The sequence below is a fragment of the Wolbachia endosymbiont (group A) of Anthophora plumipes genome (assembly GCF_964028115.1).
Taxonomy (GTDB): Bacteria; Pseudomonadota; Alphaproteobacteria; order Rickettsiales; family Anaplasmataceae; genus Wolbachia.
The window spans coordinates 173,015-230,685 of the sequence record NZ_OZ034756.1 but is presented as its reverse complement, the minus strand read 5'-3'; the positions used below and the strand labels follow the sequence as shown (position 1 = coordinate 230,685).

Sequence of the window (57,671 nt, the reverse complement as noted above, 5' to 3'; positions counted from 1 at the left end):
AATACAAAAGAAATGCAGGCGCTGCACCAAAATTTAGAAAATCTGCAAAAGAATCAAGCTGGGCTCCAAAATCGCTAGTTGATTTTAGAATTCTAGCTATTCTGCCATCCATTCCATCTATTATTGCTGCAATGATGATAAAAATTACTGAGAATTCCCATTGTTCATTAAATGTAAATTTAAGTGAAGTGAGACCAGAACATAAACCCAATAAAGTTATAAAGTTTGGGAATAATTTAGTAATAGGTAAGAATCTACTGTTACTTCCATCGTTATTCATATAACGTCAAAAGTAAGCTTCTCTTGAACGTTTTCCTTATTTAAGTTTGCTATAATTGTTTCACCACCAATAACAGTTTGCCCTTCTGAAACTCTGACTTCTATATCAGCAGGAACATAAATATTCACTCTACTACCAAATCTTATAATTCCAAACCTTTCACCTGCTTTCACATTCTGGGATACTCCTAAATTACAAACGATACGACGTGCAATTAATCCAGCTATTTGCTCCACAATAATTTCTTTTCCCTTTTCGTATTCAATCACAATAACCTGCTTTTCATTTTCATTACTAGACCTATTGCTCATTGCGGATACAAACTTGCCTTTTTTATAATTCATTTCCTTTATCGTACCAGATATTGGTATACGGTTCACATGGACGTTCAAAACACTTAAAAATATGCTAACAAGCGTGAACTTCTTCTCTTCTCCATTTTCTGCCGATAAAGGATAATTAACTTCTTCAATTTTTGAAATCACACCATCAGCAGGACTTAATATAAGATCCTTATTGTTTGGCACAGCTCTTGTTGGATCGCGAAAGAAATAAGTACACAATAATGTCGGAAACAAGCACGTAACACCAAACCCCCAAGATATAGAGAATGCTATACACGTTACTATAAAGGCAACGACTATAAATAAATAACCTTCCCTGTTTATATTAGGTAAACTAAAACACATAATCTTATTCACAATAACCTATTGTTAACAATTTATCATTTATAATTTCTCATGAAAAGCTTTTTTTAACTGCTTCAGCAAAGTCCTCTTGATACAAGGTAACATTACAGATTAGCACACACCGTCATACTGTAACAACCCATCCAACACAAACTAAGTTTAGATCAGAACACTGATTCTTCTAAAAGTTGCTCACTATCCTCGTCTATTATAATAGAATTATCATGATTTCTGAGTAAATCTCTGATTTTCATTTCTATTTCATTTGCGACTTCTTTGTTTGTTTTTAGGTAAGTTTTTACATTCTCTCTTCCTTGTCCAAGACGTGTATTGTTATATGAATAGTAAGCACCTGCTTTTTCAAGCACACCAAGCTTTGCTCCCATATCTATTATTTCTCCGAGTTTTGATATACCTTCATTGTACATTATATCAAATTTCGCTTCTCTAAATGGAGGAGCAACTTTATTTTTTACAACTTTAACTCTTGTTTCATTGCCTGTAATATTTTCTTTGTCTTTTATTACACCAACTTTTCTTATGTCAAGCCTTACAGAAGTATAGAATTTTAATGCATTTCCACCCGTGGTAGTTTCAGGATTTCCATACACTACTCCTATTTTCATACGAATTTGATTAATAAATATCAATATACAGTTCGCTTTTGAAACGGCAGAGGTTAGCTTTCGTAGCCCGTGACTTAGAAGCCTTGCTTGCAGCCCCATATGTTGATCACCCATATCACCTTCAATTTCAGCTCTTGGAGTTAACGCTGCAACAGAGTCAATAACTATCACATCAACCGCACCAGAACACACTAAGTACTCAACAATGTGTAATGCTTGTTCCCCAGTGTCTGGTTGCGAAATTACTAAATCATCAGTGCTTACCCCAAGTTTACGAGCATATAAGACATCCAATGCATGTTCTGCATCGATAAATGCGCATGATCCTCCTTTTTTTTGTGCTTCAGCAATCACGTGCAAGGCAAGAGTGGTTTTACCAGAACTCTCGGGACCAAATATTTCAATTATACGTCCTTTTGGCAGACCTCCAACACCTAGAGCCGAATCAAGCGCAATTGATCCTGTGGATATTGTGTCTATTTTCTCTACAGGGTTTTGCTTCAACTTCATTATTGCACCTTTACCAAATGCTTTTTCAATCTGGCTTATTGCGTTATCTAATGCTTTTTGCTTATCATTATTTCTTTCTTCTGAGTTGTTTGCCATGGATCATTTATTAACTTGTATAACTTCCATGATAATCGAACGTGAACAACCTGCCAAGGGTTTTTTAATAACGAAGAACGTTATCGTAGAAAAATTAGCTACCTAAATTATATTAAGATAGAAAGTTAGATAGACTCTGCAGTGCGATACAAAATAACGATAGAATACAATGGTAGTAGTTTCTCTGGCTGGCAGAAGCAGCAACATTCTGCTAATTCAATCCAGGAAGCCATAGAAAATGCTATATTTAATTTTAGTGGTGAGAAAGTTACTTTGTACTGCGGTGGCAGGACTGATGCAGGGGTTCATGCTTTAGGACAAATTGCTCATTTTGATATGGAAAAGGAATTTGAGCTTTATAGAATAAGAAACGCAATAAATTATCATTTAAAATCAATTCCCATAGTTGTACTGAATGCAGAAGTTGTAGATGATGCGTTTCACGCACGGTTTTCAGCAAAAAAAAGATATTACGAATACAGAATAGTTAATCGCTATGCTCCTGCCGCTCTGGAGACAGGTTATGTATGGCAAGTGTTTAACCCACTTGATGTAAATATTATGCGTGAAGCTGCTAAACATCTACTTGGAAAACATGACTTTTCAAGTTTTCGTTTAAAAGATTGTCAAGCCGCAAATCCGATGAGAACAATTGATGATATCGATATAATACAAAATGGGAATCATATACACATCAAAATATCTGCTATTTCCTTTTTACATAACCAAGTGAGGATCATTGTGGGTACTTTAGTTGAATTTGGAAAAAATAGAACTAATCCACAAGAAATGCTAAATATATTAAACCAATGCAAAAGAAATGCAGCTGGAGTTACTGCACCACCTTTTGGCTTATATTTGGTAAAGATAGATTACTAATTTAATAAAAAGTAACGTTCTTAGTGAAATAAGTGTCATACCGCCACGGTATCTCCAGATCCTGCTAACAAGAAGCGGGATGACAAGTTTAAGTTCTCATTGGCATCACTACATATAATACACTTGAATCGTCTTCATCAGTGATAATTGTAGCACTATTACCATCGGCTAAGCTAAACTTACATTTATTTTTTATGCAGGATAGAACATCAAGTAAATAACGCGAGTTAAACCCTATTTCTATAGGGGCTTCATTGTAGTCCACTTCTATGGATTCAGTTGCATCATTGCACTCTTGAGAGTTTGAATGCAGAGTCAGCAGCTTTTCTTGTAGTGAGAATTTAATGGATTTTACTTTATCAGATACAACAACGGAAACTCGATCTATAACATCTGAAAGTTTTTTACTTTCAATAATCATATGCTTATCTTGAGATGCTGGAATAACTGCTTTATAATTTGGAAAAGTCCCATCTATTAATTTTGATATTAGAATATATTCACCGCATGTAAACTTGATTTTTCTGTCTGAGAGTTTTACATTAATTTCATTACAGTCGTCCAATATTTTTAACAGCTCCATAACAGTTTTACGTGGAATGATCACACCAAATTCGCCATTGATGTTCCCAGGCTTTGGTCTCTTTATACATGATAAACGGTGACCATCAGTTGCAACGCAGTACAGAAACTGCTCGTCTGTATGTAGATATATTCCATTTAAATTATACCTTGTATCATCTAGTGATACAGCAAATTTTGTTTTAGTTAATAAGTCTATCAGGTCCGTATTTAGTAGAATAAAATCATGTTTATAATTGTCTTCTTCAAGAGCAGGAAAGCTGCTTGAAACTACATTCGGTAAAGAAAAGTTTGCATTTCCGCAAGACATCAATAATTTTCTTTGGTTGTTTACTTCAAAATTGACATCCAAATCAGCGGGTAACTTCTTCACTATGTCATGTAAAGTATGCGCTGAAATTTTTACTTCTCCTTCTGTTAATACGGTTGAAGCAAGTGAGGCAAACATTGAAATGTCAAGATCAGTTGCCATTAATTTTATGCTGCCGTGTTGTGCTTTGATATTTATACATGCCAAAACATCTATTGCATTACGCCTTTCAACCACTCCACTTACTCTGGATAATGTATTTAAAAGACTTGTACGGCTCACGCTAAAACGCATCTGCTCGCACACAGAATTTTGCTTTTTGATTTCTGTATCTACACCTGCAACCTCTGACATTGCTAACTCTCAAAAATATATTTTAAATGATATCCACATCCTATATAAAGTAAAGTGCTATTTATATTTCCATTGAAAGAGTAGTCCAGTTTATACTATAGCTGGGTATTTTGTTACAATGATTTACTTTGTATGACATAAATCATGCATTTTTTGATACGCTTTTTGAAAACCAAGTAGGGAATAAGTATCATCAATGGTCACTGTTTTTGTTTTTCCATTAACTACCATTGATAATCCCTGCTTCATTTTTAGAATGAGATCTTGATCTATTTTTGTATGCTCTGCCCACGCAAAACTTCCCTGTATTATAGGCAGTGTATATTTAATTTTTTTGTCGATATTGAGAGCTACAGGCTCCTTATCATACTGAAAACCAGAGGTAACGCTTACCTCATCTGCTTTTTTATCAACATAACTGACCATTACATACGGCTTGCGATTGGTTGTATAATGCTCGCTTTTTGTCTTAGGGTAAGATACAATGTAACATACTTTCTCTCCATCTTCTGATGCAGTATATACAAGCCAGTCTTTGTATTTTTCCTTCAATTGCACATCACTAACCGATGCAAAAGTGCCTATTGAAAAAAATATTAGAAATATAAAAAAACTACGCATGCAAACCAAATTTCAAACTTTCTGATTGTATATATTGTTTTACCTTAGCCATCGCCTGCTCAGCCAACTGTCTTATTCTTTCTCTTGAAACACAATATTTTTTACTAAGTTCATCTAGAGTTTGAGTGTTTTCAGACAAATATCTACTGATAAAAATGTCTCTTGCCCTTTCGTTAAGGCTTGCTAGTGCATTGTTTAAAATTGTTTCTTTTAATTCTTTTTCTTCATGATTCTGATAGGTTACTTCTTGACTGACCAAGTTACATGGGATCATATCTTGCAACTCCCTTTTAGAGTCATCACCTATTTTTATGCAATCGTTTAGCGACTGATCCTTACAAGCCAAACGGTAATTCATCTGCAGAACATCTCCTTCGGATACAGAAAGCTCATTAGATATTGCTTTTATTTCTTCATTACTTAAAGTCTCTCTGTTTGTATACTGTAAAATTCTTTTTTTTATTTTACGTAAACTAAAAAATAATCTTCTTTGTGCTTGCGTTGTGCCTATTTTCACGAACGACCAAGATTTCAATATAAAGTCTTTTATTGAAGCTTCAATCCACCACACTGCATAAGTTGAAAAACGAAACCCTAAATCAGGATTAAACTTTTTTACTGCATGCATTAAACCCATATTCCCTTCCATGACCAGGTCCATCAACAATAGTCCATAATTTTTGAATTTCATTGCAATTTTCACTACCAAATTCAAATGGCTGGTAATCAATTTATGAGCAGAAGAAATATCCTTATATTGGTTCCAATTTTTTGCTAATCGTACCTCTTCCTCTTGAGACAGCATAGGGAATTTTTGCACTCTAGCAATATATTGCATGAGATTGGTTCTGCTATCAACACATAAGCTTGCCATTGGGGTCAACATAACAACTTAAATTAAAACTTCATATATATAATATATTGATTTTCGAGCAAAAATTCAAGCTTTGATTTGAAAAAAGTACAAACCTTCTATCTAATTGGGATCTTAAAGACGATAAGCCCCAACACAGCTACCTGGGTAACACTATATATGACATCCTGCCAGCGTGTAATGATGAACATTATAGTTTAAATACGTAGTAAGTGGTCTTATTCCAGTGCCTTGACACTGGAATCCACATTTCTTTTTTCTAGATCCCAGTGGGCTTTGTTGCATAGCAACGTAAGTTTTTTCCAGAGTAAATAATTTTATGCGACTATTTCAAATTTAGGCATACCAATTGCAGTAAATTTGTTCATTAAGTAGCATTTAATAAGCAGTTTCTTCTCTCTATTTGTCTCAGATTTATTCTTAAAACTAAACCCAAATATTCGCTTCAACCTTGAGAAAAATCCTTCAATATACGATCTTTTTCCGTAATTTACTTCTTCTTTCCATCTTTTTATACCATTCTCACCATGTAATTTCATTAACTGAATAGCGGCATTTCTATCAAGCATATAATCCAATTTTGGATGCTCTGCTGCGTTGTTTTTCGGAGGAATTTTCGTTTTTATGCCATATTGATTACACAGCTTATAGAGCTTTTTTCTATCATATGCCCTATCTGCATATAGTGCTTTTATAGCATATTTAACATCAAATTTCCCCAATGCTCCATAGTGATCAGAGTAAACGCCATTACTGTATTTTGTAGCTATGACTTGTTTGCTCAACATTATGTGCAATTTTCTTACTTGTTTATAGCTGCGGTACTCTCTATCTTTGCTATTTTCTTTGCTGTGTGTTGTTGTATATACTAATTCCTGTACTGTCTATAGCAATTTCGATATCTTCCATCTTATTTTTATCAACTCTGCAATCATTGATCTTAATATCAAGTTTCTTTTGATGCTTGTGAATAGCTGCAAATTTTTTCCTATTTGTTCAATGTATCCCTCTAAAAATCCCACTCAAACCTATTCTGAATAGATGGGTTATTATATGTATCAAAATTACCACTTTGTTGCTGTAAATATTGTTGCCACCCTACATTTTTGGCCCAATTTCATACCAATTTTCTATGGCTTCGTTGATATAATGAAAAATATTTCCTCTTTTTTCTAGAAATTTGTTATATTCTCTATGGTTACTGACTCTCATTTTTTGTGGCATATTTATCCTTAAATCGTCATTTTATAATGAATTTAGTCAGTAATCACTAGTTTTTCTGCTGCTATGCAACAAAGCCCACTGGGATCCAGATTGGATACTGAGTTGGTGAGTATAAAAGTATAGCTAACGTGAGCTCTGCGTCATGCCGCCACGGTATCTCAGCAGATCCCGCTAACAAGCAGCGGGATGACGATTGTCAGGGTGTCATCCCAGCGCCCCTATGATGTCATCCCAGTGCCTCTTTTTTGTCATCCAAGTAGCCCCTTTTTTTGTCATCCCAGTGCCCAGACACTGGTTCACTCTATAATGGCAGTGCCTCTATGATGTAAGGAATCCAGTTTTTATGCAATCTCATCAAGAACGTTGTGTTTTAACGTAAGGTTGGCTACTGTTTACACTCACTAACTTAGCTGGATCCCAGTGTCAGGGCACTGGGATGACAGCAGTCCTACGTCATACCGCGATTCATTCGCGGTATCTCTTAACATAGATCCCGCTAACAAGCAGCGGGATGACACCTCTCTTGGGCTCTTTTAGCTACAAACGTTAAGAAATTTACCAAACGAAAAAAAAGGCAAAAGAAGCCCTAGTCATTGTCTATTTTCAGTATTGGCGTTTTTTAAGTCTTAAACACCGCAATTTAGCTGCTTTTAAATGCAACTCACCTTAGTTTAAATGTTTAAGAAATTTACTAAGCAGAAAAAAAGGCAAAAGAAACCCCGTGTTAGCTAGTTGTCACTCTCTAATCCTGCAAATTGGCGTACTATACTGTCTTAAACGACTTATAAGCGCGTTTCAGCTTATATAGGTAAAAACCCAGAAATGTTGTGAAGACATAAGGTGCACATAGTGCAAAAAATTAAAAATAAGACGCCAACTACGTTGTTTTCTTGCTGTTTAATCTGCACAGATGAAGATAACTGAATACCTTCACTATCATGATAAGGGGGCTGGCGGAGTTTGTCAAGTAGTTTTGCATTGTGAAAACAATTATCACAAAAATCCTATATCACCGGTCATGAATACGTTATTTGCCCATTCGATTAATAACTTACCTCCTGGTAAATCTACTGAAGTCTGTTGGGCAGTCAGATATCCACGTAGTGTGGATGCAACAAGTGCTGCACAGGCTGCACTACCGCATGATGCAGTAATGCCTGTACCTCTTTCCCAAACTCTTAAAGCTATTTCTCCAGACTTTTCAACTTGTGCAATACTAATATTAATTTTCTGAGGAAATAGTACGTGATTTTCTAGCTTTGGTCCTAAATTTCGTAATGGTATTTCACTTATGTTATCAACAAAAAAAACTATATGAGGGTTACCAATATTTACTGCAACAGGATCTTTTAGCATTTCAAGCTCTATAGGTAAGTGAAGAGTGTCACACTCAGTAGACAAGGGAATTTCATGCCATTTTAGCAAAGGTTTACCCATGTTAACCTTTATGGATTTATCACCAACTTTAAAACACTCTAAAATGCGTTTGTTTACCAGCTCAATAGTGATATACTCAGTACCTTTTTCTGACATTATCAAATATCCAACACAGCGTGCTGCGTTTCCGCACATTTCAGCTCGACTACCATCAGCATTATAGATATGTATAAAGCAGTCTGCAGCATTAGACATTGTTATAATTATCACTTGATCACAACTGCTTTGATCAGCAATTTGTCTATAGTTCCAGTCTAAATTGTTTGTTGAACGTGAGTCTATGATAACAAAATTATTGCCAGTACCGTGCATCTTGATAAAATTTTTAGGACCTTGGCCACTCATCATAAAAAAATATTTCTTCTATTGGTCTTCTTTTTTTCTTACTTGTTTCAGCGCCCTCTTCTTCGTAACCAACCGCTATCACTGACATTACATTAAAATCATCGGATATGTTGAATCTTTCTACTATTTTATCTCTATCAAATCCACCCATTTGATGAGCCATTAAGTTCACAGATGCAGCCTGTAGCATAAGTGCATAATTTGCTGCACCAGTATCATGACTAGCCCAAAGATTTTCTCCTTTACCTCGTTTACGGAAGTTTTTAGCACTTAAAGATATGATTAACACTTGTGCATCTTTTGCCCATTTTTGATTAGATTCATCAAGACAATTTAGCAGCTTTTCCCATGCGCTTTGATTGTTCTGTTTGTTGCATATCACATATCTCCAAGGTTCATCACCAAAACATGAGGGAGTCAGCCTTACAGCTTCTATTAAAATATCCATGTCTTCCTGAGATATTGCTCTTGTAGTATCGTATGAACGTCCGCTGTGTCTTGCTTTCATCAACGATAATAGATCTTGTTTACTCATCATTTTTAATTTAATAGTGCATAAATAATTCATTGTAGCACAATATGAGCAAAATTTAAATTGCAAAACCTCTTATACACATATATTACATTTAATAAGTTATTTTTATTGGGAAGGTATGTTTATAACACAATCTAGCAGCAGATCAACACTGGCTGAAATATTGTCTTGCGTTTTACTTTTATTCTTGATGGCTCAAATAAGCGTACCATTGCAGCCTGTGCCTATCACATTGCAAACTTTAGGAGTAATGCTTATTGGGCTTAAATTTAACCGCAGAACAGCATTCTATTCTGTGCTTACATATCTATCACTTGGTGCAGCAGGATTTCCTGTTTTTGCGAATTTTTCTGGTGGTTATCACATTTTTCTCGGACCAACAGGTGGATATTTAATTGGCTGTTTAGCTGCTGTTATGGTAATGAGCAAAGTAAATGAATTACTGAACTCTAAATATAAATCATTTGTGTGTAATTCTTTAAGTTGTCTGGCTGGTACAGTTGTAATCTTTATTTGTGGTGTTAGTTGGCTTGCTGTTTACTTGGGTCTGGGACAAGCAATAATGGTGGGTGTTTTACCATTTATCCTTCCTGGTTTGGTAAAAATTTTTCTACTCGTAGCGGCTTTGCAGTATTTGAAAAAGTGATAAGGTTTCGTCCTCATCATTTCATGTGCACCCTTGCATTTCAAGGGTATGGATATTCTCGGGATTTTATAGAAAATTATAAAAAGATAGCAAGCAAAGTAATGAGTGATCCTAACACTCAAATCAAAGTAGTTGGCAATCTTGATAGTATTTGTAGTGCTTGCCCAAACCAGATTAAACAAGGTAAATGCACCACACAAGCTAAAGTTTTAGAGCTAGATAGAAGGCATATGGGAATTTTAGGAATAAAAATTGGCGAGACTTTAACTTGGAATGAGGCGGTAAAAAAGATTAGAGAGAAAATGTCTTTAAAGAAATTTGATTACGCATGTGAGGGGTGCAATTGGCAGCCATATGGAATATGTAAAAATGCCCTTTTAAATTGTCATTCCTATAAAGGTAGTTGACAAAATGTTAAGATAAATTGAAGCATTTTTGTGGAAATAGACTTCTTGCACTACCTCCCAAGCCACAACTGTCATTCAGTAGAAAAAAAACTTGCTTGACAAACTCCGCCAGCCCCCTTATTGTAGTATTAAGGGTATTTCTGACTCAAAACTTGTTTTTGACCTGCAGGCTCAATGACAAAATTCAGTAAAAAACTTAGGGTATTTTTTGGCGGACTACATAAAATTATAGCGGCTGCATGTCTTTTTTATTTTTTCTACATTCAGCCAAATCGCGCTTATTTTAAGCGTTAGCACATTATTACAGCGCCACTTACAGTAATATAGAGTCAAAACTCGCACCACGGGGCTTCTTTTGCCTTTTTTTCCGCTTGGTAAATTTCTTAAATATCTTCTTAAATTTTATAGCTAATCAGTACTGGGATGACAAGAAAGGAGCACTGCTATTATAGAGTGAAATGAGATCCCAGTGTCACGCACTGGGATGACATTATAGGAGCACTGGGATGACATTATAGGAGCACTGGGATGACATTATAGGAGTACTGGGATGACATTATAGGGGCGCTGGAATGACACCCTGACAACCGTCATCCCGCTGCTTGTTAGCGGGATCTAGAGATACCGCGGCGGTATGATGCAGGAAAACCTAGCCAGCGTTAGCCATAACACAACACTTTTATACTCACCAAACCCAATGCATTACTTGCAATTAAGTTTCCTGGATTCCAGACTAGAATGACACCGTCATAAAAGAACCAGTGTCAGCTACTTGCATGACACCTTCCTGATAGACAATGTTCGTACAGTGTCAGCTACTCAGATAACAGGAAGAAGGTGCTGGGATGACAGGAGATACCGTCTTGTTAGTCAACAAAAAAATTATAAAAATTTCCCAAGTTGCATCATAAAATCAAAAAATACTTCCAATTGTGTAACAGTACACAGATTATAGTTAGTGGATATGTTGATAAGTAAATTAGTTTTATACGCACAAAACAGATGAAGTTTACTTATCAACATATCCACTAACCAACAACACTCAATAAATTTGTGTAAGATACCACTTTACATAAGATAGATAGGAAGCATTTTTGATTTTAAAGTACTAAACCTTCAGTCAACCTCCTAGCCCTGTAGTTTTTGATATGGTTATACCAATTCTCAATAATAATGAGACAAATGAAAAAGAGTGCTTTCCGCCTATAACTGGAGGTTTAAGTGAATTTATCGTATATTCTATTTGTCTTCCCAATAACGAAGTTTGGTATTAGGATCAAAAGCACTTTTGGATGTCAGAATACCGAAAATGATATGGAGTAGCTTACGCATTGCAGCACCAACGATGGCCATATTATGCTTACCCTTTTCCTTTAATCTTTGGCAAAAGCTCATAATGATAGGATTGTGATTCTTAGCTACTATGGCAGGAAAGAAAAGTGCCTTACGTAATGTTTGTGAACCGGATTTACTTAATCTGGGTTTGGCATATACAGAGGAACCTGACGTCATATTTCGTGGTATAACTCCTGTATATGCTGCCAATTGCCTGGCATCTCTAAAAACCTCTATATCAGAAACTTCAGCTAAAATAGCTATTGCTGATTCTTCTCCTATGCCTGGAATAGTCAATAGAAGTTGAAAATTTTCCAACAATTCTTTGTGTTGATTTAATAGTTCACGTACGGAGTTTTTTATTGTTTCTATTTTTTGAGCTATATTCATTGCAAGGTCTTCCCAAGCATTTGCAACTTCTTTAGGCAGTCTCTCTTTTTTTTCTAAGTGGTTATTTACTAATGTTAACTCATCTTTTAACGCAACTGAGCAACGATAAAGATGTTTTAATTTTTTCATTTCAGGAGAAGGTGGTGTCCAACTAGAAGGTTCCTGTCTTTGGCAATAATCAGCAATAACTTCTGCATCGGTCTGATCATTCTTTTGTCGTATCAGCTTACTCCTTGCATAAGATTTTATGCAATAAGGATTTACAACACTTACAAAATGTCCAGCATTGTGTAGAAATTCAGCCAGTGCTTCGCTATAACAACCAGTAGATTCCATGCAGGTTTTTACTTTTTCTACATTATGTTTGTGTAGAAAATTCAGTAGACTTTGAAACCCATGATCATCGTTCTTAAAGCTTCTTTTTCTAGTTTCACGCTTTCCTTTTTTGCTTATAAATGAGAGAAAAACATCAAAGCGATCTTTTGATATATCTATGCCCAAAAAGTTGTTGATCATATATAACCCCATACGTTACCATTAAAAATGAAAAGTAAGGCTAGTCTTGTGAATACAGAATTAGAACCATTCAGGTCTTTCTACGATACCGTCCAGCCTATACTTTTGAGAAGGGAATTCTTATCTCCTCTACAGATTTTATATCTAAGAGGAAGCACAGAGTTCCTCCCTTCTCCACCTAATGCTTAAGCTTAAAACATTAGATGCTTTTGACAAGATACAAGAAGGAGGCACTGGGATGACATCATAGAGGCGCTGGGATGACACCCTGACAATCGTCATCCCGCTGCTTGTTAGCGGGATCTATGTTAAGAGATACCGCGGCGGTATGATGGTTCGTGGCGGTATAATGAAGCTTGAAAGCGGATCACCTTTCACGACCTGTATTTACTTCAGGAGTATTAACAGGTGTTATCGTTGGGTTTTCAAGTTGTGTTGCTTGCTCTAAGCCCTTGCTTATACTTTGGTCCTGATTTAAAATTTTATCAAAGTGCTTACTCTTTTGTTGCTCTTCGTTATTTGACGTATCTCTTTGGGCATCTTCTTTTATGCCACGAGCATTTTCCACACTCTTTTCATCCTCACCTAAAAGTTTTTCTAATATTTTCTTAACAAAGCGCTTCAGAAGACTCAAAAACCCTTCTTCTTTTTGATTTTCTTGTGGTTGAGGTGTGGTATCTTTTTTGCCTGGCTCAGTGTTGGGCTTCTCTTTTACAGAACTCTTGCTCACTGAGGGACTAACGATGTGCTCTGATGGCTGTGTATCTGTTTGTACAGAAGCCTCAAAAGTCTTTTTTTGTCCACTCTGTTCAACGCTTTTACCTTCTGCTGTAGTTTCTCTAAGAGTGTTGGCTGCTTCTTGAAATTTTTTGTCACTTTTTGGCTCTGCAACTTTTTCACTTGTGAAGATGCCCTTCCCTTTATATTGTTGGTCAAGCTCAGCAATTCTTTCAAAATCTTGATGTACTTTTTCATCTGTACGCCTTTTTTGACTTTCAAATTTCTGATTCAATTCTGCAACGCTTTTCATTTTGTTTTCGAGCTCTTTACTTTTCATAGCCTTTAGAGCCTTTGTTCCTTTTGCAATATAATTAACCTTCTCTTCTAACGGAGTACCTTCTGGAAAAGCACCTGGAGAACGTTCAAAGACACCTTTAAACTTTTTTTCAACACTTTCTTTAGATGTCTGGGCCATACCTGTTACCTATTAAAACATATCATATAACCAGTATATTAGCTAATTATATAAAAAACAGTTAACATAACTTGTGGTAAAGAGTAAGAGCGTCCTATTTATACTTTTTTTATTAAAATGCTATTTACTTATTAAGTTGAAATGTATAACCATATAAGAGATGAAGGATAGTCAATTAGCAGTAGTATTCGATTGGGATAATACCTTAGTTGACACTCAAGATAACATTTTTAATGCTATTAAGCATACCATAAACTCAATGGGGTATAGTAATAAAGCTGCTGATAGAAATTCCCATGAGTCGAGAAAGAGCTATATGGTCAATTTATTTGGCGATCAGTGGAAAAAAGCGAACCAGATATATCAACAATATTTAGACGATGCACTATTGCAAAACATTGCTCTGAATCAAGGAGTAGAGAAAATGTTGCAGACACTAAAAAGCCACAATATTTATCTAGCAATAGTAAGTAATAAGAAAAATACTAATTTACGTGAAGAAGTTACCTATTTTAAACTGGATTCTTACTTTGAAAGAGTGGTTGGGTCATGCGATACCGCGGAAGATAAACCATCTGCAACCCCACTGCTATTTGCACTAGAAGAGAGTACGTTGCCTATAAATAGAGAAAATGTGTTTTTCGTTGGTGATAGCATCACAGATGTTCTGTGTGCACAAAATGCCAATTGTTTACCTATTATATACGGTCAATCAATAAGCGGTTATGAAGATTTGTCATGTTTTCAACATTTTGATAAACTTACAGATTTTATAATAAAGTATTTAGAAGATAGGTAATGACCGCTGTTACAGAGATTGCCAGTATACAAAGGCGCTTTTGCGCATATTTAATAGATGTAGCAATTTTATTAATTCCAACTTTATTAATTATACTGCTATTAGAGGATTCTCCGTTGATCTTACATCTATCATACATGTGTGTAAATTGTAGTTACTTCACATATTTTATATCTTCAAAGGCCCAAGCAACTCCAGGTCAACAGTTAATGAATATATGTACTATCAATTTAGATAATTCTAAAATAGACTTGAATTTAGCGTTTGACAGAAGCACTTCCCAGTTTTTTCTTCCTTTGTTAAACAGTGTAGTAGTTGTCCTTACTGAATTTTTGCAAGATCAGGAGGTATTAGTGAATGTCTTGAGTGCATTGAAAGTAATTATAATGCTGCTCACTCTCTGCTGGTATCTAGTTGCTTGTTTTTCTAAAAAGAAACAGACATACCACGACATGCTATTTAATACGGTTGTTATCAAAGGAACTATTAAATGAGTTGCTATAATCATCGTTATCATATAAATTATGCTGATAAATTGAACTAAGGGAAGATTATGAATGAAGAGATAGTAAAACATTTGAACAAATTATTGACCAATGAGCTGACTTCTGTACGTCAGTATCTTTTGCATTTTGCGGTTCTCAAAAACAATGGAATTAATAGACTTGCAGAAAAGGTAAAAAATGAGCTTAACGAAGAACTTGAACATGCAAACAAGTTGGCAGAAAGAATTTTGTTATTCAAAGGAGTTCCAAATTTTCAGGATACAAACGAAATATCAAAGCATGATGGAAAGTTTACAAAAGACACAATACAGAAAATCTTAGAGGCTAATTTAAAATTAGAGGGAAAAGGTATTAAGGATATCAAAGAAACAATTTCTATCGCTGAGAAAGAAAAAGATTTTGTTAGTGTAATGTTATTAGAAGAGATGTTAAAGAATGAAGAAGAGCATTTCCATTGGATTGAGAAACAGATAGACCTTATTGAACTAATGGGTGTTGAAAACTATTTAAGAACACAAATATAGAGTGTTAAAAAAAACAGTATTTATTTTAATTATACCTTGCTCACTTCTTTTTTTATTAGGGTTATGGCAAATATTCAGATTGAACTGGAAGAATAATATTATTAAAAGTATGAGTCTTCCAGTTGTTCATCTATTGCCCAATAACGACCTTGAAAAATTTAACTATAGGTATGTCAAGATCGATGGGATTCTAAGTGACATAGAACTATATGTTTTTGCAGGGCAACACGGCTATCACGTGCTGTCTCCTATGTTGCTCACCACTGGACGTTACATGTTGGTGAATAAAGGAATAGTCAGAGAAAAAAAGGAGAAAAAAGTAAAAATTGAAAAAGTAGTTGCAGATGGAACTTTATATTGCGATAGCAATAAAAGCAAAAATTGGTTCATCAAAAACGATACTGCTTCGAATACATGGTTTACCCTGAGTACAGAGGAAATTTCCAATGAGTTAGGTATTAAGCTAGAGAAGTGTGTATTGTGGCCGAACAATTTTGGCAGCAAAGTAGCTATACAGCCAATGAAGCATTTGGAATATGCAATCACTTGGTTTGCACTTTCCTTAACTTGGTTGATTATGTGCGTAATTTACTATAGGCAAAACCTCAATAAAGCTTGAAGCTTTCTGTACATAAAATTAGAAAAGTAGTTATTCATCTTTATCACTACCAAGGTCTTTTAACATACTGTAATTGCCTTTTCTGAATCTACTTTTTAAAGACGTAACTCCACTTTCGCTAATACCACTGAGGCTCAGTGCAGCTCCACCTAGCTGCAATCCTATCTCAGATGTTTCAGGAATAATTTTACTAGCTCCTAGATCTCTATAAACCTCCACATTACTCAGATCTGGTAAGCGTATTACAATATTTACATGCGGAAAATTTGCAGCAACTAAGGAAACAACTTTTTTTATAGTAACTTCATTCTTTATTGAAATAACGAGAGCTTGAGCTCTTTCTATTCCTACTGATTTTAAAATTTCACATCTTGTAACATCTCCAAGATATATAGGAAAACTATCACTTTTTCCTTCTTTGACTATTTTTGATTGAATATCTACAACAACGTAACTTAAATGCTCTGCAGTAAGCATTTTTGTTACCATATATCCCACTCTACCAAATCCAGCAACTATTACATGGTTATAAAGATCTTGTGTATCTGTTTCAACAGCTTCATCATCTAATATTATTTTCTCAGTGCTAAATGAGTTTGCTATCCAATCTCCAAGCCCCGATAAAAGAGGAGTGAAAGCCATGGTTACTGTAGTTACCATCATAAGTACTTGAGCGATTTCACTTGGTAGCACATTTAGTTCATTTGCTAAGCGAAATAAAATAAACGCAAATTCACCGCCTTGTGAAAGTAGTAACCCAGCTTGTATAGCAGGTGCACTCTTAAACCCAAAAAATCTACACAATATATATATGATAGATGTTTTTAAAACGATAAGGATAATCGATAATAAAGTAATTAGTGGTAACTTATTGAGTAAAAGTTCGGTATTGATAGACATACCAACAGTCATGAAAAATAAGCCAAGAAACAAATCTTTAAATGGCAATACTGCGTGTTCTACTGAGTGTCTGTATTCTGTTTCTGCAACTAACAATCCAGCGACAAATGCACCTAATGCCAACGATAAATGGAATTGCTCAGTAATAAATGCTGCTCCTAATACTATTAAAAGCGTTGTTGATATAAAGACCTCATTACTTTCCATTTTAGCAATAACCGAAAATAAAGGTCTAAGCAATAATCTACCAGTTATAAATATCAGCACTAATGCAATAGCTGCTTGCACCAATGAACCTGCCAATGAGCTTATCAGGCTGTGCTCAGAATTGCCAGCAAGTAAAGGTACCAATACTATTAATGGTACCACTGCAAAATCTTGCATTAATAGTACTGCTATTGACAACCTACCAACCTGACTTGCTTGAGAACCTTTTTCTTGCAGAACCTGCAACACTATTGCTGTTGAGGATAGCGCAAGCCCACCACCAATAACTGTTGCTATATTCGTATTCACTCCGAAAGCAAGAGCGATGCACCATATTGCTACCATGGTAACTATAACTTGAAGAGAACCGAACCCAAATACATGAATACGCATAGCGATCAGGCGTTCAAATGTCAATTCAAGGCCTATAATGAATAATAGGAAAACTACACCAAATTCTGCAAGATTATCCATTGCTTCAGCTGAGTGTATCAGATTAAATCCATGAGAACCAATAACTGCACCTGCAACGAAGTAACCGAGCACTGGACTAATATTCATTTTCCAGAACGCTATGACTATAAACACAGCAGCAGAAAGTAAAATTATAATATCAAACAAATGCTGAGAGCCACTGTGCATGATATTTAACCTGTAGAATTAGACCATTTAATTGAGCAGCCAATACTTGATTTTTGGTCAATTGGAGAATTACCAGTTTCTGCAATAAATTTCATAGCTTGAAATAAGTCACTACTTCCTACTTCATAGCTTTGAACCTTTTCTTTTTTTGTGTCATTAAAACGTCCACGATAGCAAAGGTTTAAATTGGAATTAAAGCCAAAAAAGTCAGGAGTGCAAACAGCCCCGTATTCTTTAGCTATTTTCTGTGTACTATCAATTAAATATGGAAATGTAAACTTATTTTCCTTGGCAAAATTAATCATATTTTCAAAGGAATCTTCTGGATATTCATTTACATCATTTGACATTATTGCAACGGTGTTTACCTGATAATCTTTTTTCAATTGATCAACATCGCTTACCAGATTGCTAATAATTGACTGAACGTAAGGACAGTGATTGCATATAAACATTACAATAAGACCGTTTTTTCCACAACAGTCACTTAATGTATAGTATTTATTGTCTACTCCCAAAAGATTAAAATCTTTTGCAGTAAAACTAAAATCGACTTTAGGAGTATTCAGAGCAACCATAGACTATTATTATACCATATGTAATTTACGGTCTTATTATTTAAATGTCAAACGGTTTCTATGTATACTGTTTGCATATTCTTTTTTAGTATTATAATTATAAAACTTATGTTCATAACTTTCGAAGGAATAGACGGCTCTGGTAAAACAACACAATCTAAGCTACTTGCAAATCATTTTAAGCAAATTCACGGCGAAAATAATGTAGTGTCGACTCGAGAACCAGGTGGCACTGATTTTGCAGAAAAGATAAGAGGAGTGTTGTTAACAAATAATATTGATCCTATTTCTGAACTCTTGCTACTTATCTCGATGAGGCACGAACATATGAAAAAATTAATATTACCAGCTCTTGCAGAAGGGAAAATAGTGATTTGTGATCGGTTTATTGATTCAACCATTGCATACCAAGGATATGGGTTTGGAGTTGATTTAAAACTAATAGAAGATTTGCACAGGTTGGCTGGAGTTAGATATCCAGATATTACATTTATTCTAGATATTGATGTTAAAGTTGGGTTAAGTAGAGCGAAAGACAAGAATAAATATGAAGAAATGGATGTTAATTTTTATAATAAAGTTGGAAAAGGGTTTAAAGAAATCGCCATAAAAGAGCCCGTTAGGTGCCATGTCATCACTGAAATTGAAACAAAAAATGATAATCAAGTACACACTAAGATTATTGATAAAATCACTATTGCAAAGACTTAACTATATTTATTTAACCTCTACTAATTTAAACCGAACCTTTAACTTGTGATAGAAAATTATTAATTTTAGTTAACATTATTTCACATGAATAACTTTTTGTTTGAGTAGCTAAAAAATCCTGTATTTTGTCTGGATCTTCTTCACTTATTATCTTATATGCCCTTGTGAGGTTCATTAATTCACTTCTATTTTTTTTATTACTTACTTCAGTAATAGTAAAAAATTGATCAAAATGGTCTAAGAGGTCTTTATTTTTTATTGAAGACACAATATCGTCAATTTCTTTCACAGATAATGCAAGTGTGTGTGCTTTAATACGATCTTCAAAACAAAGATTAACAAGCGCGTTGCAAAACCTATCTCTCGTAGTACTTCTCACTTCTGCTAATAAGGATTTAATATTTTCTTGGCAATGCACTCTCTTTACTGATTCAGCTGGTTCAACCATACCAAGAACATTCTTTACCAAAGATTTTTTTTCACAACTAAATATGAACATGTAATAACCCATAGATAGAGTAAAGAACAAGAATACGGCTGGGAGCAAAAATGGCACTAGTACATTTTGTGATACAGGAAAGATAAACCAGACAGCAGTTGCTGCTGATACAACAAGAAATAGCCCTAATAAAGTTAATTGCGCTCTTTTTTTATACTTATGATCAATGACTGCATTTACACCAATAGAAGCTACGTCAACCATTACTCATACCTCATTAAACAGTAATACTAACTGAATGATAGCATTATCGTGATGAAAATGCAACATTATGAATATTCTAATACAATTTATATTGACAGTTACAATTCTGAATGTTTTATTGCAGCGTTAGCTGATTAGCATTTTAAGCTAGGGTCAGATCTAATAGAGAGAGGATTTTTTTATTTTCTCATTCTTCTCATTTTCCTCTCTAACAATTTTTTTTCCGCTTAATATGTCCTTTATTTCATCTCCTGTTAAAGTTTCAAACTCCAGTAGATTTTCGGCAATGAGATCTAAGCCTTTCTTATGCTTGGTCAAAATGTCTTTCGCTTTTTCATAGCAAGAAGACACAACTTTCTTCACTTCTTCATCTATAAGTTTTAATGTATCTTCAGAAATTATCTCAGAACCATGCATAGTTTGTTCGCGATTGTGATAGATCGGACCTATTTTGTCGCTCATTCCCCATTTTGTTACCATAGAACGTGATAAATCTGATGCTAGTTTTATATCTGAAGATGCGCCGCTTGTGACTTTATCATAGCCAAAAATTAGCTCTTCTGCCACACGTCCACCCATTGCAACAGTTATATCTGCTAGAATCTTTTCTCTTGTGAGGGACACTCTATCTGTTTCTGGTAGTCTCATAACTAAACCGAGTGCCCTACCGCGTGGAATAATTGTTGCTTTGTGTATAGGATCAGAAGCAGGCATATTAACAGCAATCATCGCATGGCCAGCTTCATGGTATGCAGTCAGTCTCTTTTCCTCTTCTGTCATAATGAGAGATCGCCTTTCCACACCCATCATCACTTTATCACGTGCATATTCGAAATCATCCATGGTAACAATCTTCTTGTTTCTTCTTGCAGCAATAAGCGCAGATTCGTTCACTAAATTTGCTAAATCAGCCCCTGAAAAACCAGGTGTTCCTCTTGCAACTGTTTTCACATTTACATCAGGGGCCATTGATATTTTCTTTATATGCGTATTTAATATTTTCTCGCGCCCATTTATATCGGGTAAAGAAATAGTAATCTGCCGGTCAAAACGACCAGGCCTAAGCAGTGCTGGATCTAAGACATCCGGACGGTTAGTCGCAGCAATTATTATTACGCCCTCATTAGACTCAAAGCCATCCATCTCAACTAATAACTGATTTAATGTTTGTTCTCTTTCGTCATTACCACCACCAAGACCAATGCCACGATGTCTACCCACCGCATCTATCTCATCTATAAAAATTATACAAGGAGCATTTTTCTTGCCTTGATCAAACATATCACGAACACGGCTCGCACCAACACCAACAAACATCTCAACAAAATCAGATCCAGAAATGCTAAAGAATGGCACATTAGCTTCTCCTGCAATTGCACGAGCAAGTAAAGTTTTACCAGTTCCAGGAGAGCCAATTAAAAGGCACCCTTTTGGTATTTTTCCACCTAATATTTGAAATTTTTGCCTTTGTTTAAGGAAATCAACGATTTCTACTAGCTCTTCTTTTGCTTCATCAATTCCGGCAACATCATCAAATGTTACTTTTTTCCCACTAGTCATGAGTCTAGCCCTTGACTTGCCAAAGCTTATAGTTCTGTTGCTCCCCGCTTGTGTTTGTTTAAGAAAGAATAGCAAAAAGCCAATAAAGATAAATGTTGGGACCCATGAGATAAGTAATCCACCAATTACGCTCATGGCAGAATCTCCAGTTGAAAAGGAGAATCTCACTTTTCTATCATGTAAATTTTTTATTAGGTCGCTATATATAACACCGCTTGAGTTGAAACTTGAACCATCCCTAAACTTGCCCTCAATGCTCTGGTTTTTTATGACAATATTTTCTACATCATTGTCTTCTAGTCTAGTTAAAAATTCCGAAAAAGGTATGGTTGTTTTACTTCTACCTACATTTCCGCTGAACTGAATATAAACAACTGAAATAAGAACAATAATTACTAACCAGATCAATAAGCCTTCTAAAAATTTTTTCATTTCTATTTCTAACTAAGTACTAATCAAGCTTACCAAATTTTGTTTTATCGTGCTATTAATAATGCATTGAACCTTATCGTCATTGGTATTTTTTTCGTTATAATTTACATCAGGATAAGCAAGCACCTTTCCATCTTTTTGTACTGTAGGCAAAGAATAAAAGACTTCAGGGCAGCAGTTGTAAACTTGAAAAGCGGGTAGCTACTGCTCCATGTGCTTTCTTTTATGGGAAAATAGTTGCAAGGTCTAATATGTAGGAAAACCTTGTGGGACAAAGTAATTTGTTAATAAGATGACTTTATGTACATTACCGCACACTATTCTATATTACACTTCTATACTACACTGGCGAGCTACATGTTTTACTCTTGCACTACTTATTTTTTTCAATTCATGATCAAAATCATCCATAGTAATAGTAGGAGTAGTGCCTTCATGGCTTCTGTTTATAGCATTATATTTTACTTTTTTTGCCAAATTAGGTAAATAAGCTCCTGAATAATCAGAAGTGCGGCTTGCAATTTTTTCCAGATTTACGTCTGGTGCTATTTGTATATTCTTTAAGTTGATATTCAATATTTTCTCACGCTCCTTTTCTTCAGGTAGAGGAATATAAATGCGCTCACCTAGGCGCCCAGGTCTCAAGAGTGCTTCATCTATATGAGGCAAATGATTTGTTGCACCAATTACTATTACATCTTTTCTAGATTTTATCCCATCCAGTTCACTCAATAACTGAGTGATCATCCGCCTCTCTTCATTATTACTAGCAGAAGTTTCTGAATTATTTCGTCTACTAACGGCATCTATTTCATCTATAAAGAGTATGCAAGGAGAATTTTTTCTTAATTTTTCGAAAAGATCACGAATGTAAGCTGGACCAGCACCCATTAATGATTTAGAAAACTCAGACGCTAAAACACTATAACACGGAATATTAACTTCGCCTGCAATTGCACGAACAAGGAGGGTTTTACCATTTCCGGGGGGACCGTATAAAATGTAGCCTGTTGGTATATCACAATTGAATTGTTCAAAAATTTTTCTATTTTTTATGAAATTGCAAATCATTTCTAATGATTTCTTCACCTCATCGGAGATTGCAACATCACTAAATTTTAATTTCTCTTCTTCTGTAATTAATTTATCGTCTAAGCTAATGCTAAAATTTTTTTTGTATATCACCCAGCCAAATACTAGCACACCTAGAAATATTATAATGGAAATGCTACCTAAAATGACATCTTCATTTATGGCTTCTGTTGAAAAGAGGATGTGAACCCTTTTGTCGCGTAAAATTTTTATGAGATCATTAGATATAATACTGACTAACTTAAAACTTGATCCATCCTTAAGCTTACCTACAATACTATTTTCATTTATATCTATAACAACACTTTTTATATCGTTACTTTCTAATCTGTCTGAAAATTCTGAAAAAGATATAGTAGTTAGACCTTCACCTTGAAAAAACAGCATATAAATTGCAAAAATGGTAGCAGCAATTGCCAGACATAAGAGAGCAATTTTAAGGAATTTCCACCGAGTCATTTAATTTTCACCTGAAAGAATTGAGCTTATCAGATTTTCGTACAATATGTTAGTAATAATACACTTAACTCCATTATTATCGATTTTCTGATTACTTTGACATGTACTAGGATAAGCAAGCACCTTTCCATCTTTTTGTACTGTAGGCAAAGAATAGAAAACTTCAGGGCAGCAGTTGTAATCCTTCAGAAATTCAGGAACTTTTTGTGTTTTTTTTAATGGAGCGATGATAACTGAACACTCTTGATTTCCGAGTATTGTGCAGCTAAATCTGTTATCCCATTGAGTAGGTTCATTTAAAGGTAGGTTTACGGTAATTTCTTGTATCTTTGACGATTCTCTAATTATTAAGATATTTTCTCCATATTTTCTTATTTTGCACCCAGAAAGTGTACAGTTAACATTACTATCCTTTTGCAATATTTTATTAAATATCGCAATAAGGCTATTGTACCTTGGTTTATAATGTTTACTGGCAATTGCCATTATAGAGTAAAGAAGAAGCCTCAAGGCTATTTCCTCTGGCAATTGATAAAATTCACTTAGTTTAATTTCAATATAACCAAGATCATGAACATTAACACAGTCATTAAATGCAAGGCGTGTGTAGTGCATCAACGCTTTTGCAGCTCTTTTCATATGAAGGGCTGTGAGGCATATTCGCTCTGTTAAAATCTCTTGATTGTCACTTGCTTTAAGTAAGCTACGGTATAAAGTTCGCCTGTATTTTAAGTTATAGTTGCTTCTATCTTCGATCCATTTTAACCGGTGAAGCTTAGCGTACTTTTCTATTTCACTACGACTAAAATTTAACAATGGCCTAAATATATAAATACCATTTAAGAAAGATTTGTAATCCATTGATGATAATCCATCTACGCCACTACCTCGCTCCAATCTTAATAAGAACGTTTCTGCTTGATCATCTTTGTGATGAGCAACGAGCAAACATTTAACATTATTGTTTTTACAACACTCTGCTAGTAACTTATATCGTGCTTTTCGTGCCTGTAATTGAATATTACCTTTAATATTTTGCTTCTCCCAATTTAATATGAACGATTCCTTTGCTCCAAGTTCTTTTGCATAACTTGTAACAAAATCAGCTTCTTTTTGAGACTCTGAACGTAACCCATGATTTACTGTTAATGCTATAGGAAGTGAAAGCTTGTTTTTTTTTGCCCAGTTAGTCATTAAGTGCAGTAAGACTATACTATCTACACCACCTGATACTGCAACTGCGATTTGGTTATAGAAAGCAAAGCTATTAGCTATATTTTGAAATAATAACTCTAATTTCATTATGTTTCTTGATGGCAAGATAGTCTCTACGTCATACAGCGACTTATTTGTGGTATATATAGATCCCACTAACAAGCAGCGGAATTGCTCTCTTTTGTCATCCCAGTGCTTGACACTGGGATCCAGGTTTTAATGCAAGAAACTATTTCTTTATTCCAGAAAATGAAAATTCCACTCTACGATTTTTAGCATGCTCTTTTTCATATTTAGAATTTCTAGAATCATCTTTTACATTAACCAAAGGCTCAGTTTCACCCTTAGAAGCAGTTTTTATTCTGTTTTCTATGTAGGGTGCACAACTAACCATAAATTTTTTAGCTGCATCTGCCCTTCTAGCGCCTAGCGCAAGATTATATTCATGAGAACCACGGTTGTCAGTATGACCAGTTAAAGTAACCTTCGCGTCAGGGTTATCTTGTAACACCTCCATTACGTTAAGTAATGCATCTGCGCTTACTTCAGTAATACTAGATTCATCATAACCAAAGAAAACTCTTTTATCACCTATCTGCTTAACAACAGAATTCATTTTATTTGTTGTATTTGCTCCTTTTTTTGGGCAAGAACTTACACCAGTAAGTAGCAAACAAAAACAGCACATTATAACCAGTCTACTCCACATTACTAAACCTCCATAAATTTTAAATAGTGCGTAACTTTAATTTCAGTAGCTAATAATCTCTCCATATTGTAATATAGTCAAGAGAAATAAAATACTAAATACTTTTTCTACACCCTTACAATTAATTTTCTTATAATATGCTGGACTCTGAGTAGAAAAATCCAATAAAGGAATAAAAAGTACAATTTTTTATTGTACTTTAAGCAAATATACTTTTAACTTTATTATTAATCTATTACGATATTAAAGAGATGTTTTCTAAAACAATGAACAAATTATGAAATCTTATAAGTTTTTAGAGGAAGTATTATATAGGGTAAAGAATATCGAAAATACGCTAAAAGTACTAAACCAAAGCCAATTGAATATAGAGGACAAAGTTGAACAAATGAGTCTTCTAGAAGAAATCAGACATGAAATTATCTCTCATGATGCAATAAAGGAATCATTAGCAGATGCTCTTGGTAACAAAAAAAGTGCAAATACTCAGCAGCTAAAGTTAATAGAGAGAATACATAAAAGCAACAGTGCTGTTCCTATTGATTTAGTAAAGTCTTTATCCAAAGCTAAGGTTGAATGCCAAAATTTATGGAAACTATCTCATTCTGAAACCAGTAACTTAGAAAAACTAAAAGAACGTTTTACTGATTTAATCACACTCATTCGCGAAGTAGCTTCTATAAAATCGCAGCAATTAAAATGCTCAAAATACGACTTACTGCTTGCTGACTATGACTCTGATATCACAGAAAAGAATATAAGGGAAGTATTCCCCAAGGTAGGCAAATTTTTTAGCGAAAATGTGGATGAAATAATTGAAAAGCAGAAAAAGGATAAGGTTACTAATATACAAAGAGTTGCTACTCAGAAGCAGATTGAACTTGGCTCGTTATGTTTACAGCAAATGGGTATTGCACTAAATGAGATTCGTACTTCTTATTACTACCCTATAGATTATGATGAATCTGATTTTTGTTATGGTTTATTTTCACTTTTACGGCATAGTGGTTATGCGATTTATCAAAAATGTTTAGCGCAAAATTCTATAAGTAGCCCAATTACGAGACATGTTATGTATGAAACTCAAGGGTTATTCATGGAAAGGATGATTGGAACATCCAGAGAATTTATTGAGTTCATTCAACCACACATAAAAGAGAAATTTGCTATAAAAGGCAAAACTAATAGTAGTGTTGAAAATTTGCACTTGGTTTTCAATGAAATAAACCTTTCCTCTTCTTTAAAGAACGCAGATGAATTTAGTCTGTTAGCTCATATTATGTTGAGAACTAGGTTAGAACAGGATATAATAAATGGTACACTGGAAGTTAAGGATCTGCACGATGCGTGGCTGGAAGGTATGAAGCACTATAAAATTCCAGTAAAAGCTAAAAATGAGCTGGACACTTATTTTCAAGATGAATATTGGGCAAGCGGTGTTATGGGCTACTTTCCTATAAAAATTATTGCTTTAATTGCTGCTGTGCAGATTTTCTCTTTCGTTAAAAAGAATCATTACGAATCATTAAGTGCTATAATAAAAGGAGATTTTAGTTTACTTATCAGTTGGTTATCTCAAAATATATACAGTGCAAAGTGTGGCCTGGAACTGCTAAAAAAAGTAACAGGCAAGGGTTTAGACGTTGAGTGTGTTACTTACTACCTATCTGAAAAGTATAATTTGTCTCAATAAATGGTTTTCTTGAGTTATGTATGAATTTTGTTCGAAAATTGACCGGAAAGTTTTATAGCCTTTTTACTTTCAAAGGTTTGTTTGCTAGCGATATTGCCATAGACCTTGGTACTGCAAACACTTTAGTTTATCAGAAAAATCAGGGAATAGTGCTTGATGAGCCTTCAGTTGTAGCAAGAGTAAAAGAAAAAGGAAGCTACGTTCCTTATGCTTTTGGTAAAAAAGCTAAAATGATGCTTGGAAAAACGCCTGGAGAAATAGAGGCGATAAGGCCCTTAAAGGATGGAGTTATTGCTGATTTTAAAAGTGCGGAAGAAATGCTAAAATATTTCATACGCAGTGCAAACACAAAATTCACTGTTAATAAACCTAATATTATCATATGCGTTCCATCTGGATCCACGCCAGTTGAAAGGCGTGCTATACAAGATGCAGCAGAAAGTGCTGGTGCAAATGAAGTATTTTTGATTGAAGAACCAATGGCTGCAGCAATCGGAGCTGGGCTCCCAGTTACTGAACCTGAGGGTTCTATGATCGTTGATATAGGAGGCGGTACAACTGAAGTTGCAATTATTTCTTTAGGCGGAATTGTTTATTCACGTTCTGCCAGAGTAGGTGGCGATATTATGGATGAAGCAATAAAATCGTATATTCGTGAAAATCATAAGTTATTAATCGGTGAAACAACTGCTGAAAAAATTAAGAAAAACGTAGGTTCAGCCAGTCTGCCAGGTGAAAATAACAAAGAGGGAATGATAATTAAAGGCAGGGATTTAGTGAGTGGCATGCCAAAAGAAATGCTTTTATCAGAATATCAAGTTGCAGAAAGTTTAATAGAGCCTGTACATCAGATAATTTCTGCTATTAGGACTGCACTGGAGAGCACTCCACCTGAACTTTCTTCTGATATAGTCGATAGAGGAATAATTTTATCTGGTGGTGGTGGATTATTGCGTAACTTGGGCAAAGTTATCAGTGAAACAACAAAATTACCAGTTCGTGTTGCAGATGACCCACTTTGTTGTGTTGCCTTGGGTAGTGGAAAAGTGCTTGAAAACATGGATTATTTTGGCCATGTTTTATTCAAGCAAGATTAAATTGTTTTTGAAGGTAGTTTATCGAATTGTTTTGATGGAATTATGTAATATAAATGAGATCCCAGTGTCACGCACCAAGTAATTTGAAGGCAACTTTCAGCAGGAAAGGGTGTCATCCGAGTAGCTGACACTGGGATCCAGGAAACTTGATTACAAATAAATATGCTGTTTTAATGAATTTGCATAAATAGACACTAGATTCCAGTGTCAGCTACTTTCATGACATCATCTACTATGTAAATTGCCCCCAAATCAAAACGTTTGCACAGTTGTATGTTGGAATGACACAAGATTTGCGTTTATAAATTAAGGCGATTATGCTAAAAGAATTTAAAATTGAACCTCTGCTAAAAGATAGAGCTCCGCACCAGACCAAGGCTATTGTTGCAATGTCCGGGGGAGTTGATAGCTCCGTTGCTGCAGCACTGCTATATAACTTTGGGTACCAGGTGATAGGTGTGACTCTTCAACTCTATGGCACCGACGGTAATGCTAACGCAAGAAAAGGTGCATGTTGTGCTGGACAGGATATTTACGACGCTAAGCGCGTGGCTGAAAGTGTTGGCTTTCCTCACTATATTTTAAACTACGAGGAAATATTCAAAAAGGAAGTAATAGAGGATTTTGCAAGTACCTATATGCGTGGGGAAACTCCCATACCATGCGTAAGATGTAACCAAACGGTAAAATTTCGTGATCTATTGCAAGTTACAAAAAATCTTGGTGCGGATGTGCTTGTAACAGGACATTACGTGAGAAGATTAGAAAAAAATGGTGAGGTAAAGTTGTGCAGAAGCATTGATAAAAGTAAAGATCAAAGCTATTTTCTATTTGCTACAACAAAGGAGCAGTTGAAGCTTTTGCGATTTCCACTAGGTGGGTTCTATAAAAGTGATATAAGAAAATTAGCAAAGTATTTCAGCTTACAAATTTCTGAAAAGCCGGACAGTCAAGATATATGCTTTGTTTCCGAAAGCTATAGTAAAACAATAGCTAAATTAGTTCCACAATCTGTACAGAAAGGTAAAATAGTGGATGTTAATGGAAAAGTGCTAGGCGAGCACAGTGGCATAGTAAATTTTACAGTGGGGCAAAGAAAGGGCTTGGGTATCGCACACAATGAACCTCTTTATGTGATAAAAATTAATACAGAAAATAATGAGGTTATAGTAGGTCCGATCAACGCATTAATGCAAAAAAAAATATTGATCAAGGAGTTAAATTGGTTAGAACAACCAAAGGAAGGTATGGAAGTAACTGTGAAGCTGAGATCATCACATGCGGGAAGTTTAGCAACAATACATTCAGCTGACGAAAAAAATAAAGCCTGTGTCATTTTAAACGACGATTACTTTGGCATCAGTCCAGGTCAAGCCTGTGTGGCATATAAAGGTGAACAAGTCATCGGTGGAGGATGGATATGCTCTTAACTGGGTAGCTTAATTTTTTTATGCAGAATGTAAACGTACAATAATATTTATTGCTATTTTACCCTATATCGCTTATACTATAAAGTAGAACATTATAGGTTTTAGCAATGGTTAAGGAAGTTGAAGAACTAATAAAAATTGTTGGTAAGGGTAATTTATTAGAGACTTTGTTTATTTTTTTAGGTGGCTTTCAACATGCTGACTTAGATCGTAGTATGGACCGCAGAAATCATTTTGGCTTGTCTGCATTCATTAAAAAAGAGGGGGAGCCATTAGATGAATATTTTAACTTAAAGTTTAGTCTACAAGGGCTGTTTTTAATTTATGCTCAAGCTTATAAGATACTTAGTGAAAACAATAACCTGAATACTAAAGATGTCATAGATAAAATATATGAAGTTATTAAAGGGTTTGAGTTAAATAGAGATATAAATGAAGTAGTAGAAGTAGATGGAAGTAAATTAGATTTACTTAACATCTTAGCAAGTCCAAAGAGAAAACCAATATTTAAAACAGAAGAAGATTTTGAAAATAAAGTGCTTACTGACGTTAAAAAATTATTAAATGAAAAATCTGATAAAAAATTTTTTTTTAATAAATTTGTTATCGACTGTTACTATTCTATTCATCAAGATATAAAGGTAGATAAAGATGTGGCTTTATTGTTTTCTCTATTATATTCTTTGAGCGGTAGTTATAAAGAACCTTTGTCACCTGACAAAATAGTAAAAAGAGAAGTATTAGAGATATGTGAGAATCAGTTAATAGAGAGCTATATAATGTTCTTAGCTGGCAAACTACACATGATCGGATTATCAAGTAGAGATAAATATACAATCGACCATGAGCATGTGGATCGGCAAGAGGAAGGCTTGAAAGAGCATTGTAAATTCGAATTATATCGTATAAATACAAAAAACACCCTAGAGCAACTGTTAAAAAACCAAAATAGTGATGAATTTGAACAATTAGTAACGAGCCCTAAAAATATATACTACTCAGTGCCACAAGAAGAGAATAAATGTAGGCCAAATTTCATTGTCAGCAAGAAAAAAGAAAAAGACCATAAAAACACAGTCTGTAGATTTATGGATTTAAGTAAAATAACAGCGGGACCAAATGCGGTGAATGTGGTAATTGAAATAAGTGCAAATGCTGAGCCTGTAAAGTATGAGTTTAATAAAGAGCTTGGATTGTTACAAGTTGACAGATTTTTGTCTACCTCAATGACTTATCCTTGCAATTATGGGTTTATACCAAATACCTGCGCAGGTGATGGTGATCCTGTGGATGTTTTGGTGCTAACTCAATTTCCCTTAGCATCTAGTGTTTTAATATCGGTGCGTCCAATAGGCGCATTACTCACTAAAGATGAAAAAGGAGAAGATGAAAAGATATTAGCTGTGCCTGTTTCCAGTGTTGATAGCTATTATGACAATATAAAGGACTATTCTGACTTATCTAAAAACCTATTAGATAAAATTGCTCATTTCTTTTCTCATTATAAAGATCTAGAAAAGGGAAAAACGGTAGCAGTTGGAGAATGGGTTGGTGTAGAAGAAGCAAAGAAAATCATTGAAAAAAGCAGAAATTAGTTTACGTTGATTTAGCCTGGAATTACAGTTATTCGGAAAAATGTTGTTGTTTTTAATGGGTAAATATTGCAATTAAAAGCATTAGACAGGCGGTAGAGGTCTTGGTATTATATAATCTTTAGGTTCTAAATTTGGAAGGGTGGCCGAGCGGCTGAAGGCGGCGGTTTGCTAAACCGTTATACGATTGAAAAGTCGTATCGAGGGTTCGAATCCCTCTCCTTCCGTATACTGTTTTAGCACGGTCTGAATTCGCTATATTAGCATATTTTTAGCCTGTTTACCTGATCTTGTTGCAATGGTTTTTATTTCCGTCTTTGCTTAGATAGCTATTAAAAAGTTGGCTAGCGTTGACTCAGTATTTATTATAGAATTGGTTGTTAACCTTACTTATATGCATAAAATACTAATTTTACTGTTGATAGTGTTGCCACTTAGGTTGCTTGCAACCGAGATTGAAATTGTTGCAGATGTAAATGGTGAGCCAATTTCAAATTTAGATATCGAAAAACGCATCAACTTTATAAATTCATTGTTTGGCACCCAAAGTGTTAATCAAAAAGAAGCAAAACCTCAAATTCTTAGGGAGCTAATAGACGAAATTATCATTATCAATGAAGCGCAGAGGCTGAATATAAAATTGAGCAACGAGGAGTTAGATAATGCTATCATATTATTTTTAACCCAAAGTTTTAAACTTAAGGCTAATGAAGTTGATCAATACATAAAAAAGCATAATATAGATCTTAGTATTTTAAGAAAACAAATAAAATGTCAGTTACTATGGAGCAAAATTATTGAAGTAAGAATTGTGCCATTTATTAATATAAGCGATAAAGAAGTAGATGATGTAAAAAGGCAAACAGAAAAGCCGGATTATCTTATCACGTTCCAAGAGTTTATAATTCCTGATCAAAAAGACAAGGATGTTTATGGCATAGCTGAAGATTTAGTAAAAAAATTACGTAATAGTAATAACCCGGAATCTCCAATAAAGATGCGTAAAGCAACAGTTAATTTAAGTCAGCTCAAAGATAAACTTAAGAGCGTTTTAGAAAGACTAGAAACCGGCGATATAGCAGGTCCATTCAGTTTCAGTGAAGGTTACTCTATTATAAAAGTCATAGACAAGGTACAACTTAATTATGCACTGCTGGAAAGCACTTTAAAATTAAAACAGATTGTGGCTGAGGGTTCAGAAAGTTTATTGGATAATTTTAAAGAGCAAAAGGTCAATTGTTTAAATTTTGACAAATTAGCAGATGATTTTAAGTTGCCAAACGCAAAAGAGTTTGAAATAAAAATGCGAGATTTAAATCCTGATTTACAGATTTTATTTAGTAAAACAAGTGTGAATGAAATAGTAGAATTAAGAGAAAATGGCACTGCAAAGTTAATGATGTTGTGTGATATCAAGAGTAATGCAGCGGATATAGAAGCAATTAAACAGCAGATGTACCAACAAAAGATTATGATACAAAGCAACTTGTTATTAGATAATATGCGTAAAAATTCAGCTGTCAGTTATCGGTATAGTTGAAGTCAGAGAGTGTCCTTGTCTCTGTCTTTGTGTACGAAAATTACTTTGTTCTATAAAATTTCAAAAAATTTGAACAAATATAGTTAAAATAGCACATGAAGAATATAATGCTAATCGGTGGTGGAGTTGGAAATGCAGTATTATTTTCGATAGGGAAGGCGTGTCTTGAAAATAATAATAAGGTTTTGTACTTTGCTGGCTATAAGAAATTAAGTGATGTATTTAAACGAGCACTGATAGAGCGTGCATCAAATGCAGTAGTTTGGGCATGTGAAGAAGGATTGATAGAAACAAGCAGAGATCAAGATAAATCCTTTCATGGTAATATAGTTGATGCAATAGTCTCTTATCAACAAGGAAGATTAGGTATTAATTTAAACACTATAGATAAAATTATCACTATTGGTTCTGATAAAATGATGAAAGCTATGAATGAAGCTAGAAAAACAATTTTAAAGCCATATCTGAAGTCAAGTCACATAGCAATATCGTCAGTTAATTCTCCTATGCAGTGTATGATGAAAGAAATCTGCGCTCAGTGTGTTCAGCAACATATAAATACGGAAACAGGAGAAAGGAGTTTTGTCTATAGTTGCAGTAATCAAGACCAGGATATGGAATTTATTGACTTTGATTTTTTAAGTGAGCGCTTAAAGCAAAATAGTTTACAAGAAAAACTCACTGCGAAATGGATAGATCATGTTCAAAGATATTAAACAGCACAAAAAGGAAATAAGAGAGCAATATAGAGCTATAAGAAAAGATATTGATGAAAGTTATTCCAGTTATGCGGCAAGTTCCCTTATTAATCTCTTTAATCAGAACTTAAGTTACGTTAAAGGCAAAACAATTGCGGCTTACATTCCAATGGATGGGGAAATAAATGTTGTCCCTTTGATGTGTTGTTTGCTCTATTTAGGTTATAAAGTAGCAATTCCTGATAAAAATCAGTTGCTAAGATTTGAGGGATGGAACGAAACAAATGAAGATGTAATTCCCGACACAATCATTACTCCTGTTGTTGCTTTTGATGATCATTTTAATAGATTAGGTTTTGGCGGTGGTTGGTATGATACAATGATAAAAAAATTACGGCCGCTTGGAAAAATATTTATAGGTGTAGCCTATGAGAAACAATATTGTAAAGATTTACCTGTAGAAAAACATGATCAAAAATTGGATATTATAATCACTGAGATGTGTGTTAGATGTGGAGGTGGATTGCTCAAAAAAGTGGATAGAAAGGAGTAGCGTAACCCCACTTTCTGATAGTAATTTTTGCGTCAAAACGCTCCTCAAATACATCAAATATTTGGTCCTGTAATTCCTCCTTCACTCACTCGTGCAGCACTTGAAATACCTAAGTGAGAATCTGGCTTCATTTGATTAACTTTATCATTAATCTTTTGTTCTACATCTTCTATTTTACCGTCACCAATGGCCATAATTGCAGATTGAAATTCACCCATAAGAATGTGAAATCCTTTCTTTTTAGATTCTTCCGTGTCTTTAGATCTTTCCATATCTGCTAGATGAGTACTAAGACCTTTGTTCATAAGTCTGCTCATGTCATCTTCTGAAAAATTTTCAATGGTTCCATTCTTTACTAACTCTTGTATAGCAGATCGCTGCCCTTCATTTTGAAGCATTTCTAATATTTTTTTCCCATCATCAAGACCTTTTTTAGCGTCAACGCCTTCGTTATCTTTAAGACTAATGTTTGCAATAGTTTCAAGCATGTTTGTTCTTAATCTACTAAAGTTATTCTCTCTTGCTTGAACTTTAGGTAATTTATCTATTAAATCCTTATATGAACTTTTTACTGCTTTCCCTGCTTCAATCGCACCTTCTTTTATTTTTTCCCCTGCCTTTCCTATACCTATTCCTACATAACGTGCTCCAATAGCCACAAGCGCTATTAATGTAGCAAGCACAATAAGCGGAGAAAATGCTACTCCCAATACTATTCCTGTAGAAGCTATTCCAATTTTTTTATTTGCAGATGCTGATTTAAAATAATTGACTAGATTGTCCAGCGGACCTTTATTATTATTTATAACATTACTTATTGCTTGCTGATTAACAGATTTTAACGCCTCTTCTATTATTTTTGAGTCAACGTTTTCAGAAGTTAACCCTTTAAGTGCTTCTTCAATGAGTTTTATAAATAATTCTTTATTTACCTCCTTTTGCAAGCCTTGGTCATTAATTGCTAAACTTAAACCTTCGAGATTCATCCCTCTAACTTGTTCTGATAGGGCTTTAAGTAACTCCTCTTTTCCCTCTGATGGAGATTGTGCAATGCTTTCTATTATATCTGAAATAGCTTTTCTTAGTTCTGATACCAATTCTCAATAATAATGAGACAAATGAAAAAGAGTGCTTTCCGCCTATAACTGGAGGTTTAAGTGAATTTATCGTATATTCTATTTGTCTTCCCAATAACGAAGTTTGGTATGAGTAGTCAGTGTCAAAAAACGTACTGTTTGTAGGTGCCATATTCAACTTCATCAACTATAAATATGCCTAATTATACATACTAATTATTAATTATATTATAATAAATATGAGATAATTAATATAATAACCTCTTTCCAAATATAGAATTTGTATTAAAATATCTAGATTACATGAAATTAAGGTACTTTATGGGCGGAAAAAAATTAAAAGCTGCTGTGGTTTTATCAGGGTGTGGTCACCTTGACGGTGCAGAGGTAAGAGAAGCGGTTTTAAGTTTGCTTGTGCTTGATCAGCAGGAAGTGAATGTTAAATGCTTTGCACCTGATATCAATATCACACAAGTTATGAATCATAAAACAAAAGAGGCAACAAAAGAAAAAAGGAATGTACTTGCAGAAGCTGCAAGAATCGCAAGAGGTGAAATATATGACTTAAAAGAAGCCAAAGCTGAAAATTTTGACATGCTAGTTGTACCTGGTGGATACGGGGTTGCAAAAAATTTATCTGATTTAGCTGAGAATAAAGACATGGTGACAGTAATGCCTGAATTTGAAAGATTAGTTTCAGAATTTTTTGTTACAAAAAAGCCGATAGGAGCGATATGCATATCTCCAGCCATCATTGTTTCAATTTTAAGTAGCAAGATAGGTAAAGAAGAAAGTAAGGTTAAGGTAACTATAGGAGATGACAGAGAACAGTTGATAGAGAAGCTTGGTGGTGAACACATAAAGTGTGATACAGGGTTATCAATAGAAGACGAAGAACATAATGTATTTTCCTGTTCTGCTTATATGCGTAGCGACAAAAGTATATACTCTGTATATCAAGGGATAAAGCATATGATTGACAGCATGGTAAAAAAGATTAACAAAAAAACTAAACAGCCATTCCTCTAAGATGTAGTAATTTAGACTTCCTTACACAATTAACTGTTGAATTTTACATTCCTAGCTGTATTATGGTTATATAGCTAAAGTGCTCTAGGTTTACGACTATTACTTGTTAGCGGCGTGGCGTAGGGCTGCACTAGCTATATATATTTAGCTCTTTTTTTATAAACGCAAGGTGTTTTATATGTCAGACCTTTTCTATATTGAAACTACGTGTTGTGTGGACGGTCAGTGTGATGTCTATACAGGGGAAGTGAGTTTTAATGATGTCATGTTAGGCAAGTTCAGTCTAAATTCGTGCAGCGGGAAAGAAGCTATGATAAATCTAGACGTTATTACATTCGATATTAATATCGCTATTGATGGTCAAAATGGAAAGACAATAGAAAGAGACCTTAAAGGTCTTGAATTTGTAACTAAAGATGATGGTTCTTGGTATATTAATAAGAATTTTGGTAATGATAGATTTGAAGTTATAGTAAAGCAATCATAATTTTACATCTCAGGTGTAACATTTAGTATAGGTGCTATTCTATTTATAATGTTCTTTACTATAGGCGCAGCAATTATTCCCCCGGTATGGTGTATCCCTTGAGGTTCATCAATAGCAATTAGCACTATATACCTTGGGTCAAGCATGGTTAGCACTCCTATAAATGACGCTATGTTTGCATCTTTGCTATATTTACCATCTACAACTTTTTCCGCCGATCCAGTCTTTCCCCCTATTGAATATGCCTTTATTTTTGCTTTTCTGCCAGTGCCATCTGTTACTGCTGCGCGTAATAATTTTCTCATTTTCCTGGAAGTTCTTCTTGAGATAATTTGCTCTCCTATACTTCTTTTATTCAACATCAAGGTTGCGTTATGAAATACCCCATTGTTGATTAATGCTGCTGCAGTTTGTGCAAGATGTATAGGAGTTACAGCTATGCCATAACCATAAGATGCTGTTATTAAAGTGTTTTCACTCCATTTATCCGGGATTATCGGTGTAGATTTTTCTGGTATTTCTATTTTCAAAGGAGAAAATAGCTTCATAGCTTTAAAGTATTCTACTTGTTTTTCAATACCTAATTTAACTGCAATTTTTGCTGCACCAATGTTGGATGATTTCACAAATATATCTCGCACAGTGATTTCCGGAATCTTAAATTCATGAAGATCATAAATTTTATATTTCCCAATAGTGATTGGCTTTGACACGTCATATAAATCATCAATTTTTACAACGTTTGCATCAAGCGCTGCGGCTATTGTAAAGAATTTTAATACCGACCCCATCTCATACACCCCAAGACTGGCGCGATTAAACTTTTGTACGTCTTCTGCCTTATTCTGTAGGTTGGGGTTAAAATCAGGCAGACTGACCATTGAGATGACTTCACTATTTCTCACATTTAAAACAATTCCTACTCCGCCGAGTGCCTGATATCTGCTTACAGCTTTAGTTAGCTCTTCATGCACTATGCTTTGCACTCGTGTATCTAAGGATAGTTGAATACCCTGGTAAGGTGTTATTCCAGCACGTAATGCTGGAATCCACGTATTTTTTTTCTGGACCCCAGTGTCAGCTACTTGGATAACAGAATGTTGTTTGTTTTTACTTATATATGCCTCAACTCCTGCAATACCGTTGCCATCTACGTCAGTGTAACCAAGCACGTGTGAAAATAAATTACTGTGAGGATATATACGTTTTACATCGTTATAGAAGTTTATTCCTGGCACGCCGGCATTTTTTATTGCTAACAGTTCTTTTGGAGTCAAGTGCCGCTTTACCCAAGCAAATTTCTTTTTTGAAGTAAGTACTCTATATGAATTCTCGTATTCAAGATCATTCAAAATAGAACACAGTTGTGCTGCTATACTTTCCGGATTCTTTACTTTGGTTGCATCTGTATATAGTGATGTTGTGGGCACATTTGTTGCTATTACCACTCCATTTCTATCTAAAATATCAGGTTGTTTATATACTGTATTATCTTTTCTAAAATTTTCTGAAGTAGTAGGTTGATCAAATGTTAAAGAGAATATGCGAAAAATAATTATTATATAAAATATAAATAATGGTACTATAAAACACAGTGAGCGGAGCTTATTTTTAAGTAATGCTTGCATATTTACTTGATTTGACAAAAATGGAAATCATCTTAGCTGAGCCGCGAGGTTTTTGTGCCGGGGTAAAAAGAGCTGTGGACATATTAGCTATTACTTTAGAAAAATACAAAAACAAGTGCCAAGTTTATGTGCTACACGAAATTGTTCACAATAAATATATAGTAGAGGACTTTAAGAGACAAGGAGTGGTTTTTGTGAACAGTATCGAGGAAATTGAAGATAATGGAGGAATACTGATCTTCAGCGCGCACGGAGTATCAAGAAATATAGAAGATAAGGCAAAAAGAAAGGGTATTCAAGTGATTGATGCAACATGTCCTTTAGTCAGCAAAGTGCATAAAGAGGCAAAAAGGTATGAAAACAGTGGTAAAGAATTAATTCTCATTGGGCATGAAAACCATCCAGAAGTTAAGGGAATTAGAGGAAGAGTAAATAATCCTATCATTTTAGTGCAAACTGTGCAGGACGTACGCAATTTAAAAGTTAAAGATCCAGATAATTTATCTTATGTTACACAAACCACGTTAAGCATCGACGATACCCGTGAAATTATTGTTGCCCTGAAGCTCAGGTTTCCAAGCATAACAGGTCCAGATTTAAAGGACATATGCTATGCAACGCAAAACAGACAAAATGCTGTTAAAAAGCTAGCTGAAATTGTAGACATGGTGTTAGTTGTAGGAAGTAAAAATAGCTCAAATTCAAACCGCTTATTAGATCTGTGCACTGCCAGAGGAAAAAGAGCCTACTTAATTGATAATTACAGCTGTGTGAATAAAAGCTGGTTTCATGGCGTAGAAAAGATAGGAATCACTGCAGGTGCTTCTGCTCCTGACATATTGGTTGATGAATTAATGGACTACCTAAAAGTAAACCTGAGTGTAAAAATTTCAGTTATGCCAGGTGGTATTATTGAAAATGTTCAGTTTAAAATACCGAATCTGGTTTAAAACACAACTTATCTACTAAGCTTCTCTTGAAATCACACAAATCAGCATCTATAGCTAAGACGTCATACCGCGATTCATTAGACTTCTTGCATAACCATATAACGAACTTTAATTGGGAATAGAAACAAAAAACTTACTTGACAAACTCCGCCAGCCCCCTTATCATGAAACTGAAGGTATTCAGTTATCTTCATCTGTGCAGATTAAACAGCAAGAAAACAACGTAGTTGGCGTCTTATTTTTAATTTTTTGCACTATGTGCACCTTATGTCTTCACAATATTTCTAGGTTTTTACCTATATAAGCTGAAACGCGCTTATAAGTCGTTTAAGACAGTATAGTACGCCAATTTGCAGGATTAGAGAGTGACAACTAGCTAACACGGGGTTTCTTTTGCCTTTTTTTCTGCTTAGTAAATTTCTTAAACATTTGAGATAAGGTGAGTTGCATTTAAAAGCAGCTAAATTGCAGTGTTTAAGGCTTAAAAAACGCCAATACTGAAAATAGATATTAACCGGGGCTTCTTTTGCCTTTTTTTCCGTTTGGTAAATTTCTTAAATATTTATGGCTAAACGACAACCGTCATCCCGCTACGTGTTAGCGGGATCTCTTGTTAGCGGCTGAGATACCGCGAATGAATCGCGGTATGACGGTTAAGTAGGGTGTCATTCCAGTCTGGGATCCAGTCTTTATTATGCAGCCACTTGGTTAAAATTAAGTTTTCTGGATCCCAGTGTCTGGGCACTGGGATGACACCATTCTTTTTTCTGGATTCCAGACTGGAATGACACCGTTTTGGATGGAAACCAGTGTCAGCTACTTTCATGACACCATCATAAGGTGAAACTGGATCCCAGTATCTGGGCACTGGGATGACAGGAGAAGGTACTAGCCTGACAACCGTCATTCCGCTACTTGTTAGCGGGATCTGGAGATACCGCAGTGGTATGACGTAGGAAAACCTAAGCTATACTTTTATAACCCAATCAAAATCCTGGATCCCGCTAACGAGTAGCGGAATGATGGTTTTTCAAATCGTCGGTAAGCCTAAGTCAGTTTAGCTATATGCTTTTAATTCCCCCAAAAGGAGAATTAAATATGTGAAGTTCTAGTTGATATGATTTAATGAATGGTTAGTTTAAATTACTAATTTATTTAAGAGATTTTGATAATATTTAACCCACTCGCTTTTCTATTTTCCATATCGCGATGAGCTTGAATTATTTCACCAAATTTATATTTTTTATTGATCCGTACAGTTAAAAGTTTTTTTCTTATCATCTCGAAGATTTCCATTGTGGTAAGCACTAATGTGAATCTATCATGCTTATAATGGTATATTGAGGTTCCAGTTGCAAATAACGAACGTGAACTAAGTAAAGAAAAACTAATAGGAGCGTTACCTGATATCTGCCCATAGGAAACGTATATGCCGAACCTGCCTAAAGATTCAAAAGAAAGCTTGCTTGTAGCATAACCTATAGGGTCATACACTGCACCTACTCCTCTGTTTTGCGTAATTTCCATAACTTTAGAAACGAAGTCTTTATCATTGTAGTTTATTGCGTATGTGCAGCCACTTTGTAAAGCTATCTTCATTTTTTCATCAGAGCTTACAGAACCTATCACTACACCTTTTTTATCCTTTGCCCATTGGCATATTATTTGTCCTAAGCCACCATTAGCCCCATGAACTAGCACGAAAGCACCAGGCCTAACTTTATAAGATTGATTAACTAAATAGTGAGCTGTCATACCTTTAAACAGCACTGCAGCAGCAACTTCATCAGATATGTCATCTGGAATTTTTATCAGATATTTCTGGTGTATAATGCGCTTTTCACAATATGCCCCTGGAGGAGCTGTGCAATATCCAACTCTGTCTCCAACTTTGAATCCATCACTGATTTTTTTACCAAGTTTTTCAATAACCCCAACTGCTTCCACTCCAAGCACTGATGGTAAATTTTTAATTTTGCGTGTACCTTTTCTGTGCTCTAAATCATAACGATTTAAGCCGATAGTTGTATGACGTACTAAAACTTCCTCGCCTTTTGGCTCACCTATATTCTTATCTACAAATTCTAATACTTCTGGTCCCCCAGTTTTTTTAATTTGTATAGCTCTAACCATGATGAATGTAAGATAAAAACTTTGATTATGTTATCTAATAATTAATATTTTGCAAAGTCATTGTTTCCACAATTAACAAGCTTGACTTTTTTATCAAATATCTCTATATTTTAAATAAGCTATTTAAGCAATTAGAGAGTATAAATTATGTTAGGTAGAAGAGATAGATATATTAATAGGTATATTGCTCTTTGTGAGATATTTAAGAAAATAAGCAATAATATAAAAACATATAATGTAATAGAGTTAATAAAAAGCAAGTTAGAAGAAGGCAAAGAGTATAGTCAAAGCTGCAGTGATTTATTTGAGTTATGGAAAGCTGGAAATTTTGCAATTGACCATGAATTTCGTGTGCAAAATGATGGCAAAGATCCAGATGCCAGAAAACTCTTAGATATAGCTATCAACTCTAAATACCTTAACGTGGCAGAAGCTTTAGTAAGAGCTGGAGCGGACATTAAGCCAAAAAAAAATGGATTTACCTATCTACATACAGCTTTTTTTATACCATCTCCAAACCTTTTTAAGACTCTCATGGAGAGAAAAATAATCATTACCTCTAATGAGCAAGCATGTGCCATTTTAGAAGGTTTTACTAACTTTTCCCTCGACCAATTTTCACCAAATAAAGAGAATGCTGAAAGAGCTGAAAGTCAGATAAAATGTGTCAAGATGCTAATTGATTACATATTAGAAAAAAATCCCAACATAGAAATGTCAGATTCTGTAAAAAATAATAAGGAGTTGGCTAAGTATTGGAATGCTTGTGAAGCAAATAATAAAAGATGGGTATTGGTTGATTCAGCAACACCAAGCACTGAAACACAAGTAGTCAGTGTGCAAAAAGAAAACAAGAGCTCCTGCTCAATTCAATAGATCTGTTGCATAACTATTATTTGAATAACAACGCACTCCTTCTATAGCTAACACGTCATACCGCCGCGGTATCCCATAGATCCCGCTAACAAGTAGCGGGATGACGAGGTTTACCTTATCGGATTGTTTCAACACGTCATACCGCCGCGGTATCTCAAAGCATAGATCCCGCTAACGGGTAGCGGAATGACAGTTTTTCAAATTGTCGGTAAATCTAAGTCAGTTTAGCTATAGCTCACGCTGCTTGGGTGGACAATAGAAAAAGTTTGTTACTTAAGCTTAAAAAACGTGTATGATAGCGTTATTTCACTTAAATCTTTTGTATTACTATCAAGCATTATCTCAGGATCTATATAGAAAGATACGGGCATAGCTGCTTTTTGTTTTGGTAGCAACATTTGTTCTTCAAAACAAAAGCATGCAACTTTATTAAAATACTTACCTGCTTTGAAAGGCGTAACGTTATATACTGCCATACCAAATGAAAGATGATCAGATAGATTTTTTGCGTAATAAAACGCTAAACTTTGTTCTCCTATGTTTACGTCAACGTAGTTAGTTTCTGATTTAAATTCCCAAGGTAGATCGGACATTATATCAGCATTGAAGTGGACCCTGATTTTTTGGTCAGTTGCACTTATTGTTGCATTAGTTACTTTTCTTGTTGTGCCACCATACCCGGTAGCTTTACAGAAAATGCTATATAGTGGCACCGATGCATATGCAAGACATAGCATCAACACGACTAAAGATATTAAAAAGAAAACTATAGAATTCTTACTACCTTTCCTTAAAAAGGAAAACATCTAGTCCCTATTATTGAACAAGTTAAGTAACCTGAGTAGATTGAGAAATATGTTAATAAAGTTAAAATAAAGATCAGTTGCACCCAGTATTGCCAATTTAGTAGTAGCGACTTCTGATCCGTCGTTATATTTATAATAAACGTCCTTGATTCTTTGAGCATCATACGCAGTCATTAAGGTAAAGACTATTACTGATATGAACGATATTGCAAAGTAGAGAGGACTACTTCCAAGGAATAAATTTACTATGGATGCTATAATTATCCCCAAGACTCCCATAATCAAGAAAGAGCCCATACTTGTAAGATCTCTTTTTGTGGTATTACCATATAAAGCCATAGAGCCAAACATAATTGATGTAATGAAAAACGCTCTTGCTATATTTTCTGCAGTATAAACTATAAAAATATAAGATAAGGAAAGCCCCATTAACACTGAGAACGAGAAAAATATAGTAACGGCAGACTGAGCACTTAGGTGTTGAATTCTATACCGCATATAGATCACCAATGCAGCTGGAGAGAATATTATCACAAGCGACAGAACAGGATTAGAATGAATTACCTGAAAAAGACCAGAAAATACCGTTAGAAACGCAACAAGCCCTGTAACGCCTAAAGCTAAAGCCATGTAATTATATACTTTAGTTAGGTAACTTCTGAGCCCAGCGCTATAATAAACGCCCTGAGAGCGGATATCCTGTTCATTTCTCATGTAAGACATAAATGTAACTCCTTTTGTCCATTATTTAACACATTATAATATAAAACCACATTTTTATCAAGTATTTTTATTATAAACAGTTATGCGCTGGCATTTGTTTTAATATAAATAGAATATAGGCCTATTGCTGCTGCATTTGAAACATTTAAACTGTTAATTGCATTTGACATTGGTATTTTTAAAAGATAATCACAATTTTCTTTAACTAACCTCCGCATTCCTTTCTCTTCAGAACCAAAAATAATTACTCTTTTTTTCTCAAAGCTCTTTATTTCATCTATATTTTCTTTAGCATTGCAATCAAACCCGTAACACCAGTAGCCGACCTTTTTTAAATACTGCATAGTTTTTACTATATTTGTAACGTATATTAGCGGAACAATATCCAATGCTCCACTTGCTGCTTTTGCAATAGATGCATTTTCGCCAGGTGAATGATTATGTGGTAAAACCAATGCGTTGACATTAAAACAAGCTGAAGTTCTTAAAATTGATCCAATATTGTGCGTGTCAGTGACTTGATCTAAAATGACTATAGTAGAGCTGTCGTTTGAGCTTTCAGCTACTTCTTCGATGCTTAAGTTACAAAGAATAGGGGCAACATTTAAAGCAATTCCTTGATGGTTAGCACCTTTAGATAAAACGTCATTAAGTATTTTGTTTTCTACTAATCGAACTTTAATGCCCTTACTATTTACACATTGCCTAATTTCTTTTTCATGTTCTCTATAGAAATTTTCTGTTACTAACAGTTCTATACACCGCCTATTTTTATTCTTCAGTGCTGACATGCAGGTGTGCTTTCCATACAGCCAAAAATTCTCATTAGTTTTTGACGATTTCATCGTATTATCGAAAATCGGGTTTTTATAGAATAAGCAACATTTTACTATGTTTGGATATTGTTGTAAAATTATACAATTCGATTAATGCGTTTATGTCGGACGATGAGTTGGATTGGCAAAAAAATGTTAAGCCAATAGAATGTGGAAAAGTTACTTTGAAAGTTAATCATAAAGTAAATATAAAGTCTATGGTTGATAAAGGTACCTCCGACTTACAAAGGAATTTTCTTAATACTAATAATGGTAACTCATCATTTTGTCTTGACCAAAACACAAAATCAAAAGTTGATAGGGGTAAATATTTTATAAGCGATAAGCTCGATTTGCACGGCTATAGTATAGAGGATGCTTACTGTAAATTGATAGATTTTATTATCAAAAATTATCGAGCAGGAAATAGATGTTTATTGGTAATTACGGGATACGGCAGTGCAACAAATAAAACAGACACTATAAAGAATAACTTAAATAAGTGGTTAAATGATACTAAAATCCAGCATATGGTTCTATACTACCAGCAAGCTACGAAAAAACATGGTGGTAAAGGGGCTTTTTATGTTTTATTAAGAAGGCTTAGGCCCTATTAGCTGCTTAAGTTTCCTTTTAAGCCTTAATTTTTCTTATATAGCCATATAAAAACCAGTGTTCGGCAGCGCGTTACGCACAATTGTACAAACATTGTAGCCGTTATTCAAGTAGCCCGCAGAAACGAAAAAACTTCCTTGACAAACTCCGCCAGCCCCCTTATTATGACAGTAAGGGTATTTATGACTCAAAACTTGTTTTTGACCTGCAGGCTCAATGACAAAATTCAGTAAAAAACTCAGGGTATTTATTGGCGGATTACATAAAATTATAGCGGCTGCATGTCTTTTTTATTTTTTCTACATTCAGCCAAATCGCGCTTATTTTAAGCGTTAGCACATTATTACAGCGCCACTTACAGTAATATAGAGTCAAAACTCGCACCACGGGGCTTCTTTTGCCTTTTTTTTATTTGGTAAATTTCTTAATGTTTGTAGCTAAAGCAATTTAAGAGACCGAAAATGGTGTCATTCCAGCGCGTGACGCTGGAATCTAGTCTTTATTATGCAGCCACTTATTTAAAGTTAAGTTTTCTGGATCCCAGTAGTCAAGCTACTCGGATGACACCCTCCTGATGGGCCCAAATCACAATGTTCGTACAGTTGTGGGCGGTATGACAGCGTTAGCTATACTTTTATACTCACCAACTCAGCATCCAATCAAGTAGTCAAGCTACTTAGATCTGGTGGACTCAAATCACAATGTTCATACAGTTATGCTGTGCCCTATGGGTGTGATGTTCTACGAGTTGGGTAACAGGAGGTAATGCAAGAAGTCTAATAGCGCAGCAACACGGAACCCCATGTGAGACCTGCACCTATTGCAATCAGCAGTACCAGATTTCCTGATTTTATTTTTGATTCTTGTATTGCATAGTCTAAGGCCAGTGGAATTGACGCTGCTGAGGTGTTTGCATGCTTATCAACGGTATTAATCACTTTCTCTATAGGAAAATCTAATTTCTTTACTACTGCTTCAATAATACGAATGTTTGCTTGATGGGGAATTAACCAGTCAATATCAGTGATTTTCAAATTATTGCATCTTAGTGTTTCCTCTACTGAGGCTGTTAACTTATCCACTGCATGTTTAAACACTTCTCTTCCATTCATGCATATTTTTCCAGAATCATCAGTAGAGGATACCCCTCCGTTCGTACATAATATGTCCACATTGCCATCAGAGTGTAAGTTTGTTGATATGATGACGCTGCTACCCATTTCCGATTTTATTATCACTGCACCAGCACCATCACCAAAGAGTACACAAGTTGACCTATCTTCCCAGTCAACAATCCTAGACATTATTTCAGCACCAATAACGAGCGCATATTTAATTCTATTGTTAGATTTTATGAGCGAATCAGCAGCTGTAACTGCATATATAAAACCAGAGCATGCTGCTTGTACATCAAAAGAAAATGCGTTTTTACATTTTAACTTACTTTGTACAATCGTTGCACAGCTAGGCAAAGTTTTATCAGGCGTTGTTGTTGCAACTATAATCAAGTCAATTTCATCTACTGAAATTTTAGCTTTTTCTATAGCACTTTTTGCTGCATTTACAGCTAGATCTGACGTTAATTCTCCTTCATCTGCTATATGCCTTTGAACTATTCCTGTTCTCTGCCTTATCCATTTATCGCTTGTCTCAACTATCGATGCAATTTCGTTGTTACTCAACGTTTTTCTTGGTAGATAAGATCCAGTGCTTAATATGAAACTTTTATTCAATATGACTTACCCCGTTAATTATCTTTTGATTTAAATTTTCACTAATTGCATTTACTGCAAATTTTATAGCATGGGCAAAAGAAATAGCATCAGAATTTCCATGACTTTTAATGATGATACCATTCAGCCCTAAAAACATAGCTCCACTTCTAATTTTGGGATTAAAACGCGTTAATGCTTTATTTAGTTTAGATTTTAACAATATACCAATAAGCATTTTCGCTATCCACGAGTTGAATACTTCCTGCTTTATTAGATTGATAAAAGTACTAGCGGTTGCCTCAGCTGTTTTGAGCATTACATTGCCAACAAAACCATCAGCAACAATCACATCTATATTACCCTCTAAAAATTCACTTGCCTCTATATACCCTTTGAAATTAATGCCTGGAGCGTTTTTAAGCAACTCAAAAGCGCCGCGCACTGAGTCATTACCTTTAACTTCTTCTGTACCGATATTTAGCAAAGCAACCTCAGGATTGTCAATTTTTAGCGCTACTTTTGCAAATATACTTCCCATTAATGCAAATTGGAATAACGAATCGGCATTACAATCGACATTTGCACCAAGGTCAAGCAAAGCGAAGCTTTTTGTCTTAGTTGGACAGATAGAGACAATAGCAGGACGATAAATATTTGGTAATGTTCCTAAAATAAATCTGGAAATTGCCATCAACGCCCCGGTGTTGCCTGAAGATACCACTCCGAAAGCTTTACCTTCTTTCACTGCAACAATTGCAGCTTTCATACTTGAGTCTTTACGATGTCTCAGCGCAAAAGATGGCTTATCATTTGCAAGGACATTGTCAGAACAATGAGTAAACTCAGAATTGTTACTTACTTTTTTATATTTCAAAAGCAAAGGAGATACTTTTTCCTTATCTCCATAAATATGAAAAAGAACTTTAATGCCTGGGTCAACAAGATTATCCAAAAAAAAACCAGCACCCTGAATTACGGAAAGAGACGCAAAATCGCCCCCCATAGCGTCAAGTGCAATAACTATGTGATTATTGACCGTAGGTAACATACCATAATAGTCATTCTGCCTGTTGCTTAATGAAAACTCGTTTTCCTTTGTAACTGCCATCTACTGCTACATTGTGAGGCAACATGAATTCTCCAGTTGTTGAACATACCACAACATTCTTAGGCTCAATAGCATGATGAGAACGATGCATATTACGCCTTGACTTCGACTTTTTTCTTTTTGGAACTGCCAAAACTTCCTCCATTCTACTACAAAATTCAATTCATTAATAACATGTTTTTTACAAGAAGTAAACAGGGATAATAAAATAAGTAAGGTTTGCTTATGTAATTGAGTCCTATAGCTAAAGTGGCTTAGGTTTACCTACAATTTGAAAAACCGTCATTCCGCTACTAGTTAGCGCCGCGGCGGTATGACGTAGGGAAACCTTTCTTGGGTTAAGCTTTAAATTAAAACATCAAGTATGTTGAACTTAAAACATATCTCAGCTATACTTTGCGATAAAGTTAATAAAAATTTTAATAAAATCAGTAAGACTAACCTCTAGCTAAAATGAATACAAAGTGAGCTTTTTTGATATAAATAGTGTTAGAATAATTGGTAGGTACTTTATCAATTTTTTGTTAAGGCTTGGTAGTGCATTCATATTTTTTATTCAATCTCTATACCACTGCTTTGTGCCACCATATTATTTTAGCAACGTAGCAAAACAAATTATAGAGATAGGCTTTTTCTCTCTGCCAATTGTTGGGCTCACTGGAGTTTTTATAGGAGCGGCGATAGTTTTACAAAGCAGCTTGAGTGACTCATTAATTAACCAAGAGCAGATAATACCCAAACTTGTTACGATCACTATCATTAAAGAGTTAGGACCAGTTTTGATCAGCTTAATAATGGTAGGGAAGGTTGGATCATCAATTGCAGCAGAAATTGGTACAATGCGCATCACCGAGCAAATAGATGCCCTTACAACTTTGAACATCAACCCTTTCAAGTATTTAATTGCACCAAGGATTTTAGCGTCAATCATAGTATTTCCCATACTTACAGTATGTGCAGATCTAATAGGAATATTTGGAGGATGTATCACTGCAGTCTTCGAATTTAACCACAATCTAAATATATACATTAAATACACAGCTCAATTCTTTAATATGTACGATTTTATTGTTGGGCTAATAAAAGCAATTGCTTTTGGCGCCATAATTTCTGTCTCAAGTTGCTATTACGGTTACCATTGCAAAGAAGGTGCACGAGGAGTAGGTGTTGCTACAACATCAACTGTTGTTTTATCGTCCATACTGATCATTTTAGCAAACTACATGATTACTTTGATACATGCGTAACCCCATAATATCAATATTGAACTTAAGCTTATCTTTTGATGATAGGACAGTACTAAAAGATCTAAGTTTCGATATATTAAAAGGGGAATCATTAGTCATACTTGGCGGCTCAGGAAGCGGCAAATCTGTACTAACAAAAACAATTATCGGCTTGCTTGCTCCAGACTCAGGGTCTGTTAAAATAAATAGTAAAAGCAAAAATAAATTTGGGGTTTTATTTCAAAATTCCGCTTTATTTGACTACGTTACAGTGTGGGAAAATATATCTTTTAATTATAAAAAGCGCTTTAATATCAGCAAAAAGGAGGCAAAACAGCTAGCAATCGAGAAGTTAAATGATGTTGGACTGGAGGAAAGCATAGCAGATATGTTTCCAATAGAGCTATCAGGTGGAATGAAAAAAAGAGTAGCACTTGCAAGGGCGATTGCACACAATCCAGAAATCATCGTATTAGATGAGCCAACTTCAGGATTGGACCCAATTATGTCAGATATAGTAAACGAGATAATAATAAAATTATCTAAAGATCTTAACACTACAATTATCACGATTACACATGATATTCATAGCGCATTTAAAATAGCCGATAAAATAGCAGTATTACATGAAGGGGAGATCATTTCCCATGGAACTGTTCAGGAAATACAAAATACTAATAACGAATATATAAAGAAATTCATTCGTTATATATAGCTAAAGATATGTACACTATTGCTAACAATCATATTTTTGAGTTTTCACTCTGTAAAAGGTAGCGGACATTGGAATTCAGATTTTTTTCAAACTGGATCCTATAGCTGACCCAAGCAACACGTCATACCGCGATTCATTCGCGGTATCTCGGCATAGATTCCGCTAACTAGTAGCGGAATGACGAATTTGTCGTTTTTCAAATTGTCGTAAGTCAGTTTAGCTATATATAGGATGACAGAAATTGTTTGTATTAGCTATATTCAAAAGCTCTATTGATATTTTGCAATATTTGTGATAAAATAATAGCTTAAGGTTGAGAGTAAAAATTTATGAGTGAAGCTCAAGGTCCAAATATTGCAGAATGGCAAGCGCAGCAGCAACACCAAGAAGCCGCTGGTGAGAAAAGTGGTTTTGGTCTTGGTCATAGTGACTCTGTTTCAACAGTCGTGGATGGAATGAAATGGTTGTTCAACTTTCATGAAGGAGCAATTGCTGCTTATAGTAACGTGTTTGAAAGTTTGGTAAGTGGCAGTAGTTTAGTAACACTGTTTGGAAAATCAGGTAATATGTTTGGCATAAAATTTCTTGAAAGCATTGCAGAACATTTTTCAGGTGGAGGTGGGGAAGATATGCCATCAGAAGGAATGGATATGGCTCATGGTGATGAGGGACCTCACTCAGATGATTACCCTCATGCCAATAATGAAATGGCTCATAATGCTGATGGTTTGCAAGACATGCATGATGCAGGTGATCACCATGGTCAATCTTTTTCACCTGGTCCTTCACCATCTGTTGGCGATGACCACGGACATGAACTTGGTTAAACGCTTAAAAACTGCTGAATAGTATGCGAGAAGACCTAATAAGAAAAGTTGCTATTGTTGTGAGTTTGTCTTAGTGAAAAAGGTTTCAGTTTTAGGATCAACAGGAAGTGTTGGAAAAAAGACTGTAGATTTGCTCTCAAGGAGAAAAGAAGAATACCAAGTGGAAGCACTAAGTGCCCATTCAGACTTTGCTCTACTGGCACACCAAGCAAAACTGCTGAATGCAAAATACGTTGCTATCTCCGATGAAAGGTTTTACAAAGATTTAAGAGAAAACCTACTTGGTACAGATGTAAAAATAGCAATTGGCGCTACAAATATTGCTACCATACCTGTTGATCTCTCAGTTGTTGCAATAATTGGCATTGCAGGCCTTGAACCAGTTATGCACATCATAGAAAGCGGTACTAAAGTCATTGCACTAGCAAACAAAGAAAGCATTGTTTGCGGTGGAAAGTTATTACTCAAAAAAGCTAAAGAAAAAAACGTACAAATAATCCCTATCGACTCTGAACACAACGCAATTTTTCAAGTTTTGCAAAATGACGACAAATGCGTAGAAAAGATCATACTTACTGTTTCTGGTGGACCATTCTTAAACTATAGTTCTGAGCAATTAAGAAATGTCACGGTAGATCAGGCGCTTAGTCACCCCACTTGGAATATGGGAAGGAAAATCTCAGTTGATAGTGCAACAATGATGAATAAGGCACTAGAGATAATAGAAGCACATAACTTGTTTAACATCAGCCCGGATAAAATTGAAGCAATAGTGCATCCTGAGTCAATAGTACATGGAATTGTAACTTATAAGGATGGGTTCAACTTTGCTGTGCTTGCAGAAACTGACATGGCAATTCCTATTTCATATGCTTTGTCTTGGCCGGAAAGATCAGCTTTAAATCGTAAATTAGATTTAACAAAGCAAGGAAAATTGACCTTTCAAGAACCAGACCATAAGCGTTTTCCTGCGCTAAAGCTTAGCATGGCAGTGTTAAACTCTTCTGCTCCACAAACAAACAGTATTGTGCTCAATGCTGCAAATGAAATAGCTGTTAATGAATTTTTGAAGTCACGAATTGGCTTTTTAAAAATAGTAGAGGTAGTGGAATCAACAATGGAAAGTTTTGATAGTTACACTGATATTAATTCACTATCTGATATAATAAATATTGATTGTGAAAGTCGTATTATTGCTAATAAAATTGTTGAAAGTAAAGTTGTTGCGTATAGCTAGAGTAATGTAACCAGACTGCATTCTGTGATTTTAGCAAAACACGATCTTTCATTTGAGCTTTCTTCAATTTAAAATAAATACAGAAACTAGCTATCTTCAAAAATATGGTTGAATAATTGTATCCGTTCAGGCAATGGCATCAACTTAAGGGATGTTAAGGAGTAAAATACTACAAGAGACAGCACTTTTGTTTCTATTTTATTGCAACAAAAAAGTTTAAAATGTGTCATTTTTAGGTGAGGCATGCAAAAAGGAAAAGATCTTATCTTACAAATTAAAAATGCAATATACTCGAAAACTTTTCAGAAAATCCATTGTGTTGAGTTTTACACGAACAAGAAAACTTCTTTTTTCGACAGTATTTTCTATAGTTAGTTAAAAAAAGTTTGGGAATAGAATGTGAACTTATGGAGCCATTGACATGTACCCTCAAAGCAAGCTTTTTCTAAAGCAAGGTATAAGATTTGCCATACAGGCTTTCAAGAATTTAAGCATCCAAACAGCCTATCAGGATGAACCTGAGTATGGAACTTGGAGAGGCTATAGACTTATTGCAGCAGATGGTTCTGGTATTCAGCTCTGAGGAAATTGTATCCGAGTTTGGCCGCTTTAAACCAAATGGAACAACAGGCACAATGCCACCATTGGCAATTTGTTTGTTGATTTGTGTACTTCGCTGATTTGTAGTGCTCGTCTTGCGGCTTGGAATATAGGTGAACAAACGTTGGCGGAAGAGCAATTACCCGAAGTTATCACTCAAATGCGTTCATTAAATCAAGAGAAATTATTATTTATCTATGATCGTCTTCAGTAAAATTCATTCAGCAGCATGATGATTTGGAAGTAGATTTTATTTTTCGCTTGCAAAAAAGAAATTATAGCAAGCTATGGGAACGCTGGCGAATTAGATTTTGATTTTATATTGGAAAATGAAAAGCTAAAAAATAAAATGAAAGGACAGAAAGTAAGAGCTGACATTAACCAACGGAGAAACAGAGTTTTTGATCGAGACTTTGGAGTAAAGCTTATGTATTAAGGTGGCACATAGAGGAGTGCTATAAACGACTCAAAGTAGGAGCAGAGTTAGAGAATTTTTCTGGAGAGGCTGTATTACAAGAATTTTGGGCAAACTTGGTCATGTGCAATATATTATCGCTTCATATGTGTGATGCACAAGGGCCTTGGAACCCAGATCAAATTGCTGAGTATCGTTTAAATTTTTCAGTTTTATTTGGTGTAATGAGGCAGAAACTCTATCAGGTACTTATTGCGCCAAAAAACTTTCAAGCCCTTTTTAAGTATACGCGCTAAAGTTAAGATCCGACCGGGAAGATTGTATAGCCGCGATAAAGTAGATAAGCCTAAACGCCATCATGTCTTTAGGAGAGTTTGCTAATGTATGCTCTTAAGTTGACGCCATTGACTGTTCTCCCTCGTCATACCGCCGCGGTATCTCTAGATCCCGCTAACAAGTAGCGGGATGACGAGGTTATCGTCATGCCACCGCAGACCGTCATACCGCGATTCATTCGCGGTATCTCATCAGCTAACAAGCAGCGGGACGACAGCAGTACTACGTCATACTACCGCAAACCGTCATACCGCCGCGGTATCTCTAGATCCCGCTAACAAGCAGCGGGATGACGGTTGTCAGGCTAGCTGTCATCCCAGTGCCCAGACACTGGGATCTCATTTTACTCTATAATGGCAGTGCCTCTATGATGTAAGGAATCCAGTTTTTATGCAATCTCATCAAGAACGTTGTGTTTTAACGTAAGGTTGGCTACTTTTACACTCACTAACTTAGCTGGATCCCAGTGTCTGGGCACTGGGATGACGAGAAAGGAGCACTGGAATGACACCCTCCTGATGGGCCCAAATCAAAATGTTCGTACAGTTATGGGTTTAGCACGCCTTACAATTCCCAAACACCCCTCTCACATTAGAATCATTAAATTCACTATAAGGAGGAGCGCTTGGAGGAGAGTAAGGAGGAGGTGGTCCATAATTCCTAACTGCTTCTTTAGCCTTCTCAATATTATCTGATTCTTTCTCATGCTTCATATGAAAAGCTAAACCACCAGCAAAACATACGAGAGAATTAACGCCAAGGATAACTAAACCCCACACTGGTAACACTGGATAAACAGCACAAGCTACCAAAGCCGCTAAAGAAACAGCGCCAACCGCAAATTCTATATTCCTAAGCATCTTAAGCTTATTATCAAGATAATCTATTTTTTCTTCTTTTCTAGCCGCTTTTCTGCTGCTGTTATACCAAAAACACATACCAGCATGGAAAGCAACACACACAACTGCAGCTACCATACCTAAAACTAATAGCTTTCTACTGTCTTCCGAGTCTTTTTTCTTATCTTCTCTGCTTTGATGGCTACCACTACTGAAACCAGGGTTATTTATAACTGTAGTATGACCAATATTACCACTAAACAAGCTACGAAGTAGAAAATAATCCCAAAAATCTAAACCTCTATTATTGTGTACATGTATATGTGTAGTCTTAGGGCTTGTAGGTTGCGCGTCATTCCCTGCGTTATATTGATAATTTCTGCTTCCTGTATCGTGCCTATTGCTTGAATTTGGATGTGTAAATTTTTCATACGCATTTTTAAAATTCTCCTCACTCCAATTTGTGGTGTTTTGCGTATTACAAAATTGTAAAAACTCTTTAACATTACTGTTACTACCAGATTTTTTTATATAGGCTAACGCATACCTTTTTAAAACACTATCACTTGCTACCATAAATACCCTCTTAAGTTAAGACTAAATTAATAAATACTTATTATAACAAAGTAACGTCTTCTTGTCAAATCAACCATAACTTAATACCCAGTTAATATCCTTTCCACCAGCTCTTTTACTGTCGGTACGTAGCCATTCTCATAAAACGGATCTTGCTTAAATTTGTACACATTGTGCCCGGAAAACATGAGTTCATTTTCAATATCGCCGTCATGTATAATGTTTTGCAGTGTTTTTTGTATACAAAAACTCCGTGGATCTGGCTTTCGTCCTGTTGAATGGTCGCCGTGATCCTTCCAATTGCTAAACAAACAATGACTTAAGCATCCCATACAATTGATTTGATCTTGTCTTATCTCTGCAAATTTGCCTGGCGTCACAAAAATAACAGTTGTATCTGGAGTTTTCATTGCTTCTGTATACCCTGCTTTAGTCCATGTATTTGCCAGCTCTTTGTCTTTTGAAGTAAGGTAGATCTTCCTACCTCTGCTACCCATTGCAAATTCACTACTAAATTCTTCGCTGGCATTTTCTGAAAACTTTATTTGACGTGAATTCCGTTTCTGCAACTCACGTATGAAGTTATTTTTTACTGCAGATGAGTAAAACCCTGTTGGACTGAATTTATTTAAAAATACATCACCTTCTTCTAAAGTGAGTAGCTTCTTTTTCCACTCTGCAGAAATTGGGCTTTCTTTCGTCAAAAGTGGACGAGTGCCAAACTGAAAAGCTATTGGTCCAATTTGCAGATTGTCAAACCAATGTTCCCAATCTTTCAAATGCCACACTCCTCCTGCCATAACAATTGGTGTTTCTGAAAGACCGATCTCGTTCATGAAAGATCTAAGCTCTGCAACTCTTTCAAATGGAGCCTGTGGTAGCTCTGGGTCTTCACTGTTACTGAGTCCATTGTGCCCTCCAGCAAGCCATGGATCTTCATACACTACTCCACCAAGCAAACAGGAAGATATTCTTTGGTAAGTGCGCTTCCATAATGCTTTAAAAGCACGCACCGATGAGACAATAGGGTAATAATAAACCTGATATTTAGCTGCAATTTCTCCAAGCCTATAAGGCATACCAGCACCGCAGGTAATACCATAAACTAAGCCTTTTGCTTTTTCTAATATGCCATGAAGCACGCGTTCTGCTGCTCCCATCTCCCAAAGCACATTCATATGTATTCTTCCATGACCTTTTGATATTTCATTCGCTATTTTTGCCTGACTGATTCCAGCTTTAATACTATACTCAATCAATTCACTGTGTTTTTCATTTCTTGTTTTGCCTTTGTAAATCAGCGGCACTAACTCACCATTATCATCAATAAGCTTAGCATTTGCACCAGAAAACGTACCCACAGCATCTGCTGCAGCAAATGCTCCACTTGACTTTCCATCACTGATTGCGATGCCTTTGCCGCCCTCAATGATTGGCCACACTTCCTTTCCTGAAATTACTATCTTTTTTATCTTATTTTTCAAAACTTCCTCGCAATCTTTCACTCTATTTTACTTAATTACTAAAAAAATAATAGCTGTTTATTTTTTCTTTTATCATCAGAGCCTCTGCATAGCCAAATTTGGGTTTTGAGTAGACACAGCAGCTACTGTAATATAGTTTCGAAAGAAGTCTAATGTATTTTGCTATATGATCATAGGTCTAACAGGCGGAATTGGGGTAGGAAAGAGCTTTGTAGCTAATTGCTTTCAAGAGTTTGGTGCTGCTGTGTTTGATGCTGATTCTGTTGTACACCAACTTTATAAAGTGGATAAAAGCATAATAAGTTATGCAGAAAAAAATTTTCCTGGAGTGGTAGTAAATGGTGAAATAGGTAGAACAGTACTGTCTAAATATTTCTTAGCCTACGATGAAAATTGGAAACAATTTCAATCTTTGGTTCACTCTGCTGTGCTGCGTGAATTAGAATTTTTTATTGCCAAGGAAAAAAAGATCGATAGAAAGCTTTTAGTTTTAGATGTGCCACTTCTATTAGAAACAAAATTTCATTCATACTGTGACCTTATTATTTTTATCTATGCAGATAGCGTTGTGCAAGCTCAAAGACTTAACGAACGCAACATAGATAAAGAAAAGCTAAATTTAATCTTCAATGTTCAGTTATCTATTGAGGAGAAAAGGAAGATGAGTGACTTTATTATCGACACCAGTGTAAGCAAAGAGTATGTTTTTTCTCAAATAAAAAAAATAGTGGATTCATTAAACCTCAACACGTAGCTCTACGTCATACCGTCACGGTATCTCTTATACCAAACTTCGTTATTGGGAAGACAAATAGAATATACGATAAATTCACTTAAACCTCCAGTTATAGGCGGAAAGCACTCTTTTTCATTTGTCTCATTATTATTGAGAATTGGTATTAGCATAGATCCCGCTAACAAGCAGCGGGATGACGAAGTTATCTTCATACTGCCGCGAACCGCCATACCGCCGCGGTATCTCTAGATCCCGCTAACAAGCAGCGGAATGACGATTGTCGATAAATCTAAGTTACTTTAGCAACAGTTATTCTCCACCAAATTACTCCGAATTTTAGTTGTATTATTTGCGGATTTCACTGCTGAAATCTCAAATTTTGAGCTTGTGTTCAAAAATGATTCAACTGACCTGCCAAAAAAATCGTATCTCCACCCCTTGAATAGTTTATCTATCTGCCCAGATATTGACCCGGTTAACTCATCTTTTGAAGAAACTAATTTCCTTGATATGTTACTTTCTTTACATTTACTATCTAAAATAATTGAGAGTATATCGAATACAGATTTGTCATAATTATTCGGTAAGATGTTGTTTTGCTGCATCCAA

At 35.2% G+C, this 57,671-nt stretch carries 60 protein-coding genes, 1 tRNA gene and 2 pseudogenes (2 of these 63 running past the window's edge); 27 read left to right on the top strand and 36 right to left on the bottom strand.

The window, feature by feature from the left end:
- From ABWU75_RS01235 to recA, 3 genes are all read right to left on the bottom strand, one after another.
- Positions 1–280 carry the 5' end (the start) of a CDP-alcohol phosphatidyltransferase family protein gene (locus ABWU75_RS01235; RefSeq protein WP_182183504.1) on the bottom strand. It extends 491 nt beyond the left edge of the window, so the window shows 280 of its 771 coding nt (coding positions 1–280); its start codon is at positions 278–280; its stop codon lies beyond the left edge, outside the window.
- Complete coding sequence (locus tag ABWU75_RS01230; protein ID WP_253309960.1) at positions 277–969, bottom strand: phosphatidylserine decarboxylase; 693 nt, start codon at positions 967–969, stop codon at positions 277–279. Before ABWU75_RS01230 ends, ABWU75_RS01235 begins: the two co-directional genes overlap by 4 nt.
- Before the next feature lie 164 nt (positions 970–1,133).
- Positions 1,134–2,201, bottom strand: coding sequence for a recombinase RecA (gene recA / locus ABWU75_RS01225; RefSeq protein WP_264687864.1), 1,068 nt, complete (start codon positions 2,199–2,201; stop codon positions 1,134–1,136).
- A gap of 141 nt (positions 2,202–2,342) precedes the next feature.
- Between recA and truA the strand changes: the two genes are divergently transcribed.
- On the top strand, positions 2,343–3,080 hold the full coding sequence (gene truA, locus ABWU75_RS01220; protein WP_353286904.1) for a tRNA pseudouridine(38-40) synthase TruA: 738 nt from the start codon (positions 2,343–2,345) through the stop codon (positions 3,078–3,080).
- Between the two features lie 88 nt (positions 3,081–3,168).
- Here the strand turns inward: truA and dnaN are convergent, their stop codons facing one another.
- From dnaN to ABWU75_RS01180, 8 genes are all read right to left on the bottom strand, one after another.
- Positions 3,169–4,326 (bottom strand): DNA polymerase III subunit beta, encoded by a 1,158-nt coding sequence (gene dnaN, locus ABWU75_RS01215; protein WP_264732021.1) that lies wholly within the window; start codon positions 4,324–4,326, stop codon positions 3,169–3,171.
- A gap of 123 nt (positions 4,327–4,449) precedes the next feature.
- Complete coding sequence (locus ABWU75_RS01210; protein WP_353286903.1) at positions 4,450–4,947, bottom strand: invasion associated locus B family protein; 498 nt, start codon at positions 4,945–4,947, stop codon at positions 4,450–4,452.
- Complete coding sequence (locus ABWU75_RS01205) at positions 4,940–5,833, bottom strand: RNA polymerase factor sigma-32 (RefSeq protein WP_253309418.1); 894 nt, start codon at positions 5,831–5,833, stop codon at positions 4,940–4,942. Before ABWU75_RS01205 ends, ABWU75_RS01210 begins: the two co-directional genes overlap by 8 nt.
- A 305-nt stretch (positions 5,834–6,138) precedes the next feature.
- A complete protein-coding gene (locus ABWU75_RS01200) occupies positions 6,139–6,609 on the bottom strand; it encodes a transposase (RefSeq protein ID WP_353286902.1) in 471 nt (156 codons plus the stop codon).
- A 96-nt stretch (positions 6,610–6,705) separates the two neighbouring features.
- Positions 6,706–6,843: a hypothetical protein gene (locus ABWU75_RS01195; RefSeq protein WP_353286901.1), complete on the bottom strand. Its 138-nt coding sequence runs from the start codon at positions 6,841–6,843 to the stop codon at positions 6,706–6,708.
- Between the two features lie 76 nt (positions 6,844–6,919).
- The gene (locus tag ABWU75_RS01190; RefSeq protein ID WP_264732015.1) at positions 6,920–7,045 is read right to left on the bottom strand and encodes a hypothetical protein; all 126 of its coding nucleotides are present in this window, start codon (positions 7,043–7,045) and stop codon (positions 6,920–6,922) included.
- A gap of 993 nt (positions 7,046–8,038) precedes the next feature.
- The gene (gene dapF, locus ABWU75_RS01185) at positions 8,039–8,827 is read right to left on the bottom strand and encodes a diaminopimelate epimerase (RefSeq protein ID WP_253309959.1); all 789 of its coding nucleotides are present in this window, start codon (positions 8,825–8,827) and stop codon (positions 8,039–8,041) included.
- The gene (locus ABWU75_RS01180; protein WP_264732013.1) at positions 8,808–9,395 is read right to left on the bottom strand and encodes a nitroreductase family protein; all 588 of its coding nucleotides are present in this window, start codon (positions 9,393–9,395) and stop codon (positions 8,808–8,810) included. Before ABWU75_RS01180 ends, dapF begins: the two co-directional genes overlap by 20 nt.
- 85 nt (positions 9,396–9,480) lie before the next feature.
- On the opposite strand from ABWU75_RS01180, the gene ABWU75_RS01175 reads away from it, so the two are divergent.
- Positions 9,481–10,008 (top strand): biotin transporter BioY, encoded by a 528-nt coding sequence (locus tag ABWU75_RS01175; RefSeq protein WP_250296035.1) that lies wholly within the window; start codon positions 9,481–9,483, stop codon positions 10,006–10,008.
- Positions 10,005–10,415: a DUF1284 domain-containing protein gene (locus tag ABWU75_RS01170; protein WP_253309887.1), complete on the top strand. Its 411-nt coding sequence runs from the start codon at positions 10,005–10,007 to the stop codon at positions 10,413–10,415. The genes ABWU75_RS01175 and ABWU75_RS01170 overlap by 4 nt, the downstream gene beginning before the upstream one ends.
- Before the next feature lie 1,239 nt (positions 10,416–11,654).
- Here the strand turns inward: ABWU75_RS01170 and ABWU75_RS01165 are convergent.
- The 3 genes from ABWU75_RS01165 to ABWU75_RS01155 all read right to left on the bottom strand — a co-directional run bounded on the left by ABWU75_RS01165 (position 11,655) and on the right by ABWU75_RS01155 (position 13,851).
- On the bottom strand, positions 11,655–12,656 hold the full coding sequence (locus ABWU75_RS01165; protein ID WP_353286900.1) for an IS110 family transposase: 1,002 nt from the start codon (positions 12,654–12,656) through the stop codon (positions 11,655–11,657).
- A 144-nt stretch (positions 12,657–12,800) separates the two neighbouring features.
- Positions 12,801–12,938 (bottom strand): hypothetical protein, encoded by a 138-nt coding sequence (locus ABWU75_RS01160; RefSeq protein WP_265017218.1) that lies wholly within the window; start codon positions 12,936–12,938, stop codon positions 12,801–12,803.
- 85 nt (positions 12,939–13,023) lie between these two features.
- On the bottom strand, positions 13,024–13,851 hold the full coding sequence (locus tag ABWU75_RS01155; protein ID WP_353286899.1) for a hypothetical protein: 828 nt from the start codon (positions 13,849–13,851) through the stop codon (positions 13,024–13,026).
- A gap of 160 nt (positions 13,852–14,011) precedes the next feature.
- Between ABWU75_RS01155 and ABWU75_RS01150 the strand changes: the two genes are divergently transcribed.
- From ABWU75_RS01150 to ABWU75_RS01135, 4 genes are read left to right on the top strand one after another with little or no spacing between them, the layout of a single operon-like run.
- Entirely contained in the window at positions 14,012–14,650 is a 639-nt protein-coding gene (locus tag ABWU75_RS01150) for an HAD family hydrolase (protein ID WP_264732005.1), read from the top strand.
- Positions 14,650–15,144 carry an RDD family protein gene (locus ABWU75_RS01145; RefSeq protein ID WP_253309894.1) on the top strand — a complete coding sequence of 165 codons (495 nt, stop codon included), beginning with the start codon at positions 14,650–14,652 and terminating at the stop codon, positions 15,142–15,144. Before ABWU75_RS01150 ends, ABWU75_RS01145 begins: the two co-directional genes overlap by 1 nt.
- 59 nt (positions 15,145–15,203) lie before the next feature.
- A complete protein-coding gene (bfr, locus tag ABWU75_RS01140) occupies positions 15,204–15,680 on the top strand; it encodes a bacterioferritin (protein ID WP_264732003.1) in 477 nt (158 codons plus the stop codon).
- Between the two features lies 1 nt (position 15,681).
- Complete coding sequence (locus ABWU75_RS01135) at positions 15,682–16,299, top strand: SURF1 family protein (protein ID WP_353286898.1); 618 nt, start codon at positions 15,682–15,684, stop codon at positions 16,297–16,299.
- Positions 16,300–16,329: 30 nt separating this feature from the next.
- Here ABWU75_RS01135 and ABWU75_RS01130 read toward each other — a convergent pair whose 3' ends face one another.
- Entirely contained in the window at positions 16,330–18,048 is a 1,719-nt protein-coding gene (locus ABWU75_RS01130; RefSeq protein ID WP_264688048.1) for a monovalent cation:proton antiporter-2 (CPA2) family protein, read from the bottom strand.
- A gap of 5 nt (positions 18,049–18,053) precedes the next feature.
- Positions 18,054–18,626 (bottom strand): thioredoxin family protein, encoded by a 573-nt coding sequence (locus tag ABWU75_RS01125; protein ID WP_182367219.1) that lies wholly within the window; start codon positions 18,624–18,626, stop codon positions 18,054–18,056.
- A gap of 108 nt (positions 18,627–18,734) precedes the next feature.
- Between ABWU75_RS01125 and tmk the strand changes: the two genes are divergently transcribed.
- Entirely contained in the window at positions 18,735–19,337 is a 603-nt protein-coding gene (gene tmk, locus ABWU75_RS01120) for a dTMP kinase (RefSeq protein WP_253302246.1), read from the top strand.
- Positions 19,338–19,362: 25 nt separating this feature from the next.
- Here the strand turns inward: tmk and ABWU75_RS01115 are convergent, their stop codons facing one another.
- From ABWU75_RS01115 to ABWU75_RS01090, 6 genes and pseudogenes are all read right to left on the bottom strand, one after another.
- Positions 19,363–20,040, bottom strand: a complete 678-nt coding sequence (locus ABWU75_RS01115) for a hypothetical protein (protein WP_353286897.1) — start codon at positions 20,038–20,040, stop codon at positions 19,363–19,365.
- A gap of 159 nt (positions 20,041–20,199) precedes the next feature.
- Positions 20,200–22,032, bottom strand: coding sequence for an ATP-dependent zinc metalloprotease FtsH (gene ftsH / locus ABWU75_RS01110; RefSeq protein WP_353286896.1), 1,833 nt, complete (start codon positions 22,030–22,032; stop codon positions 20,200–20,202).
- A 12-nt stretch (positions 22,033–22,044) separates the two neighbouring features.
- Positions 22,045–22,215 (bottom strand): annotated as a pseudogene (locus ABWU75_RS01105) (tRNA(Ile)-lysidine synthetase); the annotation flags it as partial.
- 144 nt (positions 22,216–22,359) lie between these two features.
- Positions 22,360–23,583 (bottom strand): ATP-dependent metallopeptidase FtsH/Yme1/Tma family protein, encoded by a 1,224-nt coding sequence (locus ABWU75_RS01100; RefSeq protein WP_353286895.1) that lies wholly within the window; start codon positions 23,581–23,583, stop codon positions 22,360–22,362.
- Positions 23,584–24,885 (bottom strand): tRNA lysidine(34) synthetase TilS, encoded by a 1,302-nt coding sequence (gene tilS / locus ABWU75_RS01095; protein WP_264731992.1) that lies wholly within the window; start codon positions 24,883–24,885, stop codon positions 23,584–23,586.
- A gap of 142 nt (positions 24,886–25,027) precedes the next feature.
- A complete protein-coding gene (locus ABWU75_RS01090; RefSeq protein WP_265016724.1) occupies positions 25,028–25,507 on the bottom strand; it encodes an OmpA family protein in 480 nt (159 codons plus the stop codon).
- A gap of 277 nt (positions 25,508–25,784) precedes the next feature.
- On the opposite strand from ABWU75_RS01090, the gene ABWU75_RS01085 reads away from it, so the two are divergent.
- From ABWU75_RS01085 to ABWU75_RS01050, 8 genes are all read left to right on the top strand, one after another.
- Positions 25,785–27,200 carry a carboxypeptidase gene (locus ABWU75_RS01085; RefSeq protein WP_264736276.1) on the top strand — a complete coding sequence of 472 codons (1,416 nt, stop codon included), beginning with the start codon at positions 25,785–25,787 and terminating at the stop codon, positions 27,198–27,200.
- 20 nt (positions 27,201–27,220) lie between these two features.
- The gene (locus ABWU75_RS01080; RefSeq protein WP_253309829.1) at positions 27,221–28,297 is read left to right on the top strand and encodes a rod shape-determining protein; all 1,077 of its coding nucleotides are present in this window, start codon (positions 27,221–27,223) and stop codon (positions 28,295–28,297) included.
- A gap of 317 nt (positions 28,298–28,614) precedes the next feature.
- On the top strand, positions 28,615–29,727 hold the full coding sequence (gene mnmA, locus ABWU75_RS01075) for a tRNA 2-thiouridine(34) synthase MnmA (protein WP_353286894.1): 1,113 nt from the start codon (positions 28,615–28,617) through the stop codon (positions 29,725–29,727).
- A 1,088-nt stretch (positions 29,728–30,815) separates the two neighbouring features.
- Positions 30,816–31,322 (top strand): inorganic diphosphatase, encoded by a 507-nt coding sequence (gene ppa / locus ABWU75_RS01070; protein WP_264731982.1) that lies wholly within the window; start codon positions 30,816–30,818, stop codon positions 31,320–31,322.
- A gap of 133 nt (positions 31,323–31,455) precedes the next feature.
- Positions 31,456–31,546: transfer RNA gene (locus ABWU75_RS01065), tRNA-Ser, on the top strand.
- A 167-nt stretch (positions 31,547–31,713) separates the two neighbouring features.
- The gene (locus ABWU75_RS01060) at positions 31,714–32,859 is read left to right on the top strand and encodes a SurA N-terminal domain-containing protein (RefSeq protein ID WP_353286893.1); all 1,146 of its coding nucleotides are present in this window, start codon (positions 31,714–31,716) and stop codon (positions 32,857–32,859) included.
- A 95-nt stretch (positions 32,860–32,954) separates the two neighbouring features.
- Positions 32,955–33,575, top strand: coding sequence for an oxidoreductase (locus ABWU75_RS01055; protein ID WP_264731979.1), 621 nt, complete (start codon positions 32,955–32,957; stop codon positions 33,573–33,575).
- Positions 33,559–34,110, top strand: a complete 552-nt coding sequence (locus tag ABWU75_RS01050) for a 5-formyltetrahydrofolate cyclo-ligase (RefSeq protein ID WP_353286892.1) — start codon at positions 33,559–33,561, stop codon at positions 34,108–34,110. Before ABWU75_RS01055 ends, ABWU75_RS01050 begins: the two co-directional genes overlap by 17 nt.
- 53 nt (positions 34,111–34,163) lie before the next feature.
- Here the strand turns inward: ABWU75_RS01050 and ABWU75_RS01045 are convergent, their stop codons facing one another.
- On the bottom strand, positions 34,164–35,207 hold the full coding sequence (locus tag ABWU75_RS01045) for a hypothetical protein (RefSeq protein WP_353286891.1): 1,044 nt from the start codon (positions 35,205–35,207) through the stop codon (positions 34,164–34,166).
- Between the two features lie 300 nt (positions 35,208–35,507).
- Here ABWU75_RS01045 and elbB point away from each other — a divergent pair, with 300 nt between their 5' ends.
- Both elbB and ABWU75_RS01035 read left to right on the top strand, forming a co-directional pair.
- Entirely contained in the window at positions 35,508–36,215 is a 708-nt protein-coding gene (gene elbB, locus ABWU75_RS01040) for an isoprenoid biosynthesis glyoxalase ElbB (RefSeq protein WP_264731974.1), read from the top strand.
- Between the two features lie 178 nt (positions 36,216–36,393).
- A complete protein-coding gene (locus tag ABWU75_RS01035) occupies positions 36,394–36,702 on the top strand; it encodes a hypothetical protein (RefSeq protein WP_353286890.1) in 309 nt (102 codons plus the stop codon).
- A gap of 2 nt (positions 36,703–36,704) precedes the next feature.
- Here the strand turns inward: ABWU75_RS01035 and ABWU75_RS01030 are convergent, their stop codons facing one another.
- The gene (locus tag ABWU75_RS01030) at positions 36,705–38,330 is read right to left on the bottom strand and encodes a peptidoglycan D,D-transpeptidase FtsI family protein (RefSeq protein ID WP_353286889.1); all 1,626 of its coding nucleotides are present in this window, start codon (positions 38,328–38,330) and stop codon (positions 36,705–36,707) included.
- Between the two features lie 20 nt (positions 38,331–38,350).
- On the opposite strand from ABWU75_RS01030, the gene ispH reads away from it, so the two are divergent.
- On the top strand, positions 38,351–39,280 hold the full coding sequence (gene ispH, locus ABWU75_RS01025) for a 4-hydroxy-3-methylbut-2-enyl diphosphate reductase (RefSeq protein WP_353287054.1): 930 nt from the start codon (positions 38,351–38,353) through the stop codon (positions 39,278–39,280).
- Positions 39,281–39,893: 613 nt separating this feature from the next.
- Here ispH and ABWU75_RS01020 read toward each other — a convergent pair.
- Both ABWU75_RS01020 and ABWU75_RS01015 read right to left on the bottom strand, forming a co-directional pair.
- Positions 39,894–40,187, bottom strand: coding sequence for a WPE palindromic element domain-containing protein (locus ABWU75_RS01020; RefSeq protein ID WP_353286888.1), 294 nt, complete (start codon positions 40,185–40,187; stop codon positions 39,894–39,896).
- A 248-nt stretch (positions 40,188–40,435) separates the two neighbouring features.
- Positions 40,436–41,413: a quinone oxidoreductase family protein gene (locus tag ABWU75_RS01015; RefSeq protein WP_353286887.1), complete on the bottom strand. Its 978-nt coding sequence runs from the start codon at positions 41,411–41,413 to the stop codon at positions 40,436–40,438.
- Between the two features lie 147 nt (positions 41,414–41,560).
- Here ABWU75_RS01015 and ABWU75_RS01010 point away from each other — a divergent pair, with 147 nt between their 5' ends.
- Entirely contained in the window at positions 41,561–42,289 is a 729-nt protein-coding gene (locus ABWU75_RS01010) for an ankyrin repeat domain-containing protein (protein ID WP_341822611.1), read from the top strand.
- A 269-nt stretch (positions 42,290–42,558) separates the two neighbouring features.
- On the opposite strand, the gene ABWU75_RS01005 is transcribed toward ABWU75_RS01010, so the two are convergent.
- From ABWU75_RS01005 to rlmB, 3 genes are all read right to left on the bottom strand, one after another.
- The gene (locus tag ABWU75_RS01005) at positions 42,559–43,095 is read right to left on the bottom strand and encodes a cytochrome c oxidase assembly protein (protein ID WP_253307274.1); all 537 of its coding nucleotides are present in this window, start codon (positions 43,093–43,095) and stop codon (positions 42,559–42,561) included.
- Entirely contained in the window at positions 43,096–43,818 is a 723-nt protein-coding gene (locus ABWU75_RS01000) for a Bax inhibitor-1/YccA family protein (RefSeq protein ID WP_264688029.1), read from the bottom strand.
- An 80-nt stretch (positions 43,819–43,898) separates the two neighbouring features.
- Entirely contained in the window at positions 43,899–44,663 is a 765-nt protein-coding gene (gene rlmB / locus ABWU75_RS00995) for a 23S rRNA (guanosine(2251)-2'-O)-methyltransferase RlmB (RefSeq protein ID WP_264731958.1), read from the bottom strand.
- Between the two features lie 92 nt (positions 44,664–44,755).
- Here rlmB and ABWU75_RS00990 point away from each other — a divergent pair, with 92 nt between their 5' ends.
- Positions 44,756–45,250: a Smr/MutS family protein gene (locus ABWU75_RS00990; protein ID WP_353286886.1), complete on the top strand. Its 495-nt coding sequence runs from the start codon at positions 44,756–44,758 to the stop codon at positions 45,248–45,250.
- Between the two features lie 774 nt (positions 45,251–46,024).
- Here the strand turns inward: ABWU75_RS00990 and ABWU75_RS00985 are convergent.
- From ABWU75_RS00985 to rpmF, 3 genes are read right to left on the bottom strand one after another with little or no spacing between them, the layout of a single operon-like run.
- Positions 46,025–46,981 (bottom strand): beta-ketoacyl-ACP synthase III, encoded by a 957-nt coding sequence (locus ABWU75_RS00985; RefSeq protein ID WP_353286885.1) that lies wholly within the window; start codon positions 46,979–46,981, stop codon positions 46,025–46,027.
- On the bottom strand, positions 46,974–48,011 hold the full coding sequence (gene plsX, locus ABWU75_RS00980; protein WP_353287053.1) for a phosphate acyltransferase PlsX: 1,038 nt from the start codon (positions 48,009–48,011) through the stop codon (positions 46,974–46,976). Before plsX ends, ABWU75_RS00985 begins: the two co-directional genes overlap by 8 nt.
- 10 nt (positions 48,012–48,021) lie before the next feature.
- The gene (gene rpmF, locus ABWU75_RS00975) at positions 48,022–48,204 is read right to left on the bottom strand and encodes a 50S ribosomal protein L32 (RefSeq protein WP_010962967.1); all 183 of its coding nucleotides are present in this window, start codon (positions 48,202–48,204) and stop codon (positions 48,022–48,024) included.
- Between the two features lie 331 nt (positions 48,205–48,535).
- Here rpmF and ABWU75_RS00970 point away from each other — a divergent pair, with 331 nt between their 5' ends.
- The 5 genes and pseudogenes from ABWU75_RS00970 (at position 48,536) to ABWU75_RS00950 (ending at position 53,472) form a co-directional block, all read left to right on the top strand.
- Complete coding sequence (locus tag ABWU75_RS00970) at positions 48,536–49,318, top strand: MlaE family ABC transporter permease (protein WP_264731954.1); 783 nt, start codon at positions 48,536–48,538, stop codon at positions 49,316–49,318.
- Positions 49,311–50,012, top strand: coding sequence for an ABC transporter ATP-binding protein (locus ABWU75_RS00965; RefSeq protein WP_264731952.1), 702 nt, complete (start codon positions 49,311–49,313; stop codon positions 50,010–50,012). The genes ABWU75_RS00970 and ABWU75_RS00965 overlap by 8 nt, the downstream gene beginning before the upstream one ends.
- 329 nt (positions 50,013–50,341) lie before the next feature.
- Entirely contained in the window at positions 50,342–50,839 is a 498-nt protein-coding gene (locus ABWU75_RS00960) for a hypothetical protein (protein WP_264731950.1), read from the top strand.
- Between the two features lie 73 nt (positions 50,840–50,912).
- Positions 50,913–52,076 carry a 1-deoxy-D-xylulose-5-phosphate reductoisomerase gene (gene dxr, locus ABWU75_RS00955; RefSeq protein WP_264731948.1) on the top strand — a complete coding sequence of 388 codons (1,164 nt, stop codon included), beginning with the start codon at positions 50,913–50,915 and terminating at the stop codon, positions 52,074–52,076.
- Positions 52,077–52,319: 243 nt separating this feature from the next.
- Positions 52,320–53,472: pseudogene (locus ABWU75_RS00950) on the top strand (transposase).
- A gap of 343 nt (positions 53,473–53,815) precedes the next feature.
- Here ABWU75_RS00950 and ABWU75_RS00945 read toward each other — a convergent pair.
- From ABWU75_RS00945 to ABWU75_RS00935, 3 genes are all read right to left on the bottom strand, one after another.
- The gene (locus ABWU75_RS00945; RefSeq protein WP_264688022.1) at positions 53,816–53,938 is read right to left on the bottom strand and encodes a hypothetical protein; all 123 of its coding nucleotides are present in this window, start codon (positions 53,936–53,938) and stop codon (positions 53,816–53,818) included.
- A gap of 43 nt (positions 53,939–53,981) precedes the next feature.
- On the bottom strand, positions 53,982–54,842 hold the full coding sequence (locus ABWU75_RS00940) for a hypothetical protein (protein ID WP_353286884.1): 861 nt from the start codon (positions 54,840–54,842) through the stop codon (positions 53,982–53,984).
- An 80-nt stretch (positions 54,843–54,922) separates the two neighbouring features.
- Complete coding sequence (locus ABWU75_RS00935) at positions 54,923–56,326, bottom strand: NAD(P)H-dependent flavin oxidoreductase (protein ID WP_353286883.1); 1,404 nt, start codon at positions 56,324–56,326, stop codon at positions 54,923–54,925.
- A 166-nt stretch (positions 56,327–56,492) separates the two neighbouring features.
- Between ABWU75_RS00935 and coaE the strand changes: the two genes are divergently transcribed.
- Positions 56,493–57,080, top strand: coding sequence for a dephospho-CoA kinase (gene coaE, locus ABWU75_RS00930; RefSeq protein WP_253307192.1), 588 nt, complete (start codon positions 56,493–56,495; stop codon positions 57,078–57,080).
- A gap of 281 nt (positions 57,081–57,361) precedes the next feature.
- Here coaE and ABWU75_RS00925 read toward each other — a convergent pair whose 3' ends face one another.
- Positions 57,362–57,671: the final stretch of a ribonuclease D gene (locus tag ABWU75_RS00925; protein WP_264731940.1), read on the bottom strand. Its footprint extends 869 nt past the window's final position; 310 of the gene's 1,179 nt are visible here — the last part of the coding sequence; the start codon falls outside the window, past its right edge; the stop codon is at positions 57,362–57,364.

Coding starts and splice junctions, on each gene's coding strand:
- coaE (WP_253307192.1), top strand. CDS start 56,493: ATGATCATAGGTCTAACAGGCGGAATTGGGGTAGGAAAGAGCTTTGTA.
- ABWU75_RS01050 (WP_353286892.1), top strand. CDS start 33,559: ATGTTCAAAGATATTAAACAGCACAAAAAGGAAATAAGAGAGCAATAT.
- ABWU75_RS01035 (WP_353286890.1), top strand. CDS start 36,394: ATGTCAGACCTTTTCTATATTGAAACTACGTGTTGTGTGGACGGTCAG.
- ABWU75_RS00940 (WP_353286884.1), bottom strand. CDS start 54,842: ATGGTAGCAAGTGATAGTGTTTTAAAAAGGTATGCGTTAGCCTATATA.
- ABWU75_RS01145 (WP_253309894.1), top strand. CDS start 14,650: ATGACCGCTGTTACAGAGATTGCCAGTATACAAAGGCGCTTTTGCGCA.
- ABWU75_RS01030 (WP_353286889.1), bottom strand. CDS start 38,330: ATGCAAGCATTACTTAAAAATAAGCTCCGCTCACTGTGTTTTATAGTA.
- ABWU75_RS01165 (WP_353286900.1), bottom strand. CDS start 12,656: ATGATCAACAACTTTTTGGGCATAGATATATCAAAAGATCGCTTTGAT.
- ABWU75_RS01125 (WP_182367219.1), bottom strand. CDS start 18,626: ATGGTTGCTCTGAATACTCCTAAAGTCGATTTTAGTTTTACTGCAAAA.
- ABWU75_RS01190 (WP_264732015.1), bottom strand. CDS start 7,045: ATGCCACAAAAAATGAGAGTCAGTAACCATAGAGAATATAACAAATTT.
- ABWU75_RS01200 (WP_353286902.1), bottom strand. CDS start 6,609: ATGTTGAGCAAACAAGTCATAGCTACAAAATACAGTAATGGCGTTTAC.
- ABWU75_RS01115 (WP_353286897.1), bottom strand. CDS start 20,040: ATGGTTGACGTAGCTTCTATTGGTGTAAATGCAGTCATTGATCATAAG.
- ABWU75_RS01155 (WP_353286899.1), bottom strand. CDS start 13,851: ATGGCCCAGACATCTAAAGAAAGTGTTGAAAAAAAGTTTAAAGGTGTC.
- ABWU75_RS01015 (WP_353286887.1), bottom strand. CDS start 41,413: ATGGTTAGAGCTATACAAATTAAAAAAACTGGGGGACCAGAAGTATTA.
- ABWU75_RS01160 (WP_265017218.1), bottom strand. CDS start 12,938: ATGACGATTGTCAGGGTGTCATCCCAGCGCCTCTATGATGTCATCCCA.
- ftsH (WP_353286896.1), bottom strand. CDS start 22,032: ATGAAAAAATTTTTAGAAGGCTTATTGATCTGGTTAGTAATTATTGTT.
- ABWU75_RS01080 (WP_253309829.1), top strand. CDS start 27,221: ATGAATTTTGTTCGAAAATTGACCGGAAAGTTTTATAGCCTTTTTACT.
- plsX (WP_353287053.1), bottom strand. CDS start 48,011: ATGTTACCTACGGTCAATAATCACATAGTTATTGCACTTGACGCTATG.
- ABWU75_RS01100 (WP_353286895.1), bottom strand. CDS start 23,583: ATGACTCGGTGGAAATTCCTTAAAATTGCTCTCTTATGTCTGGCAATT.
- ABWU75_RS01130 (WP_264688048.1), bottom strand. CDS start 18,048: ATGCACAGTGGCTCTCAGCATTTGTTTGATATTATAATTTTACTTTCT.
- ispH (WP_353287054.1), top strand. CDS start 38,351: ATGGAAATCATCTTAGCTGAGCCGCGAGGTTTTTGTGCCGGGGTAAAA.
- ppa (WP_264731982.1), top strand. CDS start 30,816: ATGGATTTAAGTAAAATAACAGCGGGACCAAATGCGGTGAATGTGGTA.
- rlmB (WP_264731958.1), bottom strand. CDS start 44,663: ATGAAATCGTCAAAAACTAATGAGAATTTTTGGCTGTATGGAAAGCAC.
- ABWU75_RS00990 (WP_353286886.1), top strand. CDS start 44,756: ATGTCGGACGATGAGTTGGATTGGCAAAAAAATGTTAAGCCAATAGAA.
- ABWU75_RS01020 (WP_353286888.1), bottom strand. CDS start 40,187: ATGACGGTTGTCAGGCTAGTACCTTCTCCTGTCATCCCAGTGCCCAGA.
- dnaN (WP_264732021.1), bottom strand. CDS start 4,326: ATGTCAGAGGTTGCAGGTGTAGATACAGAAATCAAAAAGCAAAATTCT.
- ABWU75_RS01000 (WP_264688029.1), bottom strand. CDS start 43,818: ATGTCTTACATGAGAAATGAACAGGATATCCGCTCTCAGGGCGTTTAT.
- ABWU75_RS01205 (WP_253309418.1), bottom strand. CDS start 5,833: ATGTTGACCCCAATGGCAAGCTTATGTGTTGATAGCAGAACCAATCTC.
- mnmA (WP_353286894.1), top strand. CDS start 28,615: ATGCTAAAAGAATTTAAAATTGAACCTCTGCTAAAAGATAGAGCTCCG.
- ABWU75_RS01060 (WP_353286893.1), top strand. CDS start 31,714: ATGCATAAAATACTAATTTTACTGTTGATAGTGTTGCCACTTAGGTTG.
- ABWU75_RS01055 (WP_264731979.1), top strand. CDS start 32,955: ATGAAGAATATAATGCTAATCGGTGGTGGAGTTGGAAATGCAGTATTA.
- ABWU75_RS01180 (WP_264732013.1), bottom strand. CDS start 9,395: ATGAATTATTTATGCACTATTAAATTAAAAATGATGAGTAAACAAGAT.
- ABWU75_RS01175 (WP_250296035.1), top strand. CDS start 9,481: ATGTTTATAACACAATCTAGCAGCAGATCAACACTGGCTGAAATATTG.
- ABWU75_RS01005 (WP_253307274.1), bottom strand. CDS start 43,095: ATGTTTTCCTTTTTAAGGAAAGGTAGTAAGAATTCTATAGTTTTCTTT.
- ABWU75_RS00965 (WP_264731952.1), top strand. CDS start 49,311: ATGCGTAACCCCATAATATCAATATTGAACTTAAGCTTATCTTTTGAT.
- ABWU75_RS01230 (WP_253309960.1), bottom strand. CDS start 969: ATGTGTTTTAGTTTACCTAATATAAACAGGGAAGGTTATTTATTTATA.
- tmk (WP_253302246.1), top strand. CDS start 18,735: ATGTTCATAACTTTCGAAGGAATAGACGGCTCTGGTAAAACAACACAA.
- ABWU75_RS01010 (WP_341822611.1), top strand. CDS start 41,561: ATGTTAGGTAGAAGAGATAGATATATTAATAGGTATATTGCTCTTTGT.
- ABWU75_RS01090 (WP_265016724.1), bottom strand. CDS start 25,507: ATGTGGAGTAGACTGGTTATAATGTGCTGTTTTTGTTTGCTACTTACT.
- ABWU75_RS00960 (WP_264731950.1), top strand. CDS start 50,342: ATGAGTGAAGCTCAAGGTCCAAATATTGCAGAATGGCAAGCGCAGCAG.
- elbB (WP_264731974.1), top strand. CDS start 35,508: ATGGGCGGAAAAAAATTAAAAGCTGCTGTGGTTTTATCAGGGTGTGGT.
- ABWU75_RS01150 (WP_264732005.1), top strand. CDS start 14,012: ATGAAGGATAGTCAATTAGCAGTAGTATTCGATTGGGATAATACCTTA.
- ABWU75_RS01210 (WP_353286903.1), bottom strand. CDS start 4,947: ATGCGTAGTTTTTTTATATTTCTAATATTTTTTTCAATAGGCACTTTT.
- ABWU75_RS01085 (WP_264736276.1), top strand. CDS start 25,785: ATGAAATCTTATAAGTTTTTAGAGGAAGTATTATATAGGGTAAAGAAT.
- dapF (WP_253309959.1), bottom strand. CDS start 8,827: ATGAGTGGCCAAGGTCCTAAAAATTTTATCAAGATGCACGGTACTGGC.
- tilS (WP_264731992.1), bottom strand. CDS start 24,885: ATGAAATTAGAGTTATTATTTCAAAATATAGCTAATAGCTTTGCTTTC.
- recA (WP_264687864.1), bottom strand. CDS start 2,201: ATGGCAAACAACTCAGAAGAAAGAAATAATGATAAGCAAAAAGCATTA.
- bfr (WP_264732003.1), top strand. CDS start 15,204: ATGAATGAAGAGATAGTAAAACATTTGAACAAATTATTGACCAATGAG.